Origin of the sequence: Geodermatophilus sabuli, from assembly GCF_010686765.1 — a bacterium.
Classification (GTDB): domain Bacteria; phylum Actinomycetota; class Actinomycetes; order Mycobacteriales; family Geodermatophilaceae; genus Geodermatophilus; species Geodermatophilus sabuli_A.
On sequence record NZ_JAAGWF010000015.1, the window covers coordinates 1 to 57,264 of the forward strand.

49 protein-coding genes are annotated in these 57,264 nt (G+C 75.5%); 26 read left to right on the forward strand and 23 right to left on the reverse strand.

What is annotated here, in order from left to right; all coding sequences use genetic code 11:
- The first annotated feature begins 124 nt into the window (after positions 1 to 124).
- From mmsB to araA, 5 genes are all read left to right on the forward strand, one after another.
- On the forward strand, positions 125 to 1,390 hold the full coding sequence (gene mmsB / locus GCU56_RS13785; RefSeq protein WP_163482320.1) for a multiple monosaccharide ABC transporter permease: 1,266 nt from the start codon (positions 125 to 127) through the stop codon (positions 1,388 to 1,390).
- A 113-nt stretch (positions 1,391 to 1,503) separates the two neighbouring features.
- Positions 1,504 to 2,556, forward strand: a complete 1,053-nt coding sequence (locus GCU56_RS13790; RefSeq protein ID WP_163482321.1) for a substrate-binding domain-containing protein — start codon at positions 1,504 to 1,506, stop codon at positions 2,554 to 2,556.
- Positions 2,557 to 2,653: 97 nt separating this feature from the next.
- Positions 2,654 to 4,279, forward strand: coding sequence for a xylulokinase (locus GCU56_RS13795; RefSeq protein ID WP_163482322.1), 1,626 nt, complete (start codon positions 2,654 to 2,656; stop codon positions 4,277 to 4,279).
- The gene (locus GCU56_RS13800) at positions 4,276 to 4,953 is read left to right on the forward strand and encodes an L-ribulose-5-phosphate 4-epimerase (protein ID WP_163482323.1); all 678 of its coding nucleotides are present in this window, start codon (positions 4,276 to 4,278) and stop codon (positions 4,951 to 4,953) included. Before GCU56_RS13795 ends, GCU56_RS13800 begins: the two co-directional genes overlap by 4 nt.
- A 14-nt stretch (positions 4,954 to 4,967) precedes the next feature.
- Positions 4,968 to 6,470, forward strand: coding sequence for an L-arabinose isomerase (araA, locus tag GCU56_RS13805; protein WP_163482324.1), 1,503 nt, complete (start codon positions 4,968 to 4,970; stop codon positions 6,468 to 6,470).
- A gap of 150 nt (positions 6,471 to 6,620) precedes the next feature.
- Here araA and GCU56_RS13810 read toward each other — a convergent pair whose 3' ends face one another.
- The 3 genes from GCU56_RS13810 to GCU56_RS13820 form a co-directional block, all read right to left on the reverse strand.
- Positions 6,621 to 8,057, reverse strand: a complete 1,437-nt coding sequence (locus tag GCU56_RS13810; RefSeq protein ID WP_204332097.1) for a M20/M25/M40 family metallo-hydrolase — start codon at positions 8,055 to 8,057, stop codon at positions 6,621 to 6,623.
- Positions 8,054 to 9,556, reverse strand: a complete 1,503-nt coding sequence (locus tag GCU56_RS13815; RefSeq protein ID WP_163482325.1) for an MFS transporter — start codon at positions 9,554 to 9,556, stop codon at positions 8,054 to 8,056. The genes GCU56_RS13810 and GCU56_RS13815 overlap by 4 nt, the downstream gene beginning before the upstream one ends.
- Positions 9,557 to 9,629: 73 nt before the next feature.
- Positions 9,630 to 10,871, reverse strand: coding sequence for an arginine deiminase (locus GCU56_RS13820; protein WP_163482326.1), 1,242 nt, complete (start codon positions 10,869 to 10,871; stop codon positions 9,630 to 9,632).
- A gap of 108 nt (positions 10,872 to 10,979) precedes the next feature.
- Here GCU56_RS13820 and GCU56_RS13825 point away from each other — a divergent pair, with 108 nt between their 5' ends.
- A complete protein-coding gene (locus tag GCU56_RS13825; RefSeq protein ID WP_163482327.1) occupies positions 10,980 to 11,747 on the forward strand; it encodes an SDR family oxidoreductase in 768 nt (255 codons plus the stop codon).
- A complete protein-coding gene (locus GCU56_RS13830; RefSeq protein ID WP_163482328.1) occupies positions 11,744 to 12,352 on the forward strand; it encodes a hypothetical protein in 609 nt (202 codons plus the stop codon). Before GCU56_RS13825 ends, GCU56_RS13830 begins: the two co-directional genes overlap by 4 nt.
- A 32-nt stretch (positions 12,353 to 12,384) precedes the next feature.
- Here the strand turns inward: GCU56_RS13830 and GCU56_RS13835 are convergent, their stop codons facing one another.
- Complete coding sequence (locus tag GCU56_RS13835; protein ID WP_163482329.1) at positions 12,385 to 15,783, reverse strand: BTAD domain-containing putative transcriptional regulator; 3,399 nt, start codon at positions 15,781 to 15,783, stop codon at positions 12,385 to 12,387.
- A 190-nt stretch (positions 15,784 to 15,973) separates the two neighbouring features.
- Here GCU56_RS13835 and GCU56_RS13840 point away from each other — a divergent pair, with 190 nt between their 5' ends.
- Positions 15,974 to 17,419 carry an FAD-binding oxidoreductase gene (locus GCU56_RS13840; RefSeq protein WP_163482330.1) on the forward strand — a complete coding sequence of 482 codons (1,446 nt, stop codon included), beginning with the start codon at positions 15,974 to 15,976 and terminating at the stop codon, positions 17,417 to 17,419.
- Complete coding sequence (locus GCU56_RS13845; RefSeq protein WP_163482331.1) at positions 17,412 to 17,597, forward strand: hypothetical protein; 186 nt, start codon at positions 17,412 to 17,414, stop codon at positions 17,595 to 17,597. Before GCU56_RS13840 ends, GCU56_RS13845 begins: the two co-directional genes overlap by 8 nt.
- Before the next feature lie 214 nt (positions 17,598 to 17,811).
- On the opposite strand, the gene GCU56_RS13850 is transcribed toward GCU56_RS13845, so the two are convergent.
- Entirely contained in the window at positions 17,812 to 19,518 is a 1,707-nt protein-coding gene (locus GCU56_RS13850) for an FAD-linked oxidase C-terminal domain-containing protein (RefSeq protein ID WP_163482332.1), read from the reverse strand.
- A gap of 16 nt (positions 19,519 to 19,534) precedes the next feature.
- On the opposite strand from GCU56_RS13850, the gene GCU56_RS13855 reads away from it, so the two are divergent.
- The 3 genes from GCU56_RS13855 (at position 19,535) to GCU56_RS13865 (ending at position 22,652) form a co-directional block, all read left to right on the forward strand.
- The gene (locus tag GCU56_RS13855) at positions 19,535 to 21,070 is read left to right on the forward strand and encodes an FAD-dependent oxidoreductase (protein ID WP_163482333.1); all 1,536 of its coding nucleotides are present in this window, start codon (positions 19,535 to 19,537) and stop codon (positions 21,068 to 21,070) included.
- A gap of 49 nt (positions 21,071 to 21,119) precedes the next feature.
- A complete protein-coding gene (locus GCU56_RS13860; protein ID WP_345771833.1) occupies positions 21,120 to 21,929 on the forward strand; it encodes a methyltransferase domain-containing protein in 810 nt (269 codons plus the stop codon).
- Between the two features lie 90 nt (positions 21,930 to 22,019).
- Positions 22,020 to 22,652: a TMEM175 family protein gene (locus GCU56_RS13865; protein WP_163482335.1), complete on the forward strand. Its 633-nt coding sequence runs from the start codon at positions 22,020 to 22,022 to the stop codon at positions 22,650 to 22,652.
- Positions 22,653 to 22,737: 85 nt separating this feature from the next.
- Here GCU56_RS13865 and GCU56_RS13870 read toward each other — a convergent pair whose 3' ends face one another.
- On the reverse strand, positions 22,738 to 23,490 hold the full coding sequence (locus GCU56_RS13870; RefSeq protein WP_163482336.1) for a TipAS antibiotic-recognition domain-containing protein: 753 nt from the start codon (positions 23,488 to 23,490) through the stop codon (positions 22,738 to 22,740).
- A gap of 93 nt (positions 23,491 to 23,583) precedes the next feature.
- Between GCU56_RS13870 and GCU56_RS13875 the strand changes: the two genes are divergently transcribed.
- On the forward strand, positions 23,584 to 24,189 hold the full coding sequence (locus GCU56_RS13875; RefSeq protein ID WP_163482337.1) for a DinB family protein: 606 nt from the start codon (positions 23,584 to 23,586) through the stop codon (positions 24,187 to 24,189).
- 11 nt (positions 24,190 to 24,200) lie between these two features.
- Positions 24,201 to 25,106, forward strand: coding sequence for a haloalkane dehalogenase (locus GCU56_RS13880; protein ID WP_163482338.1), 906 nt, complete (start codon positions 24,201 to 24,203; stop codon positions 25,104 to 25,106).
- Here the strand turns inward: GCU56_RS13880 and GCU56_RS13885 are convergent.
- Complete coding sequence (locus tag GCU56_RS13885; protein WP_163482339.1) at positions 25,103 to 25,549, reverse strand: YdeI/OmpD-associated family protein; 447 nt, start codon at positions 25,547 to 25,549, stop codon at positions 25,103 to 25,105. The two genes, GCU56_RS13880 and GCU56_RS13885, sit on opposite strands and share 4 nt — an antisense overlap.
- A gap of 10 nt (positions 25,550 to 25,559) precedes the next feature.
- Positions 25,560 to 25,961: a hypothetical protein gene (locus GCU56_RS13890; protein WP_163482340.1), complete on the reverse strand. Its 402-nt coding sequence runs from the start codon at positions 25,959 to 25,961 to the stop codon at positions 25,560 to 25,562.
- 70 nt (positions 25,962 to 26,031) lie between these two features.
- On the opposite strand from GCU56_RS13890, the gene GCU56_RS13895 reads away from it, so the two are divergent.
- Positions 26,032 to 26,628, forward strand: coding sequence for a WHG domain-containing protein (locus GCU56_RS13895; RefSeq protein WP_163482341.1), 597 nt, complete (start codon positions 26,032 to 26,034; stop codon positions 26,626 to 26,628).
- Here the strand turns inward: GCU56_RS13895 and GCU56_RS25220 are convergent.
- Positions 26,605 to 28,071, reverse strand: a complete 1,467-nt coding sequence (locus GCU56_RS25220) for a diguanylate cyclase domain-containing protein (RefSeq protein WP_163482342.1) — start codon at positions 28,069 to 28,071, stop codon at positions 26,605 to 26,607. The two genes, GCU56_RS13895 and GCU56_RS25220, sit on opposite strands and share 24 nt — an antisense overlap.
- 93 nt (positions 28,072 to 28,164) lie before the next feature.
- The gene (locus tag GCU56_RS13905) at positions 28,165 to 28,764 is read right to left on the reverse strand and encodes a TMEM165/GDT1 family protein (protein WP_345771834.1); all 600 of its coding nucleotides are present in this window, start codon (positions 28,762 to 28,764) and stop codon (positions 28,165 to 28,167) included.
- A gap of 210 nt (positions 28,765 to 28,974) precedes the next feature.
- Here GCU56_RS13905 and GCU56_RS13910 point away from each other — a divergent pair, with 210 nt between their 5' ends.
- Positions 28,975 to 30,057 (forward strand): MFS transporter, encoded by a 1,083-nt coding sequence (locus GCU56_RS13910; RefSeq protein ID WP_345771835.1) that lies wholly within the window; start codon positions 28,975 to 28,977, stop codon positions 30,055 to 30,057.
- Here the strand turns inward: GCU56_RS13910 and larC are convergent.
- The 3 genes from larC to GCU56_RS13925 all read right to left on the reverse strand — a co-directional run bounded on the left by larC (position 30,042) and on the right by GCU56_RS13925 (position 35,849).
- Positions 30,042 to 31,217 carry a nickel pincer cofactor biosynthesis protein LarC gene (gene larC, locus GCU56_RS13915; RefSeq protein ID WP_163482344.1) on the reverse strand — a complete coding sequence of 392 codons (1,176 nt, stop codon included), beginning with the start codon at positions 31,215 to 31,217 and terminating at the stop codon, positions 30,042 to 30,044. The two genes, GCU56_RS13910 and larC, sit on opposite strands and share 16 nt — an antisense overlap.
- Before the next feature lie 133 nt (positions 31,218 to 31,350).
- Positions 31,351 to 34,053 carry a diguanylate cyclase domain-containing protein gene (locus tag GCU56_RS13920; protein ID WP_345771836.1) on the reverse strand — a complete coding sequence of 901 codons (2,703 nt, stop codon included), beginning with the start codon at positions 34,051 to 34,053 and terminating at the stop codon, positions 31,351 to 31,353.
- A gap of 140 nt (positions 34,054 to 34,193) precedes the next feature.
- Positions 34,194 to 35,849, reverse strand: coding sequence for a diguanylate cyclase (locus GCU56_RS13925; protein WP_163482345.1), 1,656 nt, complete (start codon positions 35,847 to 35,849; stop codon positions 34,194 to 34,196).
- Positions 35,850 to 35,956: 107 nt separating this feature from the next.
- Between GCU56_RS13925 and pheA the strand changes: the two genes are divergently transcribed.
- Positions 35,957 to 36,904: a prephenate dehydratase gene (gene pheA / locus GCU56_RS13930; RefSeq protein WP_239522264.1), complete on the forward strand. Its 948-nt coding sequence runs from the start codon at positions 35,957 to 35,959 to the stop codon at positions 36,902 to 36,904.
- A 40-nt stretch (positions 36,905 to 36,944) separates the two neighbouring features.
- On the opposite strand, the gene GCU56_RS13935 is transcribed toward pheA, so the two are convergent.
- Together GCU56_RS13935 and GCU56_RS13940 are read right to left on the reverse strand one after the other, a co-directional pair.
- Complete coding sequence (locus GCU56_RS13935; RefSeq protein WP_345771837.1) at positions 36,945 to 37,823, reverse strand: ketopantoate reductase family protein; 879 nt, start codon at positions 37,821 to 37,823, stop codon at positions 36,945 to 36,947.
- 14 nt (positions 37,824 to 37,837) lie between these two features.
- The gene (locus tag GCU56_RS13940; protein ID WP_163482346.1) at positions 37,838 to 40,063 is read right to left on the reverse strand and encodes an MMPL family transporter; all 2,226 of its coding nucleotides are present in this window, start codon (positions 40,061 to 40,063) and stop codon (positions 37,838 to 37,840) included.
- An 81-nt stretch (positions 40,064 to 40,144) separates the two neighbouring features.
- Here GCU56_RS13940 and GCU56_RS13945 point away from each other — a divergent pair, with 81 nt between their 5' ends.
- Positions 40,145 to 40,618: a MarR family winged helix-turn-helix transcriptional regulator gene (locus tag GCU56_RS13945; protein ID WP_345771838.1), complete on the forward strand. Its 474-nt coding sequence runs from the start codon at positions 40,145 to 40,147 to the stop codon at positions 40,616 to 40,618.
- 61 nt (positions 40,619 to 40,679) lie between these two features.
- Here the strand turns inward: GCU56_RS13945 and GCU56_RS13950 are convergent, their stop codons facing one another.
- The 3 genes from GCU56_RS13950 to GCU56_RS13960 form a co-directional block, all read right to left on the reverse strand.
- Positions 40,680 to 41,018, reverse strand: coding sequence for a GroES family chaperonin (locus tag GCU56_RS13950; RefSeq protein WP_345771839.1), 339 nt, complete (start codon positions 41,016 to 41,018; stop codon positions 40,680 to 40,682).
- Positions 41,019 to 41,111: 93 nt separating this feature from the next.
- Complete coding sequence (locus GCU56_RS13955; protein ID WP_345771840.1) at positions 41,112 to 41,459, reverse strand: metallopeptidase family protein; 348 nt, start codon at positions 41,457 to 41,459, stop codon at positions 41,112 to 41,114.
- The gene (locus GCU56_RS13960; protein ID WP_163482348.1) at positions 41,456 to 42,883 is read right to left on the reverse strand and encodes a GuaB1 family IMP dehydrogenase-related protein; all 1,428 of its coding nucleotides are present in this window, start codon (positions 42,881 to 42,883) and stop codon (positions 41,456 to 41,458) included. The genes GCU56_RS13955 and GCU56_RS13960 overlap by 4 nt, the downstream gene beginning before the upstream one ends.
- Before the next feature lie 207 nt (positions 42,884 to 43,090).
- Between GCU56_RS13960 and GCU56_RS13965 the strand changes: the two genes are divergently transcribed.
- Complete coding sequence (locus tag GCU56_RS13965; RefSeq protein ID WP_163482349.1) at positions 43,091 to 43,903, forward strand: hypothetical protein; 813 nt, start codon at positions 43,091 to 43,093, stop codon at positions 43,901 to 43,903.
- A complete protein-coding gene (locus GCU56_RS13970) occupies positions 43,893 to 44,261 on the forward strand; it encodes a hypothetical protein (RefSeq protein ID WP_163482350.1) in 369 nt (122 codons plus the stop codon). Before GCU56_RS13965 ends, GCU56_RS13970 begins: the two co-directional genes overlap by 11 nt.
- Here GCU56_RS13970 and GCU56_RS13975 read toward each other — a convergent pair.
- The 3 genes from GCU56_RS13975 to GCU56_RS13985 are packed head-to-tail and all read right to left on the reverse strand — an operon-like array spanning position 44,258 to position 47,153.
- Positions 44,258 to 45,712 carry a glycosyltransferase family 2 protein gene (locus GCU56_RS13975; RefSeq protein ID WP_163482351.1) on the reverse strand — a complete coding sequence of 485 codons (1,455 nt, stop codon included), beginning with the start codon at positions 45,710 to 45,712 and terminating at the stop codon, positions 44,258 to 44,260. The two genes, GCU56_RS13970 and GCU56_RS13975, sit on opposite strands and share 4 nt — an antisense overlap.
- On the reverse strand, positions 45,712 to 46,770 hold the full coding sequence (locus GCU56_RS13980) for a HEAT repeat domain-containing protein (RefSeq protein ID WP_163482352.1): 1,059 nt from the start codon (positions 46,768 to 46,770) through the stop codon (positions 45,712 to 45,714). The genes GCU56_RS13975 and GCU56_RS13980 overlap by 1 nt, the downstream gene beginning before the upstream one ends.
- Positions 46,767 to 47,153: a response regulator transcription factor gene (locus tag GCU56_RS13985; RefSeq protein ID WP_163482353.1), complete on the reverse strand. Its 387-nt coding sequence runs from the start codon at positions 47,151 to 47,153 to the stop codon at positions 46,767 to 46,769. Before GCU56_RS13985 ends, GCU56_RS13980 begins: the two co-directional genes overlap by 4 nt.
- Before the next feature lie 108 nt (positions 47,154 to 47,261).
- On the opposite strand from GCU56_RS13985, the gene GCU56_RS13990 reads away from it, so the two are divergent.
- From GCU56_RS13990 to GCU56_RS14010, 5 genes are all read left to right on the forward strand, one after another.
- Positions 47,262 to 50,069, forward strand: a complete 2,808-nt coding sequence (locus GCU56_RS13990) for a response regulator (protein WP_163482354.1) — start codon at positions 47,262 to 47,264, stop codon at positions 50,067 to 50,069.
- A 46-nt stretch (positions 50,070 to 50,115) separates the two neighbouring features.
- The gene (gene serS / locus GCU56_RS13995) at positions 50,116 to 51,411 is read left to right on the forward strand and encodes a serine--tRNA ligase (RefSeq protein ID WP_163482355.1); all 1,296 of its coding nucleotides are present in this window, start codon (positions 50,116 to 50,118) and stop codon (positions 51,409 to 51,411) included.
- On the forward strand, positions 51,408 to 52,343 hold the full coding sequence (locus tag GCU56_RS14000) for an HAD family hydrolase (RefSeq protein ID WP_239522265.1): 936 nt from the start codon (positions 51,408 to 51,410) through the stop codon (positions 52,341 to 52,343). Before serS ends, GCU56_RS14000 begins: the two co-directional genes overlap by 4 nt.
- Positions 52,336 to 53,139, forward strand: a complete 804-nt coding sequence (locus GCU56_RS14005; protein WP_163482356.1) for a Cof-type HAD-IIB family hydrolase — start codon at positions 52,336 to 52,338, stop codon at positions 53,137 to 53,139. The genes GCU56_RS14000 and GCU56_RS14005 overlap by 8 nt, the downstream gene beginning before the upstream one ends.
- 160 nt (positions 53,140 to 53,299) lie before the next feature.
- Entirely contained in the window at positions 53,300 to 54,940 is a 1,641-nt protein-coding gene (locus GCU56_RS14010) for a methyl-accepting chemotaxis protein (protein ID WP_163482357.1), read from the forward strand.
- A gap of 89 nt (positions 54,941 to 55,029) precedes the next feature.
- Here the strand turns inward: GCU56_RS14010 and GCU56_RS14015 are convergent, their stop codons facing one another.
- Positions 55,030 to 55,170, reverse strand: a complete 141-nt coding sequence (locus GCU56_RS14015) for a hypothetical protein (protein ID WP_163482358.1) — start codon at positions 55,168 to 55,170, stop codon at positions 55,030 to 55,032.
- A 65-nt stretch (positions 55,171 to 55,235) separates the two neighbouring features.
- A complete protein-coding gene (locus tag GCU56_RS14020) occupies positions 55,236 to 55,781 on the reverse strand; it encodes a bacterial proteasome activator family protein (protein ID WP_163482359.1) in 546 nt (181 codons plus the stop codon).
- Between the two features lie 98 nt (positions 55,782 to 55,879).
- Between GCU56_RS14020 and GCU56_RS14025 the strand changes: the two genes are divergently transcribed.
- A complete protein-coding gene (locus tag GCU56_RS14025; RefSeq protein WP_163482360.1) occupies positions 55,880 to 57,103 on the forward strand; it encodes a cysteine desulfurase-like protein in 1,224 nt (407 codons plus the stop codon).
- Positions 57,104 to 57,264: the final 161 nt, after the last annotated feature.

A 57,264-nucleotide genomic window follows, 5' to 3' on the forward strand; every position in this document is an offset into this window, starting at 1 on the left:
TGCTCGGCATCTGCGACCGCATCTACACCCTGTCCGCCGGCCGGATCACCGGCGAGATGTCCGTCGAGCACGCCACCCAGGAGAGCCTCATGGAGCTCATGACCAAGGAGAAGGAGCAGGCGGCATGACCAGGACCGTGCCCCCCTCGTCCGAGCCGGAGGCCCAGACCTCGACGGCCCCCAAGGACGTCGCGCCCGCCGTCGCCCTGCACACCGGGACCAGCGACGTCCGCGCCTTGCTCACCAGCAACCTGCGGCAGAGCGGCATCTACGTCGCCTTCGTGGTGATCGTCGCGTTCTTCGCGATCCTGACCGACGGCACGTCCCTGAGCCCCGGCAACATCACCAACATCGTCCTGCAGTACTCCTACATCCTGATCCTGGCGATCGGCATGGTCATCGTGATCATCGCCGGGCACATCGACCTGTCGGTCGGGTCGGTGGTCGCACTGACCGGCGCGGTGTCCGCCGTCCTGGTCATCCGCCAGGGCATGCCGTGGTGGGTGGGTGCGCTCGCCGCGATCGCCGTGGGCCTGGTCATCGGCGCCTGGCACGGCTTCTGGGTCGCCTACATCGGCATCCCGGCCTTCATCGTGACCCTCGCCGGCATGCTGCTGTTCCGCGGTCTCACGCTGCAGGTGCTGGACAACATCTCGCTGTCGCCCTTCCCCAGCGAGTACGGCCGGATCGCCAGCGGCTTCCTCAACGGGCTCCTCGGCGGCAACGGCTACGACGCCTTCACCCTGCTCATCGGCGCCATCGCGGTGGCCGGGTACGCCGTCAGCAACTGGCGCACCCGCACGGCGCGGATCAAGTACCAGCAGCCGGTCGAGTCCTTCCCGCTGTTCGTCGCCAAGATCGTCGCCGTCGGTGCGGTCGTGATGGCGTTCGCCTGGCAGCTGGCCCACGCCCGCGGCCTGCCGATCGTGCTCATCATCCTGGCCGTGCTGATCATCGCCTACGGCGTCATCACCAAGCGGACCGTCTTCGGCCGCCAGGTGTACGCGATCGGCGGCAACCTGGCGGCGGCCACGCTGTCGGGCGTGAAGGTCCGCGCGGTCAACTTCTGGATCTTCGTCAACATGGGCTTCCTGGCCGCGATCGCCGGTGTGGTGTTCTCGTCGCGGTCCAACGGTGCGCAGCCCAGCGCCGGCAACATGTTCGAGCTGGACGCGATCGCGGCGGCGTTCATCGGTGGGGCGGCCGTCACGGGCGGCGTCGGCACGGTGATCGGCGCCATGGTCGGCGGCCTGATCATGGCCGTGATGAGCAACGGCATGCAGCTCATGGGCGTCGACCAGTCCATCCAGTCGGTCGTCAAGGGCCTGGTGCTGCTGCTGGCCGTGGCCTTCGACGTCTACAACAAGCGGCGGGCCGGCGCCTCCCGCTGAGGTACGAGGCGCGACCGTCCGGTCGCGCGGACGGGCGGCCCCGCGGAGTGTCCTCCCGGGGCCGCCCACCACCGCCCCACCGGGTGGCGGGGTGATCGAGGTGAGGGGGAGCGGTGGAGCCCGAGGGGGCGAGCCGAGCGCTGGTCATGTCGGACGTGGCGGCCCGCGCCGGGGTCTCCCACCAGACCGTCTCGCGGGTGATCAACGGGCACCGCAACGTCGCCCCGCACACGCGTGAGCGGGTCGAGCAGGCGATCCGCGAGCTCGGGTACCGGCCCAACACGGCGGCCCGGGCGCTGGTCACCGGATCGACCCGCACCATCGGGTTCGTCACGGTGAACATCAACCAGTACGGGCCGGCCCAGACCCTCGTGGGGCTGGAGCAGGCAGCGCGCACGGCCGGCTACTCGCTGAGCGTCACGGTGCTCGACGAGGCGACGGCGGAGGCGATGCGCGACGCCGTCGACCGGTTCGTCGCCCAGTCGGTGGACGCCGTCGTCGCGCTCGGCACCTACGACGACGCGAGCGAGGCGCTGCACGCCCTCGACGCGCCGGTCCCGCTGGTCGCCGTCCAGAGCGGGGGCTCCTCGGAGTGGCCGGCCGTCGGTGTGGACCAGGTGGCCGGCGCGAGGCTGGCCACCCGGCACCTGCTCGACCTCGGTCACCGCACCGTGCACCACGTGACCGGCCCCGCCGACTCCCAGGAGGCCCGGGACCGCATCGAGGGGTGGCGGGCGGAGCTGCTCGCCGCCGGGGCGAGCGTGCCGCCCTACCTGCGCGGGGACTGGACGCCGTCGTCGGGACACGCGGCCGGCAAGCAGCTCGCCGCCCGGGTCCGGGCGGGTGAGGAGATCACCGCGGTGTTCCTCGCCAACGACCAGATGGCGTTGGGCCTGCTCGCGGCCTTCCACGAGGAGGGCCTCGACGCGCCGCGGGACATCAGCGTCGTCGGTTTCGACGACCTGCCCGAGGCGCCGTACTTCACCCCGCCGCTGACCACCGTGCGGCAGGACTTCGCCGAGCTCGGCCGCCGGGGCGTGCAGCTGGTGCTCGGCCGGATCGCCGGGCAGGACCTGCACCCCGACCCCGTTCCCGCGGCCCTGCTGGTGCGGTCGAGCACCGGCCCGGTCCCGGTGCCGGTCGGTGCCGCCCGCGGTGTCGGGTGATCGGTGTTAGCGCTAACATGCGGTCGCGCGCCGCGTCCAGCGGTCGACCGGACGGCGGGGACCAGCGTCTCCGCGGTGGGCGAGAGGGTCTCCTGACATGACGATGGACGCCGGCGCAGCGATCACCGGCGGTCGCACGGCCCTGGGGATCGAGCTCGGGTCGACCCGGATCAAGGCGGTGCTGATCGGTGCGGACCACGCTCCGCTCGCCGTCGGCAGCTCCGACTGGGAGAACCAGCTCGTCGACCGGGTGTGGACGTATTCGCTGGACGCCGTCTGGCAGGGGGTGCAGGAGAGCGTCGCGGCCCTGGCGGAGGACGTGCGACGCCGCCACGGGGTCGAGCTGGCCGGCGTCGGCGCACTCGGCGTCTCGGCGATGATGCACGGCTACCTCGCGTTCGACGCCGACGGTGAGCTGCTCACGCCGTTCCGCACCTGGCGCAACACGAACACCGGCCGGGCCACCGAGCGGCTGAGCGCCGAGTTCGGCGTCAACATCCCGCACCGGTGGAGCGTCGCGCACCTGTACCAGGCGATCCTGGACGGCGAGGAGCACCTCGGCCGGCTCGACCACCTGACGACTCTCGCCGGGTACGTGCACTGGCAGCTCACCGGCGAGAAGGTGCTCGGCATCGGGGACGCCAGCGGCATGTTCCCGATCGACGACGCCACCCGCGCGTACGACGCGACGATGCTCGCCCGGTTCGACGAGCTGGCCGCCGAGGCCGGGGTCGACCTCGACCTCGCCGCGCTGCTGCCCGCCATCGCCGTCGCCGGCCGGCCGGCCGGCGCGCTGACCGAGGCGGGCGCGGAGCTGGCCGACCCGGCCGGGCGGCTCCGTCCCGGCATCCCGCTCTGCCCTCCCGAGGGCGACGCGGGCACGGGGATGGTCGCCACCAACTCGGTCGCTCCGCGCACCGGCAACGTCTCCGCGGGGACCTCGATCTTCGCCATGGTCGTGCTCGAGCGGGAGCTGGGCCGGGTGCACCGTGAGCTGGACCTGGTCACGACGCCGGCCGGCGACCCGGTCGCGATGGTGCACTGCAACAACGGGGCCAGCGAGCTGGACGCCTGGGCCGGGTTGTTCGCGGAGTTCGCCCGGGCGCTGGGCGCTCGGGCCGACACGTCGACGGTCTTCGAGACCCTCTTCACCGCCGCCCTGGACGGGACCCCTGACTGCGGCGGGATGCTGGCCTACAACTACCTCTCCGGGGAGCCGATCACCGATCTCGAGGAGGGCCGGCCGCTCTTCCTGCGGTCCCCGGACAGCCGGCTGAGCTTGAGCACCTTCATGCGGACGCAGCTGTTCTCGTCCCTGGCCACGCTCCGGATCGGCATGGACGTCCTGCAGGAGACCGAGGGCGTGCGGCTGGACCGGATGTTCGCGCACGGCGGCCTGTTCAGGACCGCGGGCGTGGCGCAGCGCTTCCTGGCCGCCGCGATCGACACCCCGGTGACCGTCGGCGACGTCGCCGCCGAGGGGGGCGCCTGGGGGATCGCCGTCCTGGCCGCCTTCGCCGCCGCCGGACGATCGCCGGAGCAGAGCCTGGCGGACTACCTGGACACCGCGGTCTTCGCCGACGCCGGCCTGCAGACCGTCGGCCCCGACCCGGCCGACGTCGCGGGCTTCGACGGGTTCATGCAGCGGTACGTCGCCGCGCTCCCGGTCGAGCGGGCCGCCGTCGAGCACACGAGCCCTGCTCAGCGAGGAGAGAACGGATGACAGCCACCCTGTCCGAGCGCGGCACCCACCGCGAGCTGCGCGAGCACGTCGCCGCACTGCACGCCGAGCTGACCCGCTACGGCCTGGTCACCTGGACGGCCGGCAACGTGTCGGGCCGCGTGCCCGGCGAGGAGCTGTTCGTCATCAAGGGCAGCGGCGTCTCCTACGACGAGCTGACGTGGGAGGGCATCACCGTCTGCGACCTGGACGGGAACGTCGTCGACGGGGTGAAGGCGCCGTCGTCGGACACCGCCGCGCACGCCTACGTCTACCGGAACCGGCCCGACGTCGGCGGGCAGGTGCACACGCACAGCCCGTACGCCGCCGCGTGGGCCGCTCGGGGCGAGGCGATCCCGTGCGTGCTGACGGCGATGGCGGACGAGTTCGGCGGCCCCATCCCGGTCGGCCCGTTCGCGCTCATCGGGGACGACTCGATCGGTCAGGGCGTCGTCGCCACGCTCCAGGACTCGCGCTCGCCGGCGGTGCTCATGCAGAACCACGGCGTCTTCACGATCGGGCGCGACCCGAAGGCGGCGGTCAAGGCCGCCGTGATGACCGAGGACGTCGCCCGCACCGTGCACCTGTCCCGCCAGCTCGGGGAGCCCATCCCGATCGCGCAGGCCGACATCGACAGCCTGTACGCCCGCTACCAGAACGTGTACGGCCAGCGTTGAGAGAGGACCGACAGGTGTCGTTCGAAGGTCAGGAGCTCTGGTTCCTCACCGGCAGCCAGGCGCTGTACGGCGAGGAGACGCTGCGGCAGGTGGCGGCGCAGTCCCAGCAGGTCGCCGCCGCGCTCGACGGTGCCGAGGAGGTGCCGCTCCGGGTGGTGTGGAAGCCGGTGCTCACCGACGCCGGTGCGATCCGGCGGGCGATGGGGGAGGCCAACGAGACGCCGGCGTGCGTCGGCGTCATCACCTGGATGCACACCTTCTCACCGGCCAAGATGTGGATCGCCGGCCTGGACGCGCTGCGCAAGCCGCTGCTGCACCTGCACACCCAGGCCGACGCCGCCCTCCCGTGGGCGACGATCGACATGGACTTCATGAACCTCAACCAGGCCGCCCACGGCGACCGGGAGTACGGGTTCGTCCTCACCCGGCTGCGGACGCCGCGGACGACGGTGGCCGGGCACGTCGGCAACCCGGCGGTGCGCCGGCGGGTCGGGGCCTGGGCCCGAGCGGCGGCGGCGGCGACCGAGGCGCGGTCGCTGCAGCTGGCGCGCTTCGGCGACAACATGCGCAACGTCGCCGTGACCGAGGGGGACAAGGTAGAGGCGGAGCTGCGGTTCGGCGTCTCGGTCAACACGTGGGGCGTCAACGACCTGGTGGACGTCGTCGAGGCGGTGCCCGACTCGGCCGTGGACGCGCTGGTGGCCGAGTACGGGGACCTGTACGACTTCGCCGACGACGCCGCGCCGGGCGGGCCGCAGCACGACGCCGTCCGGTACCAGGCGCGGATCGAGGCGGCGCTGCGCACGTTCCTCACCGACGGCGGCTTCGGCGCCTTCACCACCAACTTCGAGGACCTCGGCGGCCTGCGCCAGCTCCCCGGTCTCGCCGTCCAGCGGCTGATGGCCGACGGCTACGGCTTCGGCGGCGAGGGCGACTGGAAGACCGCGGCACTGCTGCGCATCCTCAAGGTGGCCGCGACCGGGCTGCCCGGCGGCACCTCCTTCATGGAGGACTACACCTACGACCTCGCCTCGGACACCCCGAAGATCCTCGGCGCGCACATGCTCGAGGTCTGCCCGACCATCGCCGGGGACCGGCCGAGGGTCGAGGTGCACCCGCTGTCGATCGGCGGCCGCGAGGACCCGGCGCGGCTGGTGTTCACCGCGGCGCCGGCCCCCGGGATCGTGGTGGGCTGGTGCGACCTGGGCGACCGGTTCCGCTGGGTGGCCGACGAGATCGACGTCGTCGAGCCGTCCGAGCCGCTGCCGAACCTGCCGGTCGCGCGGGCGGTGTGGGAGCCGCGCCCGGACTTCGCCACCGCGACCGAGGGCTGGCTGACCGCCGGCGGACCGCACCACACGGTGCTGTCGACCCAGCTCGGCGCCGAGGAGCTCACCGACCTGGCGGAGGTGTTCTCGACCGAACTGGTGCTCATCGACGCCGACACCACCCGCCGGTCCCTGGCCAAGGAACTGCGCTGGAGCGCCGCCTACCACCGCCTCAACCAGCGCCTGTAGCGACGGAGCGGGACTCTCGGCGCCGGGAGTCCGGAGCTCCCCACGGACTTCTGGCGCCGAGAGTCCCCCCGGCTCGTCCCGGACCCTCGACGCCCGAGAGCGCGGGGGCTCTCCGCGGGAACGTCCCGGGGGTCCCCGCGTACAGGCCCGTCACAGGTGGCGGAGCAGGTGGCGGTAGAAGCCGGCGCCGCGGTGCAGGGCGGCGACGGTGATGCGCTCGTCGGCGGCGTGCAGGGCGGCGAGCTCGTCGCGGGTGACGTCGAACGGCATGAACCGGTAGACGCTGTCGCAGACCTGGCTGAAGTGCCGGGCGTCGCTGGCCTGGACCATGACGTACGGTGCCACCGCCGCGTCGGGGTACACCGAGCGGATGGCCGCGCCGACCAGCGCGAACGCCTCGTTGTCGGCGCGCGACACCGGTGAGGGGTCGTTGCCCGACACCACCGTCAACTCCACGGTCGGGTCGTCGATGACCCGGCGCAGGCGGTCGACCGTCGACTGCACCGTCTCGCCCAGCGCGATCCGGATGTCGGCGTGCGCCCGCGCGCGGGTGGCGAGCACGTTGCGGGCCTTGCTGCCCTCCAGCTCGGTGATCGCGACGGTGGTGCGGACCAGCGCGTTCGCCTCCCGACTGGCCCTCGACAGGACCAGTGCCAGGCCGGGCCGCAGGTACGCCGCGTGGGCGAACAGGGCCCGGTAGCCCGTCAGTGCGTGCCGGCCCAGGGCGTCGACCATGCCGAGGACGACGTCGTGCAGGCGGGCGGGGAAGGGGGCGTCCTCGATCCGCAGGATCGCCCGCGCCAGCCGGGCCGGAGCGCCCCCGCGCACGGGCGCCGACGCGTGGCCACCGGCGTCGGTGGTGACCAGCTCGACGTCCAGCCGGCCCTTCTCGGCCAGCCCGACGACGGCGGTCGGGCCGGGTACGCCGGGGAAGACGCCGGTCACCACCGCGCCGCCCTCGTCGAGGACGGCCCACGGCCGGACGCCGCGCGCCGTGAGCGCCTCGACGGCCAGCTGCGCGCCGACGCCGGCCACCTCCTCGTCGTTGCCGAACGAGAGGTAGACGTCGCGGGCGGGCGTGGACCCCGCCGCGACCAGCGACTCGACGGCTTCCAGGATCGCGACCAGGGCGCCCTTGTCGTCGATGGCGCCCCGGCCGTGCACGACGCCGTCCTCGACCAGCCCGAAGAAGGGGTCCCGCGACCAGTCCTGACCCGCCACCGGGACGACGTCGTAGTGCGCCATGAGCACCAGCGGCGGCGCATCGGTGCCGCTGGGCCACCGGTAGAGCAGCGCGCCGTCGCCCAGCACCTCCCGCTCCAGGACGCGGTGGGTCGCGGGGTACAGCTCGGTCAGCCGCTCCCGGAACCGGCTGAACGCCCCCGCGTCGACCTCACCGCGGTCGCGGGAGGAGACGGTGGGGATGCGGACCAGCTCGGCCAGCCGGGCCGCCGCGGCGTCGGCGTCCAGGCCCTCGAGGTCGGCCGGGTCCCGGGTGACCTGCGGTGGGTGGAAGCGGGCCACCCGTCGCACCACCAGCGAGGCGGCGGCGGCGCCGCAGGCCGCGGCCGCGAGGGCGCGCTTCACGCGCGGTCCCCGGGGGACGGCGCGACCGAGCGCAGGTCGGCGCCGGCCGGGGCGTCGGAGAAGGCCAGCCGCGGGACGAGGAGCAGAGCGACGGCGGCCGCCAGCGCGGTACCGCCGCAGACGACCCAGACGGTGAGGTAGCCGCCCAGTGACCCCGCCGTCCCCTCGGCGCCGTCGACGAGGACCGGCGCGCCGGAGGCGAGGGCGACGGCGAACGCCGCCGACGCGAAGCTCCCGCCCAGGACCTTGGTGGTGTTGGTCAGGCCGGTGGCGACCCCGGTCCGACCGACCGGAGCGGCGGCCGCCGCCGCGGCCGGCAGCGCGGCCACGAGCGCCCCGGAGCCCAGCCCGGCGACGACCATCGACGCCAGGACCTGGGCGAGCGAGCCGTGCAACGGCACGAGCAGCAGGTACCCCGTGCCGGTCAGCGTGGCGGCGCCGATCAGGGTGGTCCGCGGGCTGGTCCGGGCCGAGATCCGCGAGAACTGGCCGGCGCCGAGGAGCATCGAGACGACGTAGCCGCCGATGACGATCGAGACCGCGCTCGTCGACAGGCCCAGCCCGTAGCCGTAGACCGCGGGGTCGGTGCGGGCGTACGTCGACAGCGGGCCCTGGGCACCCAGGACGCTCACCCCGAACAGGCCGGCGGTGAGCTGCACCGGCCACATGGCGGGGCTGCGCAGCACGCGGAAGTCCACCAGCGGGTCCGCGCGGGCGAGCTCGTAGCGCACGAAGGGGACCACCAGCAGGACGCCGAGAGCCGTCACCAGCCAGGGCCACAGCTCGCCGGCCCCGTTGACCCGCACGAAGGTCAGGCCGCCGGTGATGACCAGCAGGACGACGCTGAGCAGGGCGGCCCCGGCGGCGTCCACGCTGCCCGCCTCCCGGTCCTCGCTCTCGGGCACCCGCAGCAGCACGACGGCGCAGACACCCACGACCAGCAGACCGGGGATGAGCAGCACCAGCCAGAACTGGCCGGCGAGGGCGCTGCCGACCTGCCCTCCGCCGAGCGCGCCCACGATGGCGCCGACCTGCAGGGCGGCGACGATGACCCCGGTCGCCCGCCGGGTCTGCGCCGCGGGATCGGCCAGCCGGCGGGACCTGTTCCAGATCAGCGCCACCTGCAGCGGCAGCCAGGCGGCGTAGACGCCCTGCACCGCCCAGGCGACGAGGAAGACCGGGAAGGACCGGGCGACGGCGAGGACGACGGTCGCCGCGGCGACCAGCGCCGCCGAGAGCAGCAGCATCCGGCGGTGGCCGTGCAGGTCCCCGAGCTTGGCGAGGATCGGTACGGCGATGGCCGACAGCATGAGCTGGGCCGCCTCGAGCCAGTTGACGTCGGCGTCGTGGATGTCGAGGTGGCGGGCGACGTCGGTGAGCAGCGGGACGTAGTAGCCCTGCAGGACGCCGCTGGTGAACTCGACGAACACCAGGAAGCCGACCAGGCCCCCGCCGATGCCCGCGATCCGCCCCGACCGTGCCGTCTCCGCTCGCGCCACCGGTCGTCGTCCTCACCTCGGAGCGCCCAGGGAACGGCGCGGAGGGTACGGACAGTAGTGAGCTGCCCGCCGCTCAGGGACCACCTGCGCCGGGACTCCCGGGGAGGGCGGCGCGGGAGACCGGGCAGGACATGCACCGCGGGCCGCCGCGGCCACTGCCCAGCTCCGAGCCGGCGATCCGCACCACCTCGATGCCCGCGGCCTCCAGCGCCGCGTTGGTGACCGTGTTGCGCTCGTAGGCGACGGCCAGCCGCGGGGCCAGCGCGAGGGTGTTGTTGCCGTCGTCCCACTGCTCGCGCTCGGCGGTGACCGGGTCCAGGCCGGTGTCGATCAGCCGCAGCCGGTCGATGCCCATCGCGGCGGCCGCGGCCTCCAGGAACGGCGCGGGTCCGGTGACGGTGAGGTCGGTCGTGTCGTCGTCGTCCGGCACCTGCGCCGAGGTGACGGTCCAGGCGGCCAGGGAGTCGGCGACGGCGGGGTACATGACGAACGCGTCGACGTCGACCATGGTCGCGATGGTGTCCAGGTGCATCGTGGCCCGCTGCTGGGCGATGGGGACGACGAGCACCGTGTGCGCCAGGCCGCGGGCGAACACCCGCCGGGCCAGCCGCTCCGCGCCACCCGGCGTCGTCCGCTCGCCGACGCCGACCGCGACCACCCCGGGCGTCAGCAGCAGGACGTCGCCGCCCTCCAGGTGCTCGAGCGAGGCGTCGTAGAGCTGCTCGGCGCCGGTGAACCGCGGGTGGTGGGCGTACACGGCGGCGGTGATCGTGCTCTCCCGGTGCCGCGCCGGCATGGCCAGTGACGTCACCGCGACCTGGCCGCCCACCCACACCGACGAGTCACGGGTGAAGAGCAGGTTGGGCAGCGGGGGGACGACGAAGTCGCCGCGGTCCATGATCTCGAAGGCCAGCCCTCGGCCACCGGGGAGCTCGTCGTGCGCCAGCCCGGCGATCAGCGTCCCGGCCAGGTCCCCGGGGTCGAGGTCGGCCAGGTGGGCGGCCGCCGTCCGCTGCAGGGTGGCCCCCAGGCGCGGGTCGTCGACGGCCGCGGCGACGAGCTCGTCGCGGGCGGCGGGGACGGCGAGCACCTCGGCCAGCAGCCGGTCGAGGTGCAGCACCTCCACCCCGCGGGCGGTCAGCTCGGCGGCGAAGGCGTCGTGCTCCTCCTGCGCGCGCCGCACCCAGGGCACGCCGTCGAAGAGCAGCTGGTCGTTGTTGCGCGGCGTCAGCCGGCGCAGCTCGGCGCCGGGCCGGTGCAGCAGCACCGTCTGCAGCGGGCCGACCTCGCTGGTGGCGCCGAGGGGGGCGGTCATGCGGTCGAGGCTGGCACAGCCGACGCGCCCGTCGCCCGCCGGCGCCGCTGGATAGGGTGCCCGGACCGGGGCGACGGCGTCCCCGCGACGCCGCTGAGGGGCTCGCCCGTGGACCTGTTCGACCTGACCGGCAAGGTGGCCGTCGTCACCGGCGGCACCCGCGGCATCGGGCTGATGATGGCCCGCGGCCTGCTGCAGGCGGGTGCCTCGGTGTACGTGAGCTCGCGCAAGGCCGACGCGGGGGAGGCGGCGGTCGCCGAGCTCTCCGGCTTCGGCCGGGTCGCGTCGGTCCCGGCCGACGTCTCGACCGAGGACGGGTGCCGCGGGCTGGCCGCGGAGGTGGGCCGGCGCGAGGAGCGGCTGCACGTCCTGGTCAACAACGCCGGGGCGACGTGGGGCGCGCCGTTCGCCGAGTTCCCCGCGGCCGCCTGGGACAAGGTCCTCGACCTCAACCTCAAGGCGCCGTTCTTCCTCACCCGCGCCTTCCTGCCGCTGCTGACGGCCGCGGCGAGCGACGACGACCCGGCCCGCGTGGTCAACGTCGGCAGCATCGACGGGCTGCACGCGCCGTCCCTGCCGACGTACTCATACTCGGCCAGCAAGGCGGGCCTGCACCACCTGACCCGGGTGCTGGCCAAGGAGCTGGGCCCGCGGCGGATCACGGTGAACGCCGTCGCCCCCGGCCCGTTCGAGTCGAAGATGATGGCGGCCACGCTGGCCGCGCACGGGGACGAGATCGTCGCGTCGTCCCCGCTGGGGCGGATCGGCCGGCCCGACGACATGGCCGGCGTCGCGGTCTACCTGTGCAGCCGGGCCGGGGCCTACGTCACCGGCGCGGTGATCCCGGTGGACGGCGGCCGCGCCACCACGCTGTGACGGGGACCCGGCTGCGGTTCGACGGCTGGATCCTCGGGGTCGGGACGTCGACGGGCACCCGCGTCGTGGTGGGGCACTGGCCGCGCTCGCCGCTGGGGCCGCTGTCCGACGTCATGGTGCAGCGGCCCGACGGCCACCGGCTGCTGCTCGCCCCGAGCCGGGAGGCGGCCGACTTCATCGCCGCCACCTACGCCTTCGACGAGGTGCGGGTGCTGCCGGTGACGGTCGCCCGGCCCGACGCCGCGACCTGGACGGTGGCCGCCGGCCCGCTCGCGATGCGGGTGCGCACCGGCCGGCGCCCGGCGCTGGGCTGGCTGCTGCGCGCCGTCCCCGCCCCGCTGGCGCGGGCCCCCGCCTGGGTCCGGGTTGTCGACGCCCCGGCGCGGCTGCTCACCGGGCTGCGCACCACCGGCTCGGCGGGACAGGGGCGCACCGAGTGGTACGGCGTCCAGGACCTGCACGCGGCCACCGGGCTCACCGCGACGTGGGACGGCGCGCCGCTCGGCCACCTGGCCCCGGTGCACCCGCCGGTGACGTTCGGCTTCGGCTCGGTCCCACCCCGGCCCGGGGTGGTGCGCGTGACGACGACGGTGCGCGTGCCCTGAGGCCCTCGCGCCGGGCGGCAGGAGGGCCCCGGTCAGGCCGATCTCGGCGCGGTCGACCGCTTCCGGCGGGGGCGGGTGGCGGTGTCCTCGGGCACCCGGGACAGGTGCGAGTCGGCCAGCGCCACCTGGTGCGGGGAGCCCACCAGCCGACCCTGCCGGCGCGCGGCATGCCACCAGTCACGGGCGGCCACCGTGTCGCCGGTGCGCTCGGCGATCCGGCCGAGCAGCTCGTCGTACGCGCCGAGGGTGAACGAGGGCGTCCCCAGCACCGCCTGCCGCCCGCGGAAGGGCAGCAGCGAGACGGTGGCCGTCTCGATCTCGTGCTCGTCGCCGATCTGCAGCGCGACCTCAGCCTGCAGCAGCGTGGCGACGTCGCTCGCCCAGTCCCGGACCTGGGTGCGGCCCCACCGCTTGCGCAGCCGCCGCGCCTCGGCCAGGTCGCCGGACTCCGCGGCGGCCAAGACCGCCATGAGCTGCAGCAGCGGGCTGCCCTCGTCGCCGGTCTGCACGAGCAGGTCGATCGCCTCGGGCAGCCGGTGGTCGCCGCGGCGCAGGGTGAACTGGTGCGCGGCGAAGGCGTGCGCCGCGTGCGGGGTGACCTTGCGGTAGAGCTCGTAGGCCTCGGTCGTCAGTTCCTCGGCGCGGACCGCGTCGCCGCGCAGCCAGGCGGCCCCGGCCTGCTGCCACAGCACGTGGGGGCGCACCTCCGGCCCGGACAGCGAGATCGCCAGCCGCCGCCCGGCGTCCAGGTCCGCCTCGAACCCCCGCAGGTCGGCCAGGTGCAGACGGATGGAGGCCCGGTGCAGCCGGGCGTAGAACTCGGTCCGCCGCGGCAGTCCCCGCCCCGCCAGCGCGAGCGCCTCGTCGGTCGCCTCGAGCCGGAGCTCGGCCGCACCCGGGCGCCCCCAGACGGCGAGGCAGTAGTTGTTCAGCGTCCGGCCCAGCAGCTCCGGATCGCCGACGTCCCGAGCCAGCGCGAGGGCGCGCTCGGCGTAGCGCGGCCCCTTCTGCAGGTCCTCGCTGAACGCCAGCTCGACGCCGAGGGTGCCCAGCAGCCGGGCGGTCAGGCGGTCGCGCTCGGCCTCGGTCGCGTCGGGGGCGATCTCGTCCCGGTGCTCGAGCAGCTCCTCCAGCAGCTCGACCATCCCGTGGTCGACGACGCCGTGCGGCCGCCAGTTCCACAGCGTGGGCGAGCCCCACACGGCCGCGGACTCCAGCAGGCAGCGGCGGTCGCCGAGTTCGCGGGCCAGCGCGATCGCCTCGGCGACCACCTCGCCGGCCTCGGTCCGCTGGCCGCTGTTCAGCAGGTCGTTGCCGAGCGCGGTGAGCAGGTCGTGGCGGGTCCGCGTGACGCCGGGCCCGGCGGGGTCCAGCAGTGCCAGCGCCCGGCGCACGTGCGCCGCGGCCTCCCCGTGCGCCAGCCGCTCCCGGGCCGCCTGTGCCGCGGCGGTCGAGTACCGCAGCGCCGGGCCGGGACCGGCCACCGGGACCGCCTCGACGAAGTGGTGGGCCAGCCGCTCGACCACCGCGTCGTCGGCCCGGCCGCCGGTGGCCCGCCGCTCGAGGGCGGCGGCCAGCCGGGCGTTGAGCCGGGCCCGGCGCAGCCGCGGCAGGTCGCCGTGCAGCACCTCCTGCACCAGGGCGTGGGTGAACCGCCAGCTCCACGGCTGACGTCCCTCCACGACCAGCCCGAAGGCGGTGGCGGAGTCCAGCGCCGCCAGGGCGGCCTCGGCCGGCGTGCCGGCGGCCTCGAGCAGGTCCAGGGTGACCTCGCGCCCGGCGACGGCGGCCAGCTCCAGCACCTCCCGGGTGCCCTCGGACAGCCGCGCCAGCCGGTTGCGGAGCACCTCGCGGATCGACGGCGGCACCGGCACCCGGTCGAGGCGGAGGTCGTGCGTGCTGACCATCCACCGCGCCAGCTCGACGACGAAGAACGGGTTGCCGGCGGTGCGGTCGTGCACGGTCTCGGCCAGCGCGTGGCCGCCGACCGCCCCGAGCTGCCCGGCCATGAGCGCGGCCACGTCCTCGGTGGCCAGGCCGGACAGCCTGATCCGGCTGGCCGCCGGCTCCCGGTTGAGCCGGGCCAGGCAGTCGACGACCACCTCGGGGAGGTCCTCGCCGACGGTGCGGACGGTGACCACGATCATCAGCGGACCCCGCGGCAGGTGCCGGGCCAGCAGGCCGAGCAGCTGCACCGACGTCGTGTCGGCGCCCTGCAGGTCGTCGAGGACGACGAGCACCGGGCGGGTGATCGCCGCGGTCAGCCGGGTGCGCAGGTCCTGGAACAGCCGGAAACGGGCGGCGTCGGCGTCGGCGCCGGGGTCGTCGGGGGGTGGGGTCAGCTCCTCCTGGCCGAGCTGCTCGAGGACCTGGGTCCACGGCCACAGGGCCGGCGCGCCGGCGTCGTCGGCGCAGCGGCTCCAGGCCACCGACCAGCCCGCCGCGAGGCAGGCGTCCGCGGCCGCCTCGGCCAGCCGGGTCTTGCCGATCCCCGGTTCCCCGCCGAGGACGACGACCGCCGGCCGCCCGCCGGCCACCTGGTCGGCCACCGTCCGCAGGTGGGCCAGCTCCGCCTCCCGGCCGACCAGCGCCTCGGCGCCGGGGCCGACGGCGGGCATCGGCGCCGGCGGCGGGACGACGGACAGCACCGGACGCGGCAGGCGATCGGTGAGCCCCGGGTCCTGCCGCAGCACCGCGCGTTCCAGGCCGCGCAGCTCGGGGCCCGGGTCGATGCCCAGCTCGTCGCGCAGCAGCTCGGTGCAGCGCCGCAGCGCGTCCAGCGCGTCGGCCTGCCGGTCCGCGGCGTAGAGCGCGGTGACCAGCCGCGCCCACAGCCGCTCGCGCAGCGGGTGCTCGGCGACCAGGTGCTGCAGGTCGGTGACGGCGGCGTCCGCCCGGCCCATCGCCAGCAGCGCGTCGCAGCGCCGCTCCCGTGCCCGCACCTGCAGCTCGGTCAGCCGGAGCCGGTCGGTCGCGGCGGTGGGCAGGTCGCCCAGCTCGGCCAGTGGCTCACCGCGCCACAGCTCCAGCGCCCGGTCCAGCAACGCCACGCCCCGCGCCGGGTCGCCGGCCTGCACCGCACGGTCACCCTCGTCGACGAGCTGGGCGAAGCGCAGCGTGTCCAGGTCGGCGGCGTCGACCTGGAGCAGGTACCCCGGCGGCCGGGTGAGCAGCACCGTCGGCGCCTCGCGCGGGCCGCGGTCGGGCTCGAGCACCCGCCGCAGGTGGGAGACGTAGGCCTGAAGGGTGCCGGTCACGGTGGGCGGCGGCTCGTCCCCCCACAGCGCGGACACGATCCGGTCGATGCCGACCACCCGGCACGGCTCGGCCAGCAGCAGGGTGAGCAGTGCCCGTGGCTTGGCGCCGCCCACGTCGAGCAGACGACCATCGGGACCCGTGACCTCGAGCGGTCCGAGGACGCGGTAACGCACGAGGCGGGATCCTCCCAGGTGCCGGCCGCCAGCGGGAGGCCTTTCCGGGCGGCGGGCGAGCAGCCCCTCGTCCAAGAGCCCGTGCAAGCGGGCTGCAAGTGCCGGGCAAGCGCCCGCCGCGAGGCTCGTCGGCGTCCCGATCGATGCCCGTGGCCGACCGCCGCGGCCGTTCCCGAGGAACCCCCACGTCATGAGCCTCACCGAGGTCAGCCCCACCATCCCCACCCCCCGCAGTCCCTCCGAGGCGCCGGTGCCGGCGATCCCGGCCGCCGACGTCGAGGAGCTCCGCAGCCGGGTGCACGGACCGGTCTACGTCTCCGGCGACGACGGCCTCGCCGCCGAGGTGTTCGCCTGGAACGTCGCCGTCCAGCACACCCCCGCGGTCGCCGTGGGCGCCACCTGCGCCGCCGACGTCGCCACCGCGGTGGCCTGGGCCGTCGCGCACGACCTGCCGGTCGCCGTCCAGGCCACCGGGCACGGCCCGGTGCGCAACGCCGCCGGCTCGCTGCTCGTCTCCACCCGGCGGATGCAGGGCGTCACGGTCGACCCGGCTCGCCGCACCGCGCGGGTCGAGGCCGGCGTGAAGTGGGACAAGGTGCTCGCCGCCGCCGCGGAGCACGGGCTCACCGGCCTCTGCGGGTCGTCCTCCGGCGTCGGGGTGGTCGGCTACACCCTCGGCGGCGGGATGGGCTCCCTGGGTCGCCGGTTCGGCTTCGCGGCCGACTCCGTCGTCTCCTTCGACATCGTCACCGCCGACGGCCGGATCCGGACGGTCTGCGCCGACGAGGAGCCCGAGCTGTTCTGGGGCGTCCGCGGCGGCAAGTCCAACTTCGGCATCGTCACCTCGATCGAGATCGAGCTCGTCCGGGTCAGCTCGGTGGTCGGCGGCGGGATCTTCTTCGCCGCCGAGGACGCCGCCGCGGTGCTGCACGCCTTCCGCGCCTGGGCGCCGACGCTGCCCGAGGAGGTCAGCACGTCGATCGCCGTCCTCCGGCTGCCGCCGATGGAGGAGCTGCCCGAGCCGCTGCGCGGCCAGACCGTCGTCCACCTGCGGTACGCCTACTGCGGGGACGACCCGGCCGAGGGGGAGCGGCTGGTCGAGCCGATGAAGGCCGCCGGGCGGATCGTGCTCGGGTTCATCGGCCCGCTGCTGACCACCGAGATGGACGCCGTGCACATGGACCCGCAGGACCCGATGCCCGGCTGGGAGAAGGGCATGCTGCTGGCCGAGCTCACCGAGGAGACCGTCGACGCGTTCCTCGCGGCGGCCGGCCCGCAGGTCGAGGTGCCGCTGATCATGGCCGAGATCCGGCAGATGGGCGGCGCGCTGGCCCGGCCGGCGCGGGTGCCCAACGCCGTCGCGGGCCGGGACGCGGCCTGGTCGGTGCTGGTGATCGGGCCGATGGTGCCGGAACTGGCCGACGTCCTGCCGCACGTGGGCCGCGGCGTGCTGGCGGCGCTGGCTCCCTGGGCGGCTCCCGGCGGCCTGGTCAACTTCCTCGGCGACGTCTCGGGCCCCGACGAGGTGGCCGCGGCGTACCCGCCGGCGGTGCGCGAGCGGCTGCTGGCGCTCAAGCAGGAGGTCGACCCCGACGGGGTCTTCTCCTTCGGGTACGCCCTCCCGTCCCGTGTCTGAGGAGGAGCGGGGCCAGGAGCGGCACCGGGACCCCGGCGGCCACCCCCGGCGGCTGCCCCGACACCTGCGCCGGCTGCTGCCACCCGGCGTCGCCGCCGGCATCCGGTGGGACGGCGGGAGACCGGCCGGCGCCGGGGACGACGGCGGCCGCTCCCCCGACGAGGAGGGCCCGGGCTAGCGACCCCGGCCGCAGACGGCGCCGCCCACCCGGACGGCGCCCTCCCCGCCGGTCCGCCCTGAACCCGCGGACCGGCGGGGGCTCACCTCGATCAGTCGGGCACGTGGCCCTCCTGCAGGGTCCCGCCGCGAGCGTGCGAGTGGTGGGGGGCAGTGGCCCTCCTGCAGGGTCCCGCCGCGAGCGTGCGAGTGGTGGGGGGCAGGGGGGTCCTTTCTCAGTCGGGCAGCAGGACGCCGGGGTTGCAGATGCCCTGCGGGTCCAGGCGCTGCTTGACCGCCCGCAGGACCTCGACTCCGAGCGGCCCGATCTCCCGCTCGAGCCACGGGCGGTGGTCGGCGCCCACGGCGTGGTGGTGGGTGAGCGTGCCCCCGGCGGCGAGGAGCGCGTCGGTCGCCGCCCGCTTGGCCAGCAGCCACTGCTGGATGGGCAGGGCGTCGTCGCGGTCGGCGAGCACGGTGACGTACAGCGAGGCGCCGGTGGCGTAGCCGTGCGAGACGTGGCTCATCACCAGCGGCCGCTTCCCGGACCGGCGCAGCGACGCGTGCAGTGCCTCGCGGACGGCGTCGTACACCGCCGGCAGGGCCGTCCAGGGAGCTGCGGTCTCCAGGGTCTCCACCAGCAGCCCGGCGTCCATCAGGCTGTCGCGCAGGTACGGCGCGGCGAACCGGTGACGGCGCCAGGACTCCCCGACCCGCCGCCCCACCCGGGCCGCGCCGGCGTCCCGCAGTACCGACGCCGCGGCGCGCCGGCGGGCCCGCACCAGCGAGGGCAGGCCCTCCCAGCCGACGACCAGCAGGCACCCGGCCCCGCGGCGGCGCGCCCGCAGCGTCCCCCGGAGCGCCTTGGCGCCGGTTCCCCCGGCCATCTGCAGGTTCGCGCGGGTCTCGTCGGGGTCGGAGAGCCGGACGACGTCGGGCAGCAGGTCGTGGCGGGCCAGCTGCTGCAACCCTGCCAGCCCGGCGGCCCACGAGCGGAACGACCAGCCCTCGTACGCCTGCGACCGGGCGGTGGGCCGGACCCGCAGCCGCAGTTCGGTGATGATCCCCAGCGCACCCTCCGAGCCCAGGGCCAGGCCGAGCAGGTCCGGGCCGGCGGCCGACGCCGGCGGGCTGCCCAGCTCCACCACCCCCGCCGGCGTGGCCAGGGTGACCCCGGCGACCAGGTCGTCGAACCGACCGACGCCGGTGGACGACTGGCCCGCCGACCGGGTGGCCGCGTAGCCCCCGAGGGTGGCGAACTCCCAGCTCTGCGGCAGGTGGCCGAGGGTGAGGCCGTGCCCTGCCAGGTGCTCCTCGAGGGCCGGGCCGCGCAGGCCCGGCTGCACCGTCACCAGGGACGACGGCACGTCCAGCGACCGCACCGACGCCATCCGGCCCAGGTCGACCGAGACCGACGGCCGGTCGTCGGGGTCGATGCCCGACAGCCCGCCGACGACGCTGGTGCCGCCGCCGAAGGGCACCACGACCACCGCCATCTCGCTGCACAGGGCCAGCAGCGCGGCGGTCTCCTCGGTGCTGCCGGGGGTCAGGACCGCGTCGGGTGCGTCGGAGGCGTCGCCCGCCCGCCGGCGCAGCAGGTCCAGGTAGCTCTTCCCGCCGGCATGCCGCAGCCGGCTGTCCCGGTCGGTGCGGACGTGGTCCTCCCCGAGCAGCTCCACCAGCCGGGTGCGGCACTCCTCCGCCAGGCGTGAGGGGGCCAGCCGGATGGCGCCGACGGCGACCGGGCGGGTCGGCCGGGGCGTCCAGCCGAGCTCGCGGGCCAGGTACCGGCGGGCGCCCTTGGACAGCACCTCGGCGAGGTCGGGGAAGGCGGTCAGTTCCAGGGTGCCGTCGTCACCGGCCGCCCCGGTGGTGACCGTCGCGTCGCGGGGGCGGGTCGGCCGACCCCAGCCCTGGATCGTCAGTTCGCGCTGCTCCGGCACGGCTACAGTCTGCCGGGTGCTCGGCGGGGGACCTCCTTCCGGAGGCGGTGGCGCGCTGTCCCCGGCGCGGCGGGCCGCCGACCTGGACGCGCTGGCCGGGAGCACGGTCGACGTGGTGGTCGTCGGCGGCGGGGTGACCGGCGCCGGCGTGGCGCTGGACGCCGCCACCCGCGGTCTGTCGGTGGCGCTGCTGGAGCGCACCGACCTCGCGGCCGGCACCAGCCGCTGGTCCTCGAAGCTGGTGCACGGCGGGCTGCGCTACCTGGCCCACGGCGAGATCGGCCTGGCGCGGGAGAGTGCCCGGGAGCGCGCCGTCCTCATGGGGACGACGGCACCGCACCTGGTGCGCCCGCTGGCCTTCCTCGTCCCCGACGTCACCGGGCGGGACGTGAGCGCGCTCGCCGGGCTCGGCGGCCGGTTCGGGGACGCCGTCCGGGTGTCGGTCCCCGGAGGGCGCCGGTCGCTGCCGGGCACCCGCCGGGTGGGACCCGACGACGTGGCCCGCCTGACCCCGGGCGTGCGCGGCCACCGGGGCGGGGTCGTCTTCTGGGACGGCCAGCTGGCCGACGACGCCCGCCTGGTCGTGGCCCTCGCCCGGACCGCGGCCACCTGGGGTGCCCGGGTGCTGACCGGGGCCGCGGTCCGCGCGGTCGACGGCGCCGACGTGCACGTGGCGACCGACGGCGGCGAGGCGATGACCCTGCGGGCCGGCGTGGTGGTCAACGCCACCGGCGTGTGGGCGCAGCGGCTGGCGCCCGGCGTGCGGCTGGTGCCCTCGCGGGGGACGCACCTGGTCGTGCGGGCCGAGCGGCTGGGCTGCCCGACGGCCGCGCTGACCGTGCCCCTGCCCGGCTCCCGCTCGCGGTACGTCTTCGCGCTGCCGCAGCCCGGCGGGCTGGTCTACCTGGGGCTCACCGACGAGCCGGTGCCCGGGCCGGTGCCGGACACGGACCCGGTGCCCAGCGAGGCCGAGGTGGCCCAGCTGCTGGAGACGGTCGACCGGGTGCTGGCGGAGCCGCTGACCCGGGCGGACGTCGTCGGCGCCTTCGCCGGGCTGCGGCCGCTGGTGCTGCCCGCCTCGGCCGGCGCCGGCCCCGGGGACGCCACGGCGGACCTCTCCCGCCGGCACCTGCTGCACGCGGACGGACCGGTCCTCACCGTCGTCGGGGGGAAGCTGACCACGTACCGGGCGATGGCCGAGCAGACGGTGGACGCCGTCGTCGCCCGCCTGGGCCGGGGCGCCCGGCGGTCCCGCACGGCGCGGCTCCCGCTGGTCGGCGCGGCGCCGCGGCCGGAGCTGGACCGGGTGCCCGCCCCGGGCTGGCTGGTGGCGCGGTACGGAACCGAGGCGCCCGTCGTCGCGGCACTCGGGGAGGAGTCGGTGGTGCCGGGCCGGCCGGAGACGGTGGGGGAGCTGCGCTTCGGCGTCCGGGCGGAGGGTGCGCGCACCGTCGCCGACCTGCTGGACCGGCGGGTGCGGATCGGCCTGGTGCCCGGCGACCGGGCGCGCGCGGTGCCGGTGGCGGAGCGGGTGCTGGCCGAGGAGTGTTGACCGGCCATCCCAGCTCATGAGATGCCTGTTCCACTGGGTGGACCCAGGCGTGCAGGCTGAGGACGTGGACACCTACACGCACGGGCACGCGGACGCCGTCCTGCAGTCGCACCGCTGGCGGACGGCGGAGAACTCGGCCGGCTACCTGCTGCCGCACCTGCGCCCGGGACTCGACCTGCTCGACGTCGGCTGCGGTCCCGGCACGATCACCGTCGACCTCGCCCGCCGCGTCGCGCCCGGGCGGGTGGTCGGACTGGACGTCTCCCCCGACCCGCTCGGCGAGGCGCGGGCGGCCGCCGAGCGCGCCGGCGTGCCGGTGACCTTCGCGGTCGGCGACGTGTACGCCCTCGACGCCGGCGACGGCTCGTTCGACGTGGTGCACGCCCACCAGGTGCTGCAGCACCTCACCGACCCGGTGGCCGCGCTGCGCGAGATGGCCCGGGTCTGCCGCCCGGGTGGGCTGCTCGCCGTCCGGGACGTCGACTACGCGGCGGTCACCTGGTTCCCCGCCGACGCGGGCCTCGACCGCTGGCTGGACCTCTACTCCCGCGTGGCCCGCCGCAACGCCGCCGAGCCCGACGCCGGCCGCCGGCTGCTGTCGTGGGCGCACGCCGCCGGGCTGAGGGAGGTCACCGCGACGACCAGCGCCTGGTGCTACGCCACCCCGGCGGAGCGGGAGTGGTGGGGTGCGTCCTGGGCCGGCCGGGCGACGGCGTCCGCCTTCGCCGACCAGGCGGTGGCCTACGGGCTGGCCACGCCGGGTGGACTCGAGGAGATCGCCGCAGCATGGCTGCGCTGGGCCGCCGCGGACGACGGCTGGCTCGGCATGCTGCACGGCGAGCTCCTCATCCGCGTCTGAGGGAGGACCCCGTCCTCCCCGCCGCTCGCACGCTCGGGGCGGGGCCCTGGACGGGGCCGGCCACCGGCCGCGGGCCTACGCTCGCGCGGCATGGACGGGAGCGGGGACGGCGGTGCGCGGAGCCGGGACGTGACGCGGCTGGTCAACCTCAGCGACGCGGTGGTGGCCATCGCGGCCACCCTGCTCGTCCTGCCGCTGGTCGACCAGATCGACGCGATGCCGGGCGCGACCGTGGCGGAGATGCTGGGGGAGGCCGGTCAGCAGTTCGGTGCGTTCGTCCTGAGCTTCGTCGTCGTCGGCCGGTTCTGGCTCGTGCACCACACCGTGTTCAACGGGGTGCGGGAGATGACCGGGACGATCTTCTGGCTCAACCTCGTGTGGCTGATCGGCATCGTCTTCCTGCCCTACCCGACCGAGCTCATCGGCGTGGTGGACTCCGACGACGTGTGGGCCCCCGTCCTCTACATCGGGACCCTGGCGGTCACCACGCTGGCCGGACTCGCCATGCACGCGGTGATCGCGCGGTCGCCGCAGGTCCGCGCCCCCGGAGCCGTCGAGCACCACGACCTCGTGCCCGGTGTGGTGACGGTCGTGACGATGCTGGTGGCGCTCGTCCTGGCGCTGGCGGTCCCGGCCGTGGGGATGTGGTCCCTGCTGCTGCTCGTCGCCGCCCCGCTGGTCAGCCGCGTGCTCGCCCGGGGCCGCCGTCCCGCGCCCGCGTGAACGACGTGCGCTGACGGGCAGTCCCGGGCCCAGGGTCTGCCCGTCAGCGCACGGTGTCCGGCCGCCTCGACCCCGCCGGGCCGCATCAGCCCCGGCGGGCGGCGTTGGCCTGGACGGCGGTGCTCACGTACTGCGCCAGGCCGGGTGCGATCCGCTCGTAGTGGGCGGTGAACCGCTCGTCCTCGAGGTACATCCGGCCGAGACCCGCGTGGACCTCGTAGGTGCAGTCGTAGAAGTTCCGGCTGATCTGCTGCCGGTGCTCCTCCGCGAGGTCCATCGCCTGCTCCGAGTCGGCCGGGACGCCCGCCGCCAGCGCGGCCGCGAACCGCGCCTCGACGTCCTCGCCCTCGGCCTTGATCCGCACCCAGTCGTCCTTCGAGTACGCGCGGGTCCTCCGCTGCGACTGGGCCCAGGCCTCGGTCTCCCCCCACTTCTGCTCGGCCTCCGCCTCGTACTCCTCGGGCAGCCAGTCCCCGAAGAGCTCGAACCGTTCCTCCGGGGTCAGTGAGATCCCCATGTCGTGTGCCTCCATCTCCTTCTCCACGGCCGCGACCATGGCCGACGTCCGCTCCAGCCGGTCCTGCAGCAGCCGGTGCTGCCGGCGCAGGTGCTCGACGGGGTCCGCGGACGGGTCGTCCAACAGGGACGCGACCTGCTCGAGGGGGAAGCCGAGCTCGCGGTAGACCAGCACCTGGTGCAGCCGGTCCAGGTCACCCGGCGAGTACTGCCGATAGCCGGCCGACGTCCGGCCGGACGGCGACAGCAGCCCGATCCGGTCGTAGTGGTGCAACGTGCGCACCGTGACCCCGGCCAGGGCGGCCACCTCTCCCACGTTCACGGTCCCCTCCTCTCTCTGACGGGGACGAGTGCACAGCCTGACGTCGCGTCAGGGTCAAGCGCGATCGCCGGCGCCGTCCGGCACGCTCCCCGCATGGACGAGGAGAAGGCGACCCTGCACCAGTACCTGCGCATCCGGCGCGCCGACCTGCTGGCCAAGCTGGACGGCCTCGACGAGTACGCGGTGCGGCGGCCGATGACGCCGACCGGGACCAACCTGATGGGCCTGGTCAAGCACGTCGCGTACGTGCAGCTGGGCTACTTCGGCGAGGTGTTCGGCCGGCCGAGCGGCCGCGGCTACCCGTGGGAGGGCGAGGGTGCCGAGCAGGACGCCGACATGTGGGCGACCGCGGAGGAGACCCGCGAGGAGATCGTCGAGCTGCACCGGTTCTCCGCGGCGCACGCCGACGCCACGATCGAGGCGCTGCCCCTGGACGCCGTCGGCGAGGTGCCGTGGTGGCCGGAGGAGCGGCGCCGCCCGACGCTGCACACCCTCCTGGTGCACATGACGGTGGAGACCGCGCGGCACGCCGGCCACGCCGACATCGTCCGCGAGCTCGTCGACGGCGCGGCCGGCATGAGCGCGGCCAACTCGAACCTGCCCGAGCGCAGCGCGCAGGAGTGGGCGGGCTACCGCGAGCGGATCGAGGCCGCGGCCCGGCAGGCGGGCCGCCCGGGTGCGCCGGCGGGGGATGGGTGAGGATCGACGGCATGGTCGCCGACGACGTCTCCCCCGAGGACCCGTTCCCCCGTCGGCGCGTGCGCGTCGACCGGCGGGCGGACGGGAACCTCGAGATGGCCTACCTCGAGGCGGGGGAGGGCGACCCGATCGTCTTCCTGCACGGCAACCCGACGTCGTCCTACCTGTGGCGCAACGTGATCCCGCACGTGCAGCACCTGGGCCGGTGCCTCGCGCCGGACCTCATGGGCATGGGCCAGTCGGACAAGCTGCCCGACCCGGGACCGGGCACGTACTCCTTCGCCGCGCACGCCGGCTTCCTGCAGCGGTTCCTCGAGCAGGTCGGGGCCACCGACCGGGTCACGATCGTCGCGCACGACTGGGGCTCGGCCCTCGGCTTCGACTGGGCGCAGCGCCACCGCGACGCCGTCCGTGGCCTGGCCTTCACCGAGGCGATCGTCACGCCGCTGACGTGGGCCGACTGGCCGGCCCCCGCTCGGAAGATCTTCCGCACGATGCGCGGGCCCGACGGCGAGGCCGCGGTGCTGGAGCAGAACGTCTTCGTCGAGCGGCTGCTCCCGGCGTCGGTGGCCAGGGGGCTGTCCCCCGAGGCCCACGATCGCTACCGCCGCCCGTTCGGCACCCCGGAGTCGCGCTGGCCCACCCTGGAGTGGCCGCGGCAGATCCCGCTGGAGAACGTGCCGCCGCGGGTCCGGGACGTGGTCGCCCGGTACGGGCAGTGGCTGCGCACCAGCGACGTCCCGAAGCTGTTCGTCAACGCCGACCCCGGGTTCCTGCTGGTGGGCCGGCCACGGGCGTTCGTCCGCAAGTGGACGGCGCTGCGCGAGGTGACCGTGCCCGGGTCCCACTTCGTGCCGGAGGACTCGCCGCACGAGCTCGGGCGGGCCCTGGCCGAGTGGATCCCGACGCTGCCCTAGCGGGTCTTCTTCCCGGCGCGCAGCGACTCGACCGTCGTGGTGATCCGGGCGGCGCGGGTCTCGGGCTTCTTGGCCTCCTCCACCCAGCGCACCCACTCCTTGCGGTGCGACGGAGCCAACCCGGTGTACGTGGCGCGGGCCGCCTCGTCGAGCGCGGCGTCCAGGTCGGCGGGCAGCGCGACCTCCCGCGGCGCGGTGTCCAGCTCCACCCGGACGTCGACGTCCTGGCCGGCGGCCACGCCGGCGGCTTCCCGGTGCTCGGCGGCCAGCGGCACCCAGTAGGCCCCGCCCATCACCGCGACCGTCGTCCGGTAGCCGTACCCGCCGAGGGTCACGGTGACCGGTGGCCGCTTCCCCGAGCCCAGCGCCGTGACCAGCTCGTCGGGTACCTGCAGGCCGGTGGCGGTCTTGCCGCCGAGGACGACGGTGGTCCGGAACTCCATGCGGCGCAGGTTACGGCGTGGGCGGGGCAGCCGGCGTCGTCAGCGCGGCCACCGTCAGCGGGGTGGGCGCGACGCCCTCGGTCCCGGGGTGGGTGGTGTTCGAGAACTCCACCAGGCGGCTCCGCCACCGGCGCATCGCGCTGCGGTGCGGCTCGGCGCGGGCGAAGGCGGCGACCGCGGCCTCGTCGTCCCACCACGACACCGTGGTGAAGTCGCCGGCCAGCGGCTGCGCCCGGAGCACGAGGGACCGCGCGCCGGCGGACGCCCTCGTCTGGGCCCGGACGGCCAGCGAGGTCCGCAGGAAGGCCGGCACGTCGCGCAGCCGGCGTAGCCGCAGCCGCGTCACGAGGACGACGCCGGGACCCTCGTGGGGGCGGTCGGCGGTCCAGGGCAGGTCCAGGGTGAGCGGCATGGGAGCCTCCAGGTGCTTAACAGGTGTAAAGCAACCATAGGCGCCTACTTAACGCGTGTAAAGTCAGGGCGTGGCGCCACGGATCCCCGGTCGGCTGCGGGCCGACCTGCTCGCCGCTGCGGCAGCGCTGCTGGAACGCGGCGGCTCGCTGGAGGCGGTCACGCTCCGGGCGGTCGCCCGCGAGGCGGGGGTCAGCGCGCCGGCGGTGTACGGGCACTTCCCCGACCTCGGGGCGCTGCTGGACGGCGTCCTGGAGCAGGGGTTCGACGAGCTGCGGACGGCGATCGCGGCGGCCGTGGCAGAGCACTCCGACCCGGTCGAGCGGCTGCTGGCCGGCTGCCGGGCCTACGTGCGGGCGGGGCTCGCCACGCCGGGGCGCTACCGCGCGATGTTCGGCCCGCGCCGTCCCCCCGGGGGACAGACGGCGTTCGACGTCCTCGTGGAGGGGGTCGCGGCGTGCGCCGCGGCCGGCCGCTCCGGCAGTGCCGACCCGCGTGCGGACGCCGCGCTGGTGTGGACCGCGCTGCACGGCGTGGTCAGCCTCCGCACGGCCGGACCGGACCTGCCGTGGCCCGACCTCGACGGTCAGGTCCAGGCGCTGGTGGGCCGGCTGGCGCTGCTGGACGCCGATCGTGCCGCGTCCTCAGGCGGGCAGCGCCCGGGCTGACCGCCGGCCGTCCTTGACCCGGTACATCGCGGCGTCGGCCGCGGCCAGCACCGTCTCCGGGGTGTCACCGGGACCGCCGACCGCGACGCCGACGCTGACACCGACCCGGTGCTCGGAGCCGCGTCCGCAGTGCAGCGGTGCCGCGAACGCCTGCGTGATCCGGTCGGCGATCACCTGCGCGGCCTCGGGCGAGTCCACGCCGGGACACAGGACGACGAACTCGTCGCCGCCGATCCGCGCGACCGTGTCCCCCGGGCGCACCGCGGCCTGCAGTCGCCGGACCGCCGAGACCAGGACCTCGTCGCCGACGGCGTGGCCCGCGGCGTCGTTGACCGGCTTGAACCCGTCGAGGTCGCAGAAGAGGACGGCCAGGCCTGGCTCGCCGCGACGCCCGGCGGGCAGGAACTGCCCGAGCCGGTCGACCAGCAGGGTGCGGTTGGGGAGTCCGGTGAGCGGGTCGTGCACCGCGGCGGCCCGCAGCGCGGCCTCCATCTCCCGCTGGGTGGTCACGTCGGCCATCGCGACCACGGCGCCCAGCAGGGTGCCCACGCCGTCGCGGACCGTCGTCCCGGAGACGGTCACCCTGCGGACCGGTCCGCCGGTGGGCTGGATGCCCATCTCGACGTCGGAGAGGCTGCCCTCGGCGTAGAGCCGCATCAGCGGGACCCGGTCGGGCGGCAGCGGGACGCCGTCGACGTCGGTGAGCGAGAAGACCTCGGGGACGTCGTCGATCGCGATGCCCGGATCGGCGTCCAGCCCGTGCCACTCGCGGCTGACCCGGTTGAAGAGGTCGACCCGCCCCTCGGCGTCGGCCGCGACCACGCCGACCGGCAGCGCCTCGAGGAGGGCGCGCACGAACGCCTCGGAGCGGACCAGCTCCGCGTGCGACCGCTCGGCCTCCCGCCGGGCGACGACCTCGGCGGCGGCCACGTCGGCCAGGTCCCGCAGCGCTCGACGCCGGGCGAAGACCCCCACGATCACCTCGGCCAGGTCGGCGAGGCGGTCGCGGTCGGTGTCGGTGAAGACCCGGGGTCGCTCGTCGAGCACGCACAGCGTGCCGATGGTGACGCCGTCGGAGACCAGGTGGACGCTGGCGTACCCCCGCAGCCGGCCCCAGCGGCCGTCGACCCAGGGGTTGGTGCTGAAACGCGGGTCGGTGGACAGGTCGGGGAAGAGGTGGACGCCGGGAGGCCAGCCGGCGAGCACGGCGCTGATCGACGCCTCCTCGGGGGAGGGGGCGCCGGTGAAGCCGTGCGAGGACAGCTGGCGTGGTCCGGCGCCGTCGAGGAGGTTCACGGTCGCGTACGCGGTGCGCGTGACCGCGGCGGCGACGCGCACGATGCCGTCCAGTTCGGGGTCGCAGCGGACGTCGTCCACGTCGAGCCCGTCCAGCAGCCCGGTGTGCCCGGTCCGTCCCGCCGACAGCGCCACGGCTGCGTCCACCCTCTCCCGATGGGCGGCCTGGTCCGGCCGCTCCACATCCGGTAACGGCAGCCGCGTCCCGGCACCTGACCCCGGCTCCCCCGGAGGGGTGGCTCAGGTCAGCGTGCGCACCGTCTCGACGGCGGCGACGACGGCGAAGACGAGGAACAGGACGGCGGCGACCCGGCGGATGAGGGCGACCGGGAGCCGGTCGGCCAGCTTGGCGCCGAGGAACACCGCCAACCCCGACACGGTGAGCAGGGCCGCCCAGGCGCCGATGAAGACCGACACCGGGGCGTCCAGCCGGGCGGCCAGCCCGGCGGTGGCCAGCTGGGAGAGGTCGCCCCACTCGGCCGCGAAGAGCACGCCGAAGGAGATGGCGGCGGCGCGCAGGAACGACGTCTGCTCGCGCACGTCGGCGGCCTCACCGGCGTCCTCCGGGCCGCTCCTGGCGCTGCGCCACAGCACGATCGCGCCGACCAGGAAGAGCACGGCCACCACCCCGCTGACCAGCGCCTCGGGCAGGAGCGACAGGAGGCTCCCGGCGGTGACGGCGATCGCCACCTGCAGTCCGAACGCCGTGCCCACCCCCACGAACACCGGCAGCGGGGCGAACCGGGTGGCGAGGACGAGGCTGGCGAACAGCGTCTTGTCCGGGAGCTCGACCGGCAGGACGAGGGCGAACGCGGTCGCGATGACCGTCAGGGACAGCACGGGGTCTCTCTTCCGCTCGGCGCTGCCGGGCGGGCAGTCCTCTCGGGTGCCCACGGTAGCCGAGCGGTCCGGGGAATCCGGGTGCGACCGGGAGGCGCCCGCGCTAGCGTCCGCGGCATGCCGTTCCGTTGACGCCCCGACCGATCGCTGCCACCGGCCGCCCGGCCGCTCGCCCGCCTGGCGGTGGGCTGGGCCGCGCTGTCGGAGCTGGTGCCGTACTACCCGCTCTACGCGCTGCTCTTCCTCGACACGGGCCTGTCGCAGGCGCAGGTGTCGCTGCTGTTCGCCGTCTGGTCGGTGACGGGCCTGCTGGCCGAGGTGCCCGCCGGCGTGCTCGCCGACCGGTGGTCCCGGCGAGGGGTCGTGGTCCTCGCCGGTGTCCTGCAGGCGGCCGCCTTCGTCGTCTGGACGGCGGCCCCGGCGCCCTGGACGTTCGCGGTCGGCTTCGGGGTCTGGGGCGTGTCCGGTGCGCTGGTCTCCGGGGCCTCGGAGGCGCTGGTCTACGACGGCCTCGCCGCGCTGGGCGCCGAGGGTTCCTACGCCCGGGTCAACGGCTGGATGACCTCGGCCGAGCTGCTGGTGCAGGTGCCCACGGCGTTCGCGGCCAGCGCGTTGTTCGCCCTCGGTGGGTACGCCGCGGTCGGCTGGGTCAGCGTGGCGGTGTGCCTGGCCGCCGCCGCACTCGCGCTGCGGTTCCCCGAGGCGCGGGGCGACGCGGGGGACGACGAGGAGGAGGCGCTCCGGGAGGGGCTCCGCGACACGCTGCGCCGTCCCGGCCTGCGGCTGACGGTGCTCGCGGTCGCCCTGCTCGGGGGCCTGGACGCGGTCGAGGAGTACTTCCCGGTGGTCTCCGGGGACTGGGGCATCCCCACGGCGGCCGTGCCGTTGGCGGTGCTCGCCACGGCGCTGGCCGGCGCGGCCGGTGGCGCCCTGGCCGGCCGGGCCGAAGGGCTCCCCGACCGCGCCCTGCCGGCGCTGCTCGTCGCCGCCGGCCTGCTGCTCGGCGCTGCCGCGCTGTGGGCGCGGCCGGCCGCGCTGGTCGCGGTCAGCCTGTTCTACGGGCTGTACATCATGGTCCTGGTGGTGGGCGAGGCCCGGCTGCAACACCGGATCACCGGACCGCATCGCGCGACGGTGACCTCGGTGGCCGGCCTGGGCATCGAGATCGCCTCGCTGCCGGTGTTCGCCGCGTGGGCCCTGGCCGGTGCCGGTGGGGTGGCCGTCGTCGTCCTCGTCGTCGTCCCGCTGGTGGCCGCGGGTCTGCGCAGCAGGGTCGGTCAGGTGGCGGGATAGGCGGCCTCGGCGGCGGCGGTGGCCGCGCGCAGGACCTCCTTGACCGGCAGCCCGTGCTCCGCGGCGAGGGCGGCGACGTCGTCGAACTCGACCCCGACGTTCACCACCGTCCCGCCGAGGACGGCGAGCTTCACGCCCACCCGGCCCCCGAGCACGTCCACCGCCGCCGCCGTCCGCTGCAGGGCGACCTTGCCGACGTCCCGGACCCGCAGGCCGATGGTGGAGGTCGTCGTGAAGACCAGCCGCTGGAGCCCCTCCACAGTGCCCGGCGGGCACAGCACCGACAGGGTGTGCGCGGGCCGGCCCTTCTTCATGAGGATGGGGGTCAGCCAGGCGTCCGAGGCGCCGGCCGCCAGCAGCCGGTCCAGGACGCCGGGCCACAGGCGCGGGTCCAGGTCGTCGACGTTGGCCTCCAGCACCACGGCGGCCGGGGGCGGGGGCTCCGCCGCGTCGCCCAGCACCAGCCGGACGACGTTGGGCAGCTGCTCGGGGTCGCGCGCACCGGCGCCCGTGCCGACCCGCCGGGCGCGCATCGGGGGCAGCGCCGTCCAGCCGTCGACCCGGGCGGCGAGCAGCGCGGCACCGGTGGGGGTGCACGCCTCGGCCGGCACCGGGCCGGCGAGCACCGGGATCCCGGCCAGCAGCTCCAGCACGGCCGGGGCCGGCACCGGGACGACGCCGTGCGCACTGCGCGCCGAGCCGCTGCCCAGCGCCACGGGGGAGGCGGTCAGGCGGTCCAGTCCCAGGTGCTCGAAGCCGGCCACCACCCCGACCACGTCGGCCAGGGCGTCCAGCGCCCCGACCTCGTGGAAGTGCACGTCGTCGGCGGGCACCCGGTGCACCCGGCCCTCCGCGACGGCGAGCCGCTCGAAGACGGCCAGCGCACCCGCGCGCACGGCGGGGGCGAGGTCTGCACCGGCGAGCAGGGCCCGGACGTCGGACCAGGTGCGGGCGGTGGTGGACGGCGGCGCGTGCACGTGCACCCGGGTGGCGCCCAGGCCGTGCCGGCTCACCTGCTCGGCGGACAGCCGGATCGGCTCGACCGGCAGCCCGGCCACCGCGGCGGCCGGGACGTCGAGCGGCACCCCGGCGTCCACCAGTGCCCCGAGCAGCAGGTCCCCCGAGGCCCCTGCCGCCAGGTCGAGCCAGCCGATGGTCACCCGGTGATCATGCCCCGTCGATCAGGAGGACCTGGTCATCGCGGCCCGGACCTCGGCACGGGTCGTGAGGAGGAGCCGGAGTGATCAGGGGACCTGGTCATCGCCGGGCGGCCGGGGATCCCGGGCTGGGCGGTCAGCGGCGGGTGCGGCGGGCGATGCGGGCGGCGAACACCCCGGCGGCGTAGCCGTTGTCGATGTTGCTGACCACGACCCCGGGCGAGGCCGAGTTGAGCATCGTCAGCAGCGCGCTGAAGCCCCCGAACGAGCCGGGCTGGCCGGTCGAGGTGGGGACGGCGACGATCGGCACGTCGGTCATCGCGCCGACCAGTCCGGCCAGAGAGGCGTCCAGCCCGGCGACGACGACGAGGCAGTCGACGTCGTCGAGCAGCGCGCGGTCGGTGAGCAGCGGGCGGATCCGGCTGCCGCCGACGTCGTCCACGCGGACCACCTCGGTGCCGGTGATGCGGGCGGCGAAGGCGGCCTCGGCGGCCACCGGCAGGTCGCCGCCGGCGCCGCAGAGGACGCCGATGCGCCCGGCGGGGTCGGGGATCGGACCGACGGCGGCCGACATCGCCGCGGCGTCGACCGTCGTGTACGCGTCGTGCTCGCTGGCCAGCGCGACGAGGGCCTCGGCGGTGGCTCGCACCACGACGGCCGGCCGGTCGGGGTGCTGCCGGCGGGCCTCGCGGACCAGGGCGAGCACCTGCTCGGGTGACCGGCCGCTGCCCCAGACGACGTCGGGCTCGGCCGGGGCCTCGCGGAACGGAGCGGCGGGCGGCTCGACGGGAGGGGGCGGCACCGGCGCGAGGGCCGGTTCGGCGAGGCTGCCCAGGCCCAGCGGCGGGTCGAGCAGGAGGGGGGCGAAGCCGCCGGGGTCGCCGGCCGGATCGTCCAGCGGGGAAGGCTGCACGGCAGGAACCGTAGGTGCCGGTACGACGGCCGGCGGGGACGCGACCGGAGCCGTGTCGTCCCGGGAGGCCTCCTCCGTCCCATCCGCCGCAGCCGTCCGCGGCGGGCCGAAGAGGGCGTCCAGCGGGCTGCCTCCCGCGCGGGTCTGGGTGACCGCGGACAGCCGGACGACGCGGTCCCGGCCGCTGCGCTTGGCGTCGTACAGGACCCCGTCGGCCGCGGCGAACAGGGTGCGCCGGTCGTCGCCGCGGGTGGCCGAGGCGATGCCCACGCTGATCGTCACGGGCAGGTGGACGCCCAGCTGCGCCCAGTCGTGCGCGGCGACGGCCCGGCGGGTGCGTTCCAGGGCCCGCTCCGCCTGCTCGGCGGTCGTGTCGGGCAGCAGGATGACGAACTCGTCACCGGCCCAGCGGCACACCTCGTCGGTGTCGCGGACCCCGGCGATGAGCAGCTCGGCGACGGTGCGCAGGACGGCGTCCCCCGTCGGGTGGCCGGCGGCGTCGTTGACCTCCTTGAACCGGTCGACGTCGACGACGGCCAGCGCCGGCACGCCGCCGGAGGCCAGCAGCCCGTCCAGCCGCGCCTCCGCGTAGCGCCGGTTGGGCAGGTGGGTGAGCGGGTCCTCGTAGGCCTGCCGGCGCAGCTGGCCGGCGGCCCGCTCGGTCTCCAGCAGGCTCTTGCGGCGGCCGAACAGCTCCACCCAGCGGGTGCGCCGCTCGTCGACGCGGTCCAGCTCGTCGGCGAGGTAGGCCTGCAGGTAGGGCAGGGCCCGGCCGGCGTCGTCGAGCTCGGCGTGCAGCGTGCACAGCTCCCGCAGCGCGGCGCGGCGCAGCCGCGGCAGGCCGTGCTCGGTGGCCACGGCCAGGGCCCGGGCCAGCTGTTCGTCGGCACCGCGGCCGTCGCCCTGGCGGCGCAGCGCGCGGCCCAGCGCCAGCAGCGCCGACGCCAGCAGGGCGCGGTCGCCGCTGGCGGTGGTGCTCCGGACGGCGGCGCGCAGCGGGCCGGCCGCGGCGGTGTGCGCACCGATCCCGACCAGCGCACAGCCGTGCACGACCTGGGCGGCGACGACCGCGTCGGCCGACTCCGGGGGCAGCAGCGCCAGCGCCTGCTCGGCGAGGTCCCGGGCGTCGGCGAAGTGCGGAGCGGCCGACTCCGGGACGCCGTCGTCGAGCAACGCCTCCCCGAGCTCGGCGCACAGCTCGCCCAGGCGGGTGGCCGTCCGGGCGACCAGCTCGTCGGGCCGGCCCTCCTCCAGGTCCAGCAGCCCGGCGGAGTCGGCGGCCGCGAGGGCCGTGGCGTGCGCCCGCCGCTGGTAGTCGAGCGCGAGCGGCATGAGCTCGAGGTCGGCGAGGACCCCGGCCAGGGTGCCGAGCGTGTCGACGAGCAGGGCGGAGGGTGGCAGGGCGGGGTCGAGCAGGCTGGCCGCCTCCACCGCCTCGTCCATGGCGGCGTCGATGCGGCGCGACAGCAGCTCGATGCGGGCGTGCCGGGCGAGGCCCGCCGCCCGCTGCAGGTCGTCGTCGGTCGCGTCGAAGGCCGCCTTGGCCGACCGGACCAGCGCGATCGCCAGCGCGGCCCGGGACGCCGACTCCGAGCGGGGGTCGCCGTCCGCCGGGGCGTCCGGGCCGGTCGGGGGGCCGTCGATCAGCCCGGCCACCCCCGCGTGCAGGTCGAGGGCGGGCGGGGAGCCGCTGCCGTGCGGGGGCTCCACCGGGTCGCCGACGAGGGTGAACCCGGCGACCCGCAGCCGGCGCACCAGCAGCTCGGCGCGCAGCGTGTCGGCCCAGGCCCGGCCGAGCGTGGCCGGGGAGTCCTCGGCGACGCCGTCGCGCGGAGCGGGGGTGACGTAGGGCGAGGGGTCGCCCTCGACGTCGGCGAGCAGGTCCTCGGCGTCGTCGAGCTGCCAGTTCGCCAAGGCGGCGGTCACCCTCTGGTGCAGGGCTCCCGGTGGCACGAGCGCACTGTGCACGGCGTCGCGGGCGGTGTCGAGCACCGGTCGGGGGGCGCGCCGGGGGGTGTGACGGCCGTCGTCCGTTTCGTCACAGCCGCCCCATCCGGCCACCGGGTTCACGGGGCGCCCTCGCACGGAGCCCGGCCGCCGGGCGCGCGCACCCGGTTGCGCCCGCTGCGCTTGGCCGAGAACAGGTGCAGGTCGGCGGTGTCGAACAGCGAGCGCCAGCCCACCGGCTCGTCGGCGGGCGCGGACGCGGTGGCCACCCCGATGCTCACGGTGACCGGTTCGGCCAGCTCGAGGTCGCCCCAGTCGGCGCCGGCGACGGCGGCCCGCAGCCGGTCCATGGCCACCAGCGCCTGCGTCTCCGTCGCCGTGGGGAGGACGACGAGGAACTCGTCACCGGCCCAGCGGTACACCTCGTCGCCGGTGCGGCTGTGCTCGAGCAGCAGGTCGGCCACCCGGCGCAGCACCTCGTCGCCGTGGGAGTGCGAGGCGTCGTCATTGACCTCCTTGAAGCGGTCGATGTCGACGACGGCCAGTGACAGGGGCTCCTCACCCAGCTGCAGGCTGCCCAGCCGGCGCTCGGCACTGCGCCGGTTGCCCAGACCGGTGAGCGGGTCCTCCAGGGCGTGCCGGCGCAGCACGGCGGCCTGGCGCTCGGCCTCGCGCAGCCGCGACCGGCGCACGAACATCTCCGCCCAGAGCTCCCGGCCGCGGGCGTGTGCCCGCCCGGTGTCGGCCCGGTAGGCGTCCAGCCAGTACAGCGCCTCGGCCGGCCGGCCCATCGCCGCGGTGCTCTGCCCGAGCTCCAGCAGGCACTGGCGGTAGCGCCGCCGGTCGCTGGTGGCGGCGAACGCCCCGGCGGCGTCGACCAGCAGGTCCCCGGCCTCCGCGCCGTACCCGCCGCCGCCCTCCGACCGGGACATCCGGGTCAGCAGCCGGGCCAGCAGGAGGTCGGCGTACCCGCGCAGCCACACCCCGCCGTCCGCGCCGATCCGGCGGTGCGCCCGCCGCATGGGGCCGATCGCCTCGTCGAGGTCTCCGCGGCAGGCCAGCGCCCACGCCTGGACCAGGTCGAGCAGGTCCTGCTCGGCGGGATCGGGCTCCCAGGCGAGGGCCCGGGCGGCGTTCGCGCAGTCGACGGCGGTGTCCGCCAGCTGCCGGGACCGGTCGGCGTCCCCGCGGCGGTGCAGCGTCTGGGCCAGCTCGGTGTGCTGCTGGGCGGACAGGGCGAGCAGCCGCCACTGGTCGGCCAGGTCGGGCAGCTCCGCGGCGATCCGGTGGCCGGCCAGTGCCTGGGTGACCGCCAGCTCCTCGAGGTCGAGCGTGGTGAGGGTCAGTGACAGCCACAGGTGGGCCTGGTGCAGGGCGCGCGAGGGCTCCCCGTCGGCGGCCGTCTCGGTGAGCAGGCTGGCGTCGATGGCCAGCAGCATCGCGGCGTCGACGTGGTCGGCGGTCACCTCGACGTGGGAGAGGTAGGCCAGCGTGAGCGCGGTCCAGGCGTCGGGACGGCGTCGGCCCAGCGCCTCGCGGGCCGCCGCCACCCCCGCCGCGACCGCCTCCGGATCGCCGTCGACCAGGCCGCGGCGGGCGGCGAGCGCGTGCCGCCACGCGCTCCACCCCGGGTCGTCCGAGGTGGCGAGGACGGCCTCCGTGCGGTCGTGCTCGGTGGTGAACGCGGTGGGGTCCTCCCGGTCGCTGGCCGCCAGCAGACGCCAGAGCGCATCCTCGAGGTCACCCTCGGTGAGGCGGTCGGAGCCGGGAGTCACGCATCCCTCCATCGCGGGTGTCCGGCCGGTGCGGCCGGGGGCCGGGCGGCGGCGGCGGTTCCCCGGCCGGAGCGTCCGCACCGACCTGCCCGCACTACCCTCGTCGGATGCCTGCGATGCCTGTGACGCGGCCCCCGACGAGGTTCGCCTATCTCGGGCCCGAGGGTACCTTCGCCGAATCTGCCCTGGTCAGTGCCGTAGCTGCCGAGGAGGGGACGCGCCAGCCGGCGCCGAGCGTCGCGGCCGCACTGGCCGCCGTCCGGGCCGGGGACGCCGATGCCGCCCTCGTGCCGATGGAGAACTCCGTCGAGGGTTCGGTCCCGGCGACCATGGACGGGCTCGCCGACGGCGATCCGCTGCTGATCACCCGCGAGGTGTTCATGCCCGTCGGTTTCGTGCTCGCCGCGCGGCCGGGCACGCAGCTCGCCGACGTCCGCAGCGTGGCCAGCCACCCGCACGCGCTGGCCCAGACCGCCCGGCGGCTGACCGAGCTGCTGCCCGGGATCGTGCCGCTGCCGGCCACCTCGACCGCCGAGGCCGCGCGCCAGGTGGCGGCGGGCGAGCTCGACGCGGCGGTGTGCGCTCCGATCGCGGCCCGGCGCTACCGGCTCGACGTCCTGGTCGACGAGGTCGCCGACCGGTCCGGGGCGGTGACCCGGTTCGTGCTGGTCGCGCCGCCGGGGCCGCTGCCGGAGCCGACCGGCAACGACAAGACGTCGCTGGTCGCCGTCGTCGGTGACCGCACCGGCGCGCTGCTGGAGCTGCTCGGGGAGTTCGGCGTCCGCGGGATCAGCCTCACCCGGATCGAGTCCCGGCCGACGCGGGAGCGGCTGGGCGCCTACTCCTTCTCCCTGGACTGCGAAGGGCACGTCGGCGACGCGCGGGTGGGCGAGGCGCTGGCCGCGCTGCACCGGGTGTGCGACGACGTCCGCTTCCTCGGCTCCTATCCCCGCGCCGACGGTCGGGAGAACAAGCCGGTGACCGACGTGTCGACGGACGCGGCGTTCGCCGAGGCGTCGACCTGGCTGGCGCGGGTCCGGGCGGGCCGCCCCTGAACCGCCCCGCGGGGGAGGCCGGGACCAGGGAGGTCCTCCGTCAGGACAGGCGGGCGCGGAGGGCCGTCACGACCCGGGTGGTCACGGGGACGTCGACGCCGTGCCGCTGCGCCGCCCGCAGCACCGCACCGCCGATCGCCTCGAGCTCGGTCTCGCTGCCCGACGCGGCGTCGCGCTGCATCGAGGAGGTCATCCCGCCGGGCACGCTCTGCGCGAACGCGAGGGTCGCTCCGGCGTCTGCCACGGCGCCGTCGGCCCGCGCCACGGCGGCGACCTCCTCGACCAGGGCCCGCAGGTCGTCCCCCTGCTGCTCCCGGATGACGCCGAGCGGCGCGTCGTGGGTGGTGGTGAGCAGCGCGACCGGGGCGAGGAAGCAGAGCTTGTCCCACAGCAGCCCGGCCTCGTCGGGGCGGACGGCGACGTCGACCCCGGCGCCGGCGAGGGCATCGGCCAGCGCCTCCGCGCCGGGGGTCAGCTGGACGGCGGCCAGGGCTCCCTCGTGCCGCACGACCCCGGGTGCGGTCCGGCTGGCCACGACCCGGATCGAGCCGGCGACGACCCGGGCGGCCGGGTAGCGCTGCCGGAGCAGCGCCATGTGCTCGAGGCCGTTGAGCAGCGGCACCACGACCGCGTCGCCGAGCACCGGCGCGGGCAGCCGCTCCAGCGCCTCCTCCAGCCGGGTCGCCTTCGGCGTCACCAGGCAGGCGTCGACCGGTCCGGTCAGCCGCTCGGCGCCGGAGGCGGTCGCGGTCACCTCGCCGTAGCGGTCGCTGGCCAGCCGGAGCCCGTGCCGCTCGATCTGCGCGGCCGTGCCGGGCCGGGCCAGACACGTGACGGCGTGCCCCTGCCGGGCGAGCAGGGTGCCGAGCAGCCCCCCGACGCCGCCGGGACCCAGGACGGCCACGCGCAGGGGATCCACCCGGCCATCCTGCCTCAGCGGCCTCGCTGCAGGGTCCCGCCGCCGGCTCCGTCCCGACCCTCGCCCGAGCGAGCGAGGGACGAGGAGGACGGGGTCCTCCCATGGTGGGGGGCAGCGGGGTCCCTTCCCGTCGCGAGCTCGCGCTCCGGGGCGGTCGGCCCCTTCGCCAGCGCGCTGGGCCACCAGATCCGGTCGCCGATCAGCCGCACCGCGGCGGGCACCATCAGCGACCGGACGACGAAGGTGTCCAGCAGGACGCCGAAGCCCACCAGGAAGCCGAGCTGGGTGAGGATCACCAGCGGGAGCACGGTGAGCGCCCCGAACGTCGCCGCCAGCACCAGCCCGGCGCTGGTGATGACGCCGCCGGTGACCGCGAGTGCCCGCAGCACGCCGTCCCGCGTGCCGTGCCGGATCGACTCCTCCCGCGCCCGGGTCATCAGGAAGATGTTGTAGTCGATCCCGAGGGCGACCAGGAACACGAAGCCGATCAGCAGCACCTGCGGATCGCTGCCCGGGAACCGGAACAGGTGCTCGAACACCAGGGCGCTGACGCCGACGGTCGCCAGCACGCTGAGCGCCACCGTCGCGACCAGCACGACCGGGGCGAGCAGGGCGCGCAGCAGCAGCGCCAGGACGACGGTGATCACCAGCAGGACCAGCGGGACGATCACCGCCAGGTCGCGGGCGGCGGTCTCCTGGGTGTCCAGGTCGCTCGCCGTCGTGCCGCCGACCAGGGCGTCGGGGTCGGCGTCACGGACCGCCGTCCGCAGGTCGGCGACGGTGTCCTGTGCGGCCTCGCTGTCCGGGGCGTCCCCGAGCGTGGCATCGAGCCGGACGAGGCCATCGGACTCGACGGGGGCCTCTCCGGCTCCGGGCGGGCCGCCCTGCTCGCCGGTGAAGGGGGCGACCTCGGCCACGCCGTCCACCTGGCCGGCGGCCTCGGCGACGGCCTCCCAGCCGTCGGCCGGCGTGATGACCACCGCGGGGCTGGCGGCGCCGGCCTCGTAGTGCCGGGCGAGGGCCACCTGGCCGTCCGCGGACTCCGAGCCCCCGCGGACGGCGTCGGACAGCGCGATGCCACCGGCGTCGAACGTCGGCACGAACAGCGCCAGGGCGACGAGGGCGCCGGTGCTGCCCAGCAGGAACCGGCCGGGGCGCCGCCCGACCGCCGTCGCCACCGCCGCCCAGCCCCGCCCGTGCCGCTGCTCCTCGCCGAAGCGGGGGCGGAACGGCCAGAACGCGGCCCGGCCGAACAGCACCAGGACCGCCGGCAGGAAGGTGAGCGCGGCGAGCACGGCGAACGCGATGCTGACCGCGGAGATAGGGCCGAGCCCCCGGTTGGAGCCGAGGTCGGAGAAGAGCAGGCACAGGACGCCGAGGACCACCGTGGCGCCGCTGGCCACGATCGGCTCCCACGACTGGCGGAGCGCGATCCGCATCGCGGTGAACCGGGACTCCTCCCGGCGCAGCTCCTCCCGGTAGCGGGCGACGAGCAGCAGGCCGTAGTCGGTCGCCGCGCCGACGACCAGGATCGAGGCGATGCCCTGGCTCTGGCCGTTGACCGCGATCCAGCCCTGCTCCGCGAGGAAGTACGCCACGGCGAGCGAGACGACCAGCGCCATCCCGGCGGTGGAGATGACCAGCAACGGCAGCAGCGGGCTCCGGTAGACCACCAGCAGGATCAGCAGCACGACGCCGAACGCGGCGAGCAGGAGCAGCCCGTCGATGCCCGAGAAGCCCTCGGCGAAGTCGGAGAAGACCGCGCCGGGGCCCGTGACGTACGAGGTCGCGCCGTCGAGGGGAGCCAGCTCGCGCAGGTCGCCGATCACCTCCGGCAGGGCGTCGCCGAGGTCCGGGTCGAAGGGCAGGACCGCCTGCAGGGCCCGCCCGTCCTCCGACGGGATCACCGGGGAGGCCTCGCCCGCGAGCGCTCCGGCGTCCTCGGCGACGGCCACCGCGTCGTCGACCAGGCCCTGGGCCTCCTGCAGCGCCGCGGGAGGGAGCCGATCGTCGCTCTCCCACAGCAGGATCACCGGCAGCGTGCGCTCGGTGGCGAAGCCGCGCTGCAGCTCGGTGACCCGCGTCGACTCGGCACTGTCCGGGAGGAAGGCCGCCGAGTCGTTCTCCTGGACCTCGCCGAGCTTCCCGCTGAACGAACCGAGGGGGCCGGCCAGCCCCAGCCAGAGCAGGGCGATGATGGCCGGCAGGAGCCAGCGGACGGCGGACGCTCGGCGAGCCATGGGTTTCCTTGATGGTCGATAATCTCGATCGTCGAGATGTTACTGCGGGTGGGAGCCCGCGCGCGAACGGGGAGGTGCGGAGTGGCCGACAATGCAGCCCGTGCGCGGCAGGAGCTGGCACTCCTCCTTCGCCGGCTGAACGTCGAACTGGATGCGGTCGGCCAGCGATTCGCCGATCGGCACGGCCTGAACCGCACCGACGTCCGGGCGCTCGTGGCGATCATGGACGCCGCCCGGCGGGGCGAGGCGCTCACCGCCGGCCGGCTGGGCGAGGCCGTCGACCTGCGCTCGGCCTCGGTGACGGCGCTGGTCGACCGGCTGGAGAAGGTCGGCCACGTGCGGCGGGTGCGCGACCCCGGGGACCGGCGCCGCGTGGGCCTGGAGATGTCCGACGCCGCGATGGCGGCGGGGGCCGAGCACTTCGGTGGTCTGGCGCACGACCTCGTGGCCGCGATGGAGGGCTACACCGACGGGGAGCTGGACGTCGTCCGTCGCTGGCTGGAGGACATGACCGCCGTCATCGCCCGCCACTCCCGCGGCGAGGCCGAGTCGTGACCGTCGCGCCCTCGCGTGGTCCCGCCCCTGAGGGTGCGAAGGGGGGGGAGGGGGTCCTCCGTCAGAGGTAGAGGCCGGTCGACTCCTCGATGCGCTCTGCCGCGACGGCGTGCACGTCGCGCTCGCGCAGGATGATCAGGTCCTCGCCGTGCACCTCGACCTCGTGCTGGTCCTCGGGCGAGAAGAGCACCGTGTCGCCGACCTTCACCTGCCGCACCGACGCGCCGACCCCGCGCGCCTCACCCCAGACCAGCCGCTTGGCCACCTGGGCGGTCGCCGGGATCAGGATGCCGCCGCTGGAGCGACGGTCGCCGTCCTCCTTGCGCAGCGCCACCAGGATGCGGTCGTGCAGCATCTTGATCGGCAGCTTGCCGACCGTGGGAGCGGTGTCGTCGGGCACGTCGTCCCACGCTACCCGCCGCCCCGGGTGCGATCAGGTGCGCTCCAGGCCGTCCCGGTCGCCGAGCCCCCGCGACCAGCGCGGCGCCCGCTCTCAGCCCCAGCCGAGCTCGTGGAGGCGCTCCTCCTCGATCCCGAAGTGGTGCGCGATCTCGTGGACGACGGTGATCGTGACCTCCTCGACGACCTCGTCGGCGGTCGCGCAGACGTCGCAGATCGCCTCGCGGTAGATCATGATCCGGTCCGGCAGCGCGCCGCCGTACTGCCAGCCGCGCTCGGTCAGCGCGTAGCCGTCGTAGAGCCCCAGCAGGTCCGGCTCGTCGGGGTTCCGGTCCTCGACCAGGACGACGACGTTGTCCAGCAGCGCCATGAGCTCCTCGGGCACCTCGTCCAGCGCGTCGGCGACCAGCTGCTCGAAGACCGGGAGCGGGAGCGGCTTCACCAGCTGGTCGGCAGCGGCCGGCCCTCCTCGTAGCCGGCCGCACTCTGCACCCCGAGCACCGCGCGCTCGTGCAGCTGGTCGATCGTCCGCGCCCCGGCGTAGGTGCACGACGAGCGGACCCCGGCCACTATCTGGTCGATCAGGTCCTCGACGCCCGGGCGGGCCGGGTCCAGGTACATCCGGGACGACGAGATGCCCTCCTCGAACAGGCCGGCGCGGGCCCGCTCGAAGCCCGACTGGGCCGACGTCCGGGCCTTCACCGCGCGGGCCGACGCCATGCCGAAGGACTCCTTGTACAGCCGCCCGGAGCCGTCGTCGTGGATGTCGCCGGCGCTCTCGTAGGTGCCGGCGAACCAGGAGCCGACCATGACGTTCGCCGCCCCGGCGGCCAGCGCGAGCGCGATGTCGCGCGGGTGGCGGACGCCGCCGTCGGCCCAGACGTGCTTGCCCAGCGCACGGGCGGCGGCCGCGCACTCCTCGACGGCGGAGAACTGCGGCCGGCCGACGCCGGTCATCATCCGGGTGGTGCACATGGCGCCCGGCCCGACGCCGACCTTGACGACGTCGGCACCGGCCTCGATCAGGTCGCGGGTGCCCTCGGCCGTGACCACGTTGCCGGCCACGACCGGAGCGGCCCCGGCCACCGACCGGACGGCCGCCACCGCCTCGACCGCCTTCTCCTGGTGGCCGTGCGCGGTGTCCACCACCAGCACGTCCACGCCGGCGGCGAGCAGGGCACCGGCCTTGCCCGCCACGTCGCCGTTGATGCCGACGGCGGCGCTGGTCAGCAGCAGGCCGTCGGCGTCGGTGGCCGGCGTGTAGATCGCCGAGCGCAGCGCGCCCTTGCGGCTGATGACGCCGACCAGCCGGTCACCCTCGACCACCGGTGCCGCGCTGACCCGCTCGTCGGAGAGGACGTCGAAGATCTTCGGCAGGTCCGTGCCCGCGGGGATCGTGAGCGGGGCGGCCGTCATCACCTGCGACAGCTGGGCGAACCGGTCGACCCCCTGGCACTGGCCGTCGGTGACGACGCCCACCGGGGAGCCGTCCTCCACCACGACCACGATCCCGTGCGCGCGCTTGGTGAGCAGCGCCAGCGCCTCGCCGACCGTCGACGTCGGGGACAGCGTGATCGGGGTGTCGTAGACCGGGTGCCGCGACTTGGTCCACGAGACGACCTCGGCGACGACGTCGACCGGGATGTCCTGCGGCAGGACGGCCAGCCCGCCGCGGCGCGCGACGGTCTCGGCCATCCGCCGTCCCGAGATGGCCGTCATGTTGGCGACGACGACCGGGATCGTCGTGCCGACCCGGTCCGGCGTGGTCAGGTCCACCTCGAGCCGGGAGCCGACGGTCGAGGAGTTGGGCACCATGAAGACGTCGGCGTACGTGAGGTCGTGGTCGGGGCGCTGCAGGAACCGCATGGACCCATTGTCCCGCACGCGCGGTGGCACATCAGGGAACATCGAGCGAGGCCTCCCGCTTTGGCAGGACTCGCCCTGCGCACGACGGCACCCGCGGTCCGCCGGATCGCTACGGTTCCGCACCGACGGCGCTCCGATCAGCGGTCCCCGTCGACCGGACGGAGAGGGGGCGACGTGCTCCGGACTGCCCGCCGCCGAGGCGCAGCCGTGCTCGCGGTCCTCGCCGCCGGCCTCCTCGGCCCGGTCCTCGTGCCCTCGGTCGCCGGCGCCTACGTGGACAAGACCGGCGTCCGGGCGGTCACCACCCAGACCGCGGCCGTCGTCCCGGGGCAGTCGGCCTGGCTCTCGGTCGTCTGGACCGGCGACCAGACGGTGACGAACTGGTCGACGACGGTCAGCGCACCCCCCGGGGTGACCGTCACGTACCCGACCACGCGCGGGGGCTCGGACACCTCGCTGTACGGCTCGGACACCCTGGTCGGCAGCACGCGCGACTTCACCGCCTTCGAGCTGCGGGTGCCCTACACGCAGGCGGCGTCCTTCCCGGTCACGCTGCACTCCACCTACACCAGCACCTGCGGCGACAACGGCCAGTGCAAGGAGCAGGGCGGCGGCAACGACGACAAGGCCCGGGACCTCAGCACGACGGTCGTCGTCACGGTGCCCGTGGTGCCGGCGATCGGACCCGAGTTCACCCAGGCCAGCAGGGACCTGTCGGTCCCGGTGGGCAGCAACGCGTTCCACCAGCTCGCGTTCACCGCCGGCCAGGCCGACCTGGCCGACTTCACCGTGCGACTGGGCGCCCTCCCCGCCGGGCTGACGGTCGGCTACCCGGGTGACGCCACGGTCAGCCGACCCGCGGGCGGACCCGCACTCGTGGGTCGCACCAGCGACAGCCTGGCCGTCCGGCTCGATGCCACCGGTCTGGCGCGGGGGACCTACACCGTGCCACTGGTCATCACCTACACCGCTGCAGCGCCGCGGACCGCGTCCGGGACGGTGACCCTCGTTGTCCGGTGATCGCCGCCGGGCGCGCGCCGGTGCGGCCCTCGCGCTGCTGGCCCTGCTCGGCGGCACGGCGGCCTGCGGCACCGGCGCCCCGGCCGAGGCTGCTCCGGCGACCAGCAGCGCGCCGTCCGGCACGCCCGCCGACCCGGCCACCGGCCGGATCGCCGAGGTCGAGTTCGCCCGTCAGTGCACGGTCGCGTCCGCGAACTTCGCCGACGAGGCCGGGTTCACCACCGACCTCGACGCCCGCCTGGCGACCGCCGGCTTCACGCACGAGCAGTGGAAGCAGTGGCACGACGCGCTGGACGACTCTCCCGCGCTCGTCGCACAGTTCGCCGCGGTCAGCGCGGCTGGCTGCCCCCCGGGCTAGGGCCGGACGGGCACCAGCCGGTCGGACGGCGGATCGGCGGCGAAGCCCACCCGCGGCATCGCCGTCCACACCGGGGTCCGGCGGGTGAGCGCGGCGACGAGGCCACGCAGGCGGTACCAGGAGTGCGCCCACCGGAACCACAGGTGCTCGACGACGGCAGCACCCATCAGGCTCAGCAGGTCACGGCCGCGGCCGTAGCGGTGGTAGCTGACCTCCTCGACCGCGATCGCGGTCGCGGACAGCAGCACGCCGAGCGCGACGGCCAGCACGAGCACCGCCCCGGCGACGGCGGGCTGGACCAGCCCGAGGACCAGCGAGGTCGCCACCGCGGCGAGCCCGACCAGTTCGACGACCGGCCCGAGCAGCTCGAAGAGCAGGAAGAACGGCAGCGCCAGCATCCCGATCGGCCCGAAGCGAGGGTTGCCGATCATCCGGCGGTGCTTCCAGAGCAGCTGGCCCAACCCGTGCGACCAGCGCTTGCGCTGCCGGCCGAGCACCTGCCAGCTCTCGGGCACCTCGGTCCAGCAGACCGTCTGGGGGACGAACACGACCCGGTGCGGGCGACGGTTGCGGCGCAGGTGCTCCTGGATGGTGACGACGAGTTCGGCGTCCTCCGCCAGGGACAGGGGGTCGAGGCCGCCGACCTCGAGGACGACGTCCCGGCGGAAGAGCCCGAAGGCGCCGGAGATGATGAGCAGGGCGTGTGCGTCGGCCCAGCCGGTGCGCCCGAGCAAGAACGAGCGCAGGTACTCCAGCACCTGCACGCGGACCACCCAGCGCCGCGACAGCCGCGGCTCGAGCAGCGTCCCGCGGTCGGTGAGGGAGCCGTTGGCCGCCCGGATCACCCCGCCCGAGGCGACGACGTTGTCCGGGTCCTCCACGAAGGGGCGCGAGACCTGCAGGAGCGCCTCGGTCTCCAGCAGCGAGTCGCCGTCGACCATGCAGACCAGGGGGTGGCGGGCGTGGTTGAGCGCCGCGTTGAGGGCGTCCGAGCGCCGGCCGACGCTGGTCTTGCGGATGACGGTCAGCGGATCGCCGGTGGTGGCACGGTGCACCGAGAGGACCTCGCCGTCCACGGGCAGGTCCGCGGTGGGCCGCGGCGTCACCTCGCGGAGGGCGTAACGCTCGGCCACGAGGTCGAAGGTGCGGTCGGTGGACCCGTCGTCGACGAGCACGGCCTCGAAGGCCGGGTACTTCTGGCCCAGGACGGCGGACAGCGTGTCGAGGATGCCCGCCTCCTCGTCGTGTGCCGGCACGAGGATCGAGACGGCGGGGGTCAGCGGGCTGGCGAAGGTCTCGTCGTGGCCCTCGACGCCACGCCAGTGCCGGTTCCGCCAGACCCGCCGCGCGCCCGCGAGGACGAGCAGCACGGTGACCAGGTGGAAGAGGGCGACGTGCGCCAGCAGGGCCCAGTTGGCGACGAACACGGCGTCGACGAGCAGCTCGCGCATCAGCGAGCCACCGCCAGTGGCCGGAAGGGGGAGACCGCGTCCAGGGCGGCCACGGCGGCTCCGGCCGCCGGACCGTCGGAGGTGGCGAGGGTCCGGAGCCGGTCGCGGCCCTCGGGGGTGATCGCGGCGAGCGCGTCGGCGCAGGTCGTGCGGACCCGCAGGTCGGCTGCCGCCATCCCGGCGACGAGCGCCGGGATGCAGTCTGGGTCGCCGATGCGGCCCAGCGCCTCGGCCGCTGCCTGCCGCAGGGCCGGATCGCCCCCGAGCACGGCGACCCGGCTCAGTGCGGTGCCGGCCTGCGGGGCACCGATCCGGCCGAGGGCCGCGGCCGCGGCCCGGCGGACCTCCGCCGGGGACGCGTCGTCCTCGAGCGCGGCGGTGAGGGCGGGCGTCGCGGGGACGTCACCGTGCAGCCCGAGCAGGCCGGCGGAGAGGGCCCGTGCTCGTGCCGACCCCGTCTCCAGGGCCGTCCGGAGCGCCGGCAGTGCCGGGGTGCCGAGGTCGAGGAGGGCCATGCCCACGATGCCGGAGGGCAGGTGTCGTGCCGAGGTGAGCGATGCCAGCAGATGCGGGACGGCCCCCACATCGCCGGCCTTGCCGATCGCCCGCGCAGCCGCGGACCGGACGTCGGGGGAGCGGTCCTCCAGCAGGGTGACCAGGTCGTGGGTGTGCCGGGTGCTGCCGGTGGCGCCCAGCAGCATCGCGGCCCGGCCGCGCCGCCACGGTGCGCGGGCGGAGAGGTCCGCTGCGGCCCGGTCCACCACGCCGCGCGCGACCAGGACGTCGCGGAGGACCTGACGGTCGTTCCCGCGCAACTGGGGGAGGAGGTGCAGGACGACGTCGTCGAGCACGGCGGGGGCGTCGGCCAGGGACTGGACGGTCTCCGTGCCGTCGAGGAGCGTGTAGACGAGTGGGGTGAGCTCGGCGCGACGGGCCGCGTTCCGCCGCTCCCGACGACGACGGGCCACGTGCACCCCGCCGACCGACAGGAGCAGCAGCACGACCAGTCCGGTGACCGCCGTGCTGGTGAGCACGACGGGGCCCGGCAGCAGGGTCACGCCGGGATGCTGCCGGGCGGCAGCGCGGCGGTGACGCGGCTGATCAGCTCACGGGTGCTGAACGGCTTGGCGACGAAGTCGGTGGCACCGGCGGCGAACCCGCGCTCGAGGTCGGGCTCCTGGGCCTTGGCGGTGAGCAGCAGCACGGGGGTGCGGGCGAGGACCCGATCGGGGTCGGAGCGAAGCGCCGAACAGACCTCCAGGCCGTTCATCCGCGGCATCATCCAGTCCAGCACCACCAGATCAGGGCGCAGCTGCCGGGCCGCGGCCAGGCCGGCCTCCCCATCGGACTCCACGGAGATCTCGAGGCCCAGCCGGCCCAGCCGGAAGGCGACGAGGTCGGCGATGACGGGGTCGTCGTCGACGACCAGGACGTGGCTCATGGGGCTCCGATCAGGAAGGGTGGGGCACAACCCGCATCGGCACGACGGGCCGGGAGCTGTAGCGGCGGCTCGGCTCAACACCGGTGCGCCTCCGGCCGATGGCCGGAGGTGCCCCTCGCCACGCCCCGCGGTCCCCGTGCCGACGCCCCGCCGCTGCGGGAGCTGCTGCGCCGGCCGCTCCTGGTCGGACTCGCCGCGCTGACGGCCGTGGCGCTGACGACCGTGGGTCTGGCCGTCGTCGTGCTCACCCTGCTGGGGGCACGGGTCGATCGCGCGAACGCGATGCTGAGCGCCCTGCAGGACGGGCACATCGCGATGCTCAACCAGGAGACGGGTCTGCGCGGTTTCCTGGTGACGCGTGAGGCGCGGTTCCTGGAGCCGTACCGGAAGGGCACGGCCGACCTCGAGCGGGCCGACGCCATCCTCCTCCCGCTCGGCCGCGCCGACGCGGAGCTGTCCGAGACCCTCGGGCGGCTGCACGCGGCCGAGCGACGGTTCATCGAGCAATGGGTCGAGCCGGTGCTGGCCGGTCAGCCGGCCATCGGCGACACCGTCGCCCTCAGCGAGCTCATCCGGCAGGACAAGCGGCTGTTCGACGCCTACCGCGAGGTCGAGGCCGAGGCCCGGACGCTCGTGGAGCGCCAGCGCGAGCAGGCGCTGGACCAGCAGTCGATGACCGTCGCCCTCGGCGCGGCCCTGAGCCTCGTGGTGACCGGCGTCGTGGCGCTGGCCGTCCGCCGGGCCAACCGGCGGCTCGCCGACACCCTGCTCCCGCCGACGCAGCGGGTGCGGGAGACGCTTGCGTCGCTGGCCGCCGGTGACGTGGAGAGCCGGGCGGTCGAGAGCGGGCCCGCGGAGCTGCGGGACATCGCCGGCGACGTCAACGTGCTCGGGCAGGCCCTCCACGACCGCAACGTCCTGGTCGAGGCGCGCCAGCAGGAGCTGATGGCCGCCCGGGACGAGGCCGAGCGGGCCGGGCAGGCCAAGACCGCCTTCCTCGCGACCATGAGCCACGAGATCCGGACGCCGCTCAACGCCGTCCTGGGGCTGACCGACCTGCTGCTGACCACCGAGCTGTCCGACGAGCAGCGCGGCCACCTCGACACCGTGTCCCGCAGCGGGGACAGCCTCCTGATGCTGATCAACGACATCCTCGACTTCTCCAAGATCGAGGCCGGGGAGCTCGACCTCGAGAAGGCGCCGTTCGATCTCTCCGACCTGGTCTACGACGTCGCCCAGCTGCTCGCCCCGCAGGCCACAGGCAAGGGCCTGGACCTGCTGGTCGACATCCCCGCCGATCGGACGTGGCACGTCCTGGGTGACGGCGCCCGCCTCCGGCAGGTCGTCGTGAACCTCGTGGGCAACGCCGTCAAGTTCACGCCGCACGGCCAGGTCCTGATCAGCGTGAGCGGCGAGGAGACCCGCTCGGGCGTGCGCTGCGCCATCGCGGTGGCCGACACCGGCATCGGCATCCCGGCCGGCCAGCACCACCGGCTGTTCCGGTCGTTCAGCCAGGTGGACACCTCCACCACGCGGTCCTACGGGGGCACCGGCCTGGGGCTGGCGATCAGCCAGCGCATCGTCGCGGCGATGGGCGGCGACATCGCCGTGGCCAGCACGCTGGGTTCCGGGTCGACGTTCACCATGACCGTCGAGCTGGACGTCGCGCCGAGCACGGCGGGGTCGCCGACCGAGACCCTCACCGGACGGCGGCTGCTCGTCGTGGACGACAACGCCACGAACCTCCGGATCCTGGAACACCAGCTGGCCGGCTACGGGGCGGTCCCGGTGCTCGTGCGCAGCGGCGCGGAGGCGCTCCGCCTCGTGGCGGAGGAGCCCCGCTTCGACGCCTGCCTCCTCGACCTCCACATGCCCGGCATGGACGGTGACGAGGTGGCCGAGCGCCTGCGCCGGCTGGCGAACGGCGCGACGCTGCCGCTCATCCTCCTCAGCAGCTCCGCCTCGGTGCCGGCCGAGCGTGCGGCGCTCTTCGCCGCCCGGCTGCACAAGCCGGTGCGCCCGGAACGGCTCGAGCAGACGGTGCGGTCGGTGCTCGGCGCGACGAGGACCGGCAGCCGGCGATCGGGTGGCCGCACCCCTGGTGGCATCCCCGCCCCGCGCCGGGCGGAGCCGGGGCGTCGGCTCCGCGTCCTCGTCGCCGAGGACCACGCCGTCAACGCCCAGCTCATGAGCCTCTACCTCCAGCAGCTCGGGCACGACGGCGAGCACGTCGGGAACGGGGAGCTAGCCGTCGAGGCCGTCCGGACCGGCGACTACGACGTCGTCCTCATGGACGCACAGATGCCCGTGCTCGGCGGCGTGGACGCGACCGCCGCGATCCGCTGCATGCCCGGCCCGCAACCGCGCATCGTGGCCGTGACCGCCAGCGTGCTCGCCGCCGACCGGTCCGCGTTCCTGGAGGCCGGCGCGGACGACTTCCTCACCAAGCCGGTCCGGATGGCGACGCTGGAGGAGGCGCTCCGTCAGTGGCAGACCGACGTCCCGCACCCCGGCGGGGACGCCGTGGCTGCGGTCGTCCCGGCGCACGAGGAGGAACCGGTCGACGTCCTCGACCCCGCGACGGTGGCCGACCTGCGCGACCTGGGGGACGACGCGTTCGGTCAGCTGTACGGCAAGTACGCCGCGAGCCTCGGGCCTGCGGTCGACGCGATCGCGGGAGCTGCCGCTGCCGGCCGGTGGGACGAGGAGGACCACGACGCGGTGCCGCGCCTGGCACACCGTCTCAAGGGCAGCAGCGCGGCGATGGGCGCCCAGCGGCTGGCCGGGCTCTGCCGGCGCCTGGAGGAGGCCACGAGCGCCACGTCCCCGGGCGTCGTCGCCGCGCTCGCCGGCCTGACCGGCGAGGCGCAGCGGGTGGAGGCGGCCGTCGCCCGGCTGTGCGACGCGGCACGGTGACCTCGGGCGGGGCGGGCCGCCGCCGCCCGGCACCTACGATCAGGGGGTGATCGACCTGCGGCTCCTGCGGGAGAACCCCGACCTCGTCAAGGCCAGCCAGCGCGCCCGGGGTGCCGACGAGTCCCGGGTCGACGCGCTGCTCGCCGCCGACGCCGCCCGCCGCGAGGCGGTCAAGCGGACCGACGACCTCCGCGGCGAGCAGAAGTCCGCCTCCCAGGCGGTGAAGAAGGCCACCCCCGAGGAGCGGCCCGCCGTCCTGGAGCGCGCGAAGACCCTGGCGGCGCAGGTGAAGGACGCCGAGGAGGCGCTGCGCGCCGCCGACGTCGCCCTGCGCGAGGCGCACCTGCGCATCCCCAACGTCGTGCACGACGGCGTCCCACCCGGCGGGGAGGACGACGCGGTCACCCTGCGCACCGTCGGAGAGCTGCCCGTCCACGACTTCCCGGTGCGCGACCACCTGGAGATCGGCGAGGCGCTCGGGGCGATCGACATGGAACGCGGCGCCAAGGTCTCCGGCGCCCGGTTCTACTTCCTCACCGGGCCCGGCGCGCTGCTGGAGTTCGCGCTCGCCCAGCTGGCGATCAGCCGGGCCGTCGCGGCCGGCTTCACCCCGGTCATCGCCCCGGCCCTGGTGCGGCCGGAGGCCATGGAGGGCACCGGCTTCCTCGGTGAGCACGACGAGGAGGTGTACCGCGTCGAGCGGGACGACCTCTACCTCGTCGGCACCTCCGAGGTCGCGCTGGCCGGCATGCACAGCAACGAGGTGCTCGACCTCGCGGCCGGCCCGCGCCGCTACGCCGGCTGGTCGTCCTGCTTCCGCCGCGAGGCCGGCTCCTACGGCAAGGACACCCGGGGCATCATCCGCGTGCACTGGTTCGACAAGGTCGAGATGTTCAGCTTCTGCCGACCCGAGGAGGCGGCCGAGGAGCACCTGCGGCTGCTGGCCTGGGAAGAGGAGTTCCTCCAGCTGCTGGAGCTGCCCTACCGGGTGGTCGACATCGCCGCCGGCGACCTGGGCACCAGCGCCGCCCGCAAGTACGACATCGAGGCGTGGTTCCCCAGCCAGGGCACCTACCGGGAGCTGACCTCCACCTCCGACTGCACCACGTTCCAGGCCCGCCGGCTGGCCATCCGGTACCGCGACGCCGACGGCCGCCCGCAGCCGGCCGCCACGCTCAACGGCACCCTGTGCGCCATCGCCCGCACCATCGCCTGCCTGCTGGAGGTGCACCAGCGCGCCGACGGCTCGGTGCACGTGCCGGTCGCGCTGCGTCCCTGGCTGGGCGGGGTCGAGCTGCTGACCCCCGGTATGACGCTGGTGGCGCCGGTGCCCACCGCATGACCGCGCACCTCCCGCAGCCCGAGGCCCCGGCGGTCCTGGCCCCCGTCGGGGTGCTCGGCGGCGCTGACACGGTCGTCGAGCTGGGCGACGTCGGGACGTGGCGGCCGAAGCTGGTCGCCACCGACCTCGACGGCACCCTGCTGGACTCCGCTGGCGAGGTCAGCCCGCGCACCCGCGCGGCACTGGCCGCCTGCTGGGACGCCGGCATCCCGGTCGTGGGCGTCACCGGCCGCGGTCCCCGGTTGCTCGACAGCGTGCGCACCGCGCTCGACGGGCGGGGCATCGCCGTCCTGGCCCAGGGCGGGTTCGTCGTCGACCTGGAGCGCGACGAGGTGCTGCGCACCGTCGGGCTGCCGCGGGCCCGGGCGATGGCGGTGATCGAGCGGATCGAGGAGGTCGCCGGCGAGCTCGTCGTCGCCGTCGAGGACGCCGCCGAGCAGGGTGAGGTGCACTCACCGCTGCGGGTCCAGCACGGGTTCGACTGGCCCTACCCGGAGCCCGCGCACCTGCTGCCGCGGCACCAGGTGCTGCCTGCCGGGGCGGTGCTCAAGGTCTTCCTGCGGTCGTCGTCGCTCGGCCAGGACGAGCTGCTGGCCCGCGCCCGCTCGGTGGTGGACCCGGTCGACGCCGAGGTCACCCACGCCGGACTCGGCTTCATCGAGGTCCTGCCCCCGGGCATCACCAAGGCCACCGGGCTGGCGATCGCGCTGGAGCGGTACGGCGTCGGCTTCGGCGACGTCCTCGTCTTCGGCGACATGCCCAACGACCTGCCGATGATCGAGGCCGTGCGCGCGGCCGGCGGGCGGGCGGTCGCGGTGGCCAACGCCCACCTCGCCGTCCGGTCGGCCACGCCCGTCGTCACCAGCGGCCACGACGCCGACGGCGTCGCGCGCTACCTGGAGGCCCTCCTGGTGGGGGACCCGCGTGTCTGACTGGCGCCCCCGGCTGATCGTCAGCGACATGGACGGCACCCTGCTGCGCCGGGACGACACCGTCAGCGACTCGACGCTCGCCGAGCTGGCCCGGTGGCGGGACGACGGCGTCCCCCTGGTGCTGGCCACCGGCCGGCCACCGCGCTGGATGGTCCGGATCCGGGAGGTGCTGGGCCACGGCACCGCGGTGTGCTGCAACGGCGCGGTGCTGCTGGACCTCGAGGACTTCCAGATCGTCGACGAGGACCGGTTGCCGCCCGAGGTGCTCCGCGAGGTCACCACGGAGCTGCGCCGGCAGCAGCCCGACACCTGGTTCGCCGTCGAGTACGGCCTGGAGTTCCGGCACGAGCCGGTGTACCAGCCACGCTGGGACGTCGATGCCCCCGGTGTCGCCGTCGCCACCCTCGAGGAGATGGTCGCGGCACCGGTGGCCAAGCTGCTGGCCCGCCACGAGCACCTGCCCCGCGACGAGTTCGTCGCCCTCGTCGAGGACGTGGTGGGGGACCGGGCGACGGTCACCTGCTCGTCGAGCGACGCGCTCGCCGAGATCTCCGCGCTGGGCGTCACCAAGGCCACCGGGCTGGCCAAGGTCGCCGCCCGGCACGGCGTGGGGCCGGAGGACGTCGTCGTCTTCGGTGACATGCCCAACGACATCGCCGCGTTCGACTGGGTCCGCGAGGGCGGCGGGCGGGCGGTGGCCATGGCGCACGCCCACCCGGACCTGCTCGCCGCCGCGACCGACGTCACCGGCACCAACGACGAGGACGGGGTGGCGGCCTTCCTCGCCGCCCTCTGACATCCGCCGGCCGGCGCGCGCCGGGCGCCGGCCGCGGCGGGTGTGACAGGAGGGACGGCGGCGCGGTGATCCGGCTCAAGATCGACCGTGATCCGCCGAGAGTGCTGGCAGGACCGTCGAGGACCACGGTCCACCTCCCGCGCCCCGAAGGAGCACCGGCATGGACGCCGTCCGCCCGCCACAGACCCACCCCTCTCCTGCGGACGGGGGCTCACCGGGCGTGCTCGCCCGGGTGGGGCTGCGCGGCCGGCTGCTCGGCGCGATCCTGGTCGTGGCCCTGACCACCCTCACCGTCGGTCTCATCGGCGTGGACCGGATGGGCGTGCTCAGCGACAGCGCCGAGCGCGTGTACGCCGAGGGCACCGTGCCGCTCGAGGAGCTCAAGGAGCTGCAGGTCGGCTGGTGGACCCACGAGGCGTTCTCGGCCCGGTCCCTCATCGTCAGCGCCGGGCCCGAGGTGAACGCGATCGACCGGGGGTTCGCCGCGGACGCGCAGGAGGCGCTCGACGCGCAGGGTGCGGTCGTCGCGGGGCAGCCGCTGGCCGACGGCGTGGCCGAGCACTACAGCGCCTACCAGGACGCAGCGGCCGCCTACGTCGGGCTGCAGCTGGAGCTCCAGGGCCACCTCGCCGTCGGCGACGTCGCCGCCGCGGCGGCCACCATCGGCGAGCTGAAGCAGTTCGAGGGCCAGGCGGTCGAGGCGCTCAACGCGGCGGTCGCGACGCAGGCGGAGGTCGCCTCCTCCACGGCGGTGGCGGCGCAGGACGCCTACGCCACGGCGCGCACGCTCACCCTCGCCATCGTCGTCCTCGGTCTGCTGGTCTCCGTGGTGCTCGCCCTGCTGCTGGTCCGCTCGGTGACGCGGCCCGTGCAGCGGGTGCGCGAGGTGCTCGACGAGGTCGCCGCCGGTGACCTCCGGGTCCGGGTCGGCGAGATCGGCGGCGGGGAGGTCGGCGACGTGGCCCGCTCCCTCGACCACACGCTGGACACCATCGGGGACGTGCTGACGCTGGTGGGCGACTCGGCGCGGCGGCTGGACGGTGCCTCGCAGAAGCTGACGGCCGCCTCGGACGCGATCGCCGACAACGCGCGGACGGCGGCCGGCCAGGCCGGCGTCGTGGTCGCCTCGGCGGGCGAGGTCGCCTCGAGCGTGGACACGGTCGCGACCGGGTCGTCGCAGATGGAGACCGCGATCCGCGAGATCGCGCAGAACGCGACGGCGGCCGCGCGGGTGGCCGGTCAGGCGGTCGGCGTCGCGGAGAACACCACGCGGACGGTCGGCAAGCTCGGGGACTCCTCGCAGGAGATCGCCACGGTCGTGAAGCTGATCAACGGGATCGCCGAGCAGACGAACCTGCTGGCGCTGAACGCGACGATCGAGGCGGCGCGCGCGGGCGAGGCCGGCAAGGGGTTCGCGGTGGTCGCCTCCGAGGTCAAGGAGCTGGCGCAGGAGACGGCGCGGGCGACGGAGGACATCTCGCGGCGGGTCGAGGCGATCCAGGCCGACACCGCCGGCGCCGTGGAGGCGATCGGGCAGATCAGCTCCGTCATCGGCGAGATCAACGACTTCCAGGCCACGATTGCGGCGGCCGTGGAGGAGCAGACGGCCACCACGAACGAGATGAACCGGAACGTGGCCGAGGCCGCGGGCGGGTCCCGGGACATCGCGACGGCGATCACCGGACTCGCGGCGGGGACCGAGGAGACCAACGCGCGGGTGGCCGACGCGCAGCGGGCCGCGGCCGAGCTGGCGCGGATGAGCGGTGACCTGAGCGACGCCGTCCGCCGCTTCACCGTCTGAGGCAGAGCCCTCCTGCCCCCCGCTGGAGGAGGGCCTCAGCACGACGGCGCCGTCCCCGATCGGGGACGGCGCCGTCGTCGGTTCCCGGGTCAGGTGAGGACGTTGTAGGCGATCACCATGTTGGCGATCGCCACCACGACGGCGACGACACCGAGCACCAGCCCGGCGGTCGCCTGGCCGGTCCGGGTGCCGTTGCGCCGGGCGACCGCGCCCAGCGTGGTGCTGACCACGCCGAGCGCGAGCCCGACGATGGCCAGAGGACCGGTGTCGCTGCACCGCGTGACGAGCCGACCGGTCAGAGGTACTGACCACCCCCGGGCCGCAGATCGGGCTGCTGCGCCGGCTGGCCGCCCGGCAGCGCCCGGCGGCGCATCTCCTCCAGCTGGGCGCGGGCGGCCATCTGCTGGGCGAACAGCGCGGTCTGGATGCCGTGGAAGACACCCTCGAGCCAGCCGACCAGCTGGGCCTGGACGATCCTCAGCTCGGCGTCCGACGGGGTCTCGCCCTCGGCGAAGGGCAGCGTGATCCGCTCCAGCTCCTCCCGTAGCTCCGGCGCCAGGCCCTGCTCGAGCTCGCGGATCGACGAGGCGTGGATGTCGCGCAGCCGGTTCCGGCTGGCGTCGTCCAGCGGCGCGGCGCGGACCTCCTCCAGCAGCTGCTTGATCATCGTGCCGATGCGCATGACCTTCGCCGGCTGCTCGACCATGTCGGTGAGGCTCGTCGCGTCCCCGTCCTGGTCAGGCCCCTGCGGCGGCATGGGCATCGTGCCCATCGGCCGGCCGTCGGGGCCGACGACGACGACCTGCTGAGGGCGTTCACTGCCGTTTCCCGGTGCGGTCATGACCCCATCCTGCCCTCCGTCGAGCAGGCGTGGACGCGGGTGCCCGGTGCCGCCGACCCCGGTCCTCGCCCGCTCCCGCCGCGTCTAGGGTCGCGACCATGGGACCGGGGGAGGCACGGCTGGACGTCGCCCGCGTCCGCGGTCTGTTCCCCGGCCTCTCCGACGGCCTCGTGCACGCCGAGGGGACCGCCGGCGCGCTGCTGCCCGAGAGCGTCGTGCTGGCCGTGGCCTCGGCCATGCGGGTGCCGGTGGCCGACCGGGGCGGCGCGTTCCCGTCGTCGGCTCGCGCCGAGGGCATGGTGGCCGGCGCCCGAGCCGCCGTCGCCGACCTGGTGGGTGGGGTCGCCACCGGCGTCGTGTTCGGCCCCGACCCGACCGCGCTGACCTACACGATGGCCCGTGCCCTGGCCCGCACGTGGCGCCCGGGCGACGAGATCGTGGTCAGCCGGCTGGACCACGACGCGAACATCCGACCGTGGGTGCAGATGGCGGAGCGCTCGGGCGTGCTCGTCCGGTGGGCCGAGGTGGACATCGAGACCGGCGAGCTGCCGGACTGGCAGTACGACGAGCTGCTCACCCGCCGCACCCGGCTGGTCGCCGTCACCGCCGCGAGCAGCGCCATCGGCACTCGCCCCGACGTCGCCGCGATCGCCGCGCGGGCGCACGCCGTGGGCGCGCTGGTCTACGTCGACGGCGTGCACGCCGCGGCGCACGGCGTCCTGGACGCCGGGGCGCTGGGCGCGGACTTCCTGACCGTGGCGGCCGACCGGTGGTGCGGTCCGCGCGTGGGCGCCGTGGTCGCCGAGCCCGAGCTGCTCGGCGAGCTGGAGCCGGACAAGCTGCTGCCGGTCCCCGACCGTGTCCCGGACCGGTTCGAGGGCGGCACCGCGCCCTTCGAGCTGCTGGCCGGGGTGTCCGCGGCCGTCGAGCACCTCGCCGCGCTCAGCGACGAGGCGACCGGATCGCGATGGGACCGGTTGCGCACCTCCATGGCCGCGGTGGCCGCGTACGAGGGCGGCCTGTTCGAGTGGCTCGCCCAGGCGCTGCGCGCGATGCGGCACGTGCAGGTGCTCGGGTCGGCGGCCCGCAGCACGCCGACGCTGGCGTTCACCGTCGCCGGGATGCGACCCCGCCAGGTGGCCGCCGAGCTCTCCCGCCGTGGCATCTGCGCGTGGGACGGCGACTTCTACGCCCGGGAGCTCTTCGATGCCCTGGGGGTCAACGAGCAGGGCGGCGCCGTCCAGGTGGGGTTGATGCACTACAACACGGCGGAGGAGGTGGGGTACCTGATCGACTCGGTGGCGGCGCTGCGACCACGCTGAGCCGTGGCCCCGTCGCGGTGAACCGATCGTGGTCGCGGGCCGTGCTCCCGGGTGTCGGCCCCCGCCGCGGAGGCCGCCCGGCGGAGGAGGGCTCGTGCGCGGATCGCCCGTCCGGGCCGCGGGTGCCCTGCTGTTCGCCGGCAGTGGCCAGGACGTCGAGA

Excerpts from the sequence above, each read along its gene's own strand:
- mmsB (WP_163482320.1), top strand. The coding sequence starts at position 125 with ATGACCAGGACCGTGCCCCCCTCGTCCGAGCCGGAGGCCCAGACCTCG.
- GCU56_RS13795 (WP_163482322.1), top strand. The coding sequence starts at position 2,654 with ATGACGATGGACGCCGGCGCAGCGATCACCGGCGGTCGCACGGCCCTG.
- GCU56_RS13800 (WP_163482323.1), top strand. The coding sequence starts at position 4,276 with ATGACAGCCACCCTGTCCGAGCGCGGCACCCACCGCGAGCTGCGCGAG.
- GCU56_RS13820 (WP_163482326.1), bottom strand. The coding sequence starts at position 10,871 with ATGACCGCCCCCCTCGGCGCCACCAGCGAGGTCGGCCCGCTGCAGACG.
- GCU56_RS13840 (WP_163482330.1), top strand. The coding sequence starts at position 15,974 with ATGAGCCTCACCGAGGTCAGCCCCACCATCCCCACCCCCCGCAGTCCC.
- GCU56_RS13865 (WP_163482335.1), top strand. The coding sequence starts at position 22,020 with ATGGACGGGAGCGGGGACGGCGGTGCGCGGAGCCGGGACGTGACGCGG.
- GCU56_RS13875 (WP_163482337.1), top strand. The coding sequence starts at position 23,584 with ATGGACGAGGAGAAGGCGACCCTGCACCAGTACCTGCGCATCCGGCGC.
- GCU56_RS13880 (WP_163482338.1), top strand. The coding sequence starts at position 24,201 with ATGGTCGCCGACGACGTCTCCCCCGAGGACCCGTTCCCCCGTCGGCGC.
- GCU56_RS13885 (WP_163482339.1), bottom strand. The coding sequence starts at position 25,549 with ATGGAGTTCCGGACCACCGTCGTCCTCGGCGGCAAGACCGCCACCGGC.
- GCU56_RS13890 (WP_163482340.1), bottom strand. The coding sequence starts at position 25,961 with ATGCCGCTCACCCTGGACCTGCCCTGGACCGCCGACCGCCCCCACGAG.
- pheA (WP_239522264.1), top strand. The coding sequence starts at position 35,957 with ATGCCTGCGATGCCTGTGACGCGGCCCCCGACGAGGTTCGCCTATCTC.
- GCU56_RS13940 (WP_163482346.1), bottom strand. The coding sequence starts at position 40,063 with ATGGCTCGCCGAGCGTCCGCCGTCCGCTGGCTCCTGCCGGCCATCATC.
- GCU56_RS13960 (WP_163482348.1), bottom strand. The coding sequence starts at position 42,883 with ATGCGGTTCCTGCAGCGCCCCGACCACGACCTCACGTACGCCGACGTC.
- GCU56_RS13975 (WP_163482351.1), bottom strand. The coding sequence starts at position 45,712 with ATGCGCGAGCTGCTCGTCGACGCCGTGTTCGTCGCCAACTGGGCCCTG.
- GCU56_RS13985 (WP_163482353.1), bottom strand. The coding sequence starts at position 47,153 with ATGAGCCACGTCCTGGTCGTCGACGACGACCCCGTCATCGCCGACCTC.
- GCU56_RS14000 (WP_239522265.1), top strand. The coding sequence starts at position 51,408 with ATGACCGCGCACCTCCCGCAGCCCGAGGCCCCGGCGGTCCTGGCCCCC.
- GCU56_RS14010 (WP_163482357.1), top strand. The coding sequence starts at position 53,300 with ATGGACGCCGTCCGCCCGCCACAGACCCACCCCTCTCCTGCGGACGGG.
- GCU56_RS14020 (WP_163482359.1), bottom strand. The coding sequence starts at position 55,781 with ATGACCGCACCGGGAAACGGCAGTGAACGCCCTCAGCAGGTCGTCGTC.
- GCU56_RS14025 (WP_163482360.1), top strand. The coding sequence starts at position 55,880 with ATGGGACCGGGGGAGGCACGGCTGGACGTCGCCCGCGTCCGCGGTCTG.